This window comes from Microcoleus sp. PH2017_08_TRC_O_A, from assembly GCF_020738665.1.
In the GTDB taxonomy this organism is placed as follows: domain Bacteria; phylum Cyanobacteriota; class Cyanobacteriia; order Cyanobacteriales; family Microcoleaceae; genus Microcoleus.
This window is the reverse complement of sequence record NZ_JAEQCE010000001.1, coordinates 152,239-198,018: the sequence shown is the minus strand read 5'-3', so window position 1 is coordinate 198,018 and position 45,780 is coordinate 152,239. Positions and strand designations below refer to the sequence as shown.

Here is a 45,780-nt window from a genome sequence, read left to right as displayed (position 1 = left end):
CAACTCCCGTGGCTTTGGTTGCTCCTTCCATCAACGGTTAATTTTTAACTCTTGATTGACAAAAAGCGCTCCTAGAAATAGGGGCGCTTTTTGTTTGGGAAAATATATTTTTATCAGGTTTGTAGTGAGGACTTTAGTCCTTTGATGCGGAGGGCTGCCGCTTCTTCTCAATATACTGCTGGTGGTAATCCTCGGCCATATAAAATTCACCAGCGGGTTTGATTTCGGTGGCAATATCTTTGTCGTATTTACCGGAAATTTGCAATTTTTGTTTGGATGCGCGGGCGGCTTTTTCTTGTTCCGAATTGTGATAAAAAATGACTGACCTGTACTGTTCGCCTCTGTCGGGGCCTTGGCGATTGATTTGGGTTGGATCGTGACAGTTCCAGAATATATCTAGCAGTGTTTCGTAACTGATTTGCGATCGATCGTACTCCAAGAGCACTGCTTCAGCGTGACCGGTAACTCGGGCGCAAACGTCGAGGTAGCAGGGATTCGGCCAGTGACCTCCTGTGTAGCCCGCAGCAGTCGAGATGACACCCGCAACGGCGCGAAACTTGTGTTCGACTCCCCAAAAACAACCGGCGGCAAATGTGGCTTTTTCCATTGTGTTAAGAAGAAGGAAGAGTTGACAGTTGACAGTTGACAGTTGACAGTTGATAGAAGGAAGAATAGAAATGGAAGTCGGAAGAAGGAAGAACAGAAATAGAAGTCGGAGGACGGCTTTAGTTATCGTCCCGAGAGAAGTGATAAGACATATACAGCAAGCTTTTTAGCGATCGATATTTTATTTTTAATTAGGTGAATTTATTTAATTATTGTATTGGGCTCAAACTTGGCACTCTTATTATGGTTGACAGATTCCCATTAGTGTGCATTCCCAGACTAATCGCGGCTGTACGTAGTTTAGCAAATATTGGCGGGCTTTTTCTAAGGGTTCTAAGGGCGATCGGCTAATTCGGCCTGCCAAAAATTGCTGCCAGTAACAATGCTGTAAATAATCAATTAACCACAACTGAGATTCAGTATCTAAAGTTTTATCAATTTCCTTAGCCAATTCCAAAGCTGAGCGCAAATTTTGAGGCAACTGCTTAACTTTTTGCAGCAAATCCTCGGGTATTGATTGCAGTTGTTGCCAAATAGCAATTGCTTCCCCAGGACTTCCCTGCGCCATCCCGATTACCTCGGGATGGGATAAAATTTCGGCAAATCCCCCTTGCTGCAAAACTTGTGCCATTGCTTCGGGATTCAGCCGCGAAAACTGGATTTTTTGACAGCGGGAAATCAAAGTCGGTAGCAAAGCTTCCACAGTCGGAGCAATTAAAATTAGCGCTGCTTTTCCCGGTTCTTCCAAGGTCTTTAACAAGCCGTTGGCTGCTCCTTCACCCATTGTTTCTGCTTGTTCTAAAACTACGACTGAACGCCCAGCTTCTAGTGGTGGCCTGCTCAGAAATTCGCCGATTTCGCGAATTTGTTCTAGGCGAATTTGGGGCGGTGCTTTTCGCTTTAATCCTGCTTCCTCTGCTTCTTTTGCGGAAAGCCGTTTGCCTTGGTTCATGTAGGTTGGCTCTACCCAGAGCAAGTCTGGATGATTTCGCTGTCGGACGCGATTTTGCACGGATTCTCTCGATCGCCTTTCGGGAAGATTTACTGAGAATAAAAGCTCGATGAAACACTGTGCTGCTAAGCTTTTGCCGGTGCCGTTGGAGCCGACAAATAGATAGCCGGGAGCAATTCGGTTGCGATCGACTGCTTGGGTCAGCAATTCTACTGCTCGATCTTGCCCGATCAATGATGTGAAATATTCCATGTTTTAAGAGTGATAAATACAGCGTATTCCAAGTTTATGAGGTACATTGACAAGTTAAATTACTAACATGAAGGTAACATTAACATCATTCCATTTAGTTTAGTTGAGATGACTGCCCATGATATACTCGCAATACAGTTGGCATTGTAAAAATTAGAATTGTAAAAATGTTTATTTTTTATGTTTAATTTAACAAAAAATATATTTCTCCGGTATCTACTTGACTTTGCCCCTAATCTTGTTGTATATTATTTAATGATAGGAGGTTTGCCAAAATAATATTTTGACATAAGATTTAAATCATTAAGCAGTAAAATTAGTTAAAGTGTTAGCTTTTCTGCCCATTTATGAAAACAATTCCTCTGCTCGCCATAAGTTTTTTAGTAGCAATTTTAGCAAGCGCGATCGGCATAATCTCAGTCCAGAACGCCGCGCCAGTAGCCTTAAGCTTTATCTTGTTTAAATCCATACAGATTCCTGTAGGATTAGTATTGGCAATGAGCATTAGTGCGGGACTGATAGGCGGTGCACTGCTACAACCGCTTTGGAACCTTTCAGATTCCCCAGACTCGCGTCCTAGATTTAAAGCAAATCCCGAAGACTCGGACACCGCAGAATATTAAGTTAATTTTTCACACCTTCGATGGAATAAACCTGACCTTCAATCAGCAGCCGAGTAATTCCTTTGGCTAGCAAGTAAGGCGCGGCTTTTTGCAACAGCCTGCCGTCTGGAATCTTGAAAACTCTTTGATTGCGAGTAGAAAATCGGCGCGCTACTCGATGATTGTCAAAAACTGGTAGAGTTTTCTCGCGAATTTCGGCCGCCGGAATTTGACCGAGTTCGCCAAATGCTTTCAGAGGTCTGGTGATTAACTCTGCCGCCCGATCGACTACTAAATAGCAAATTTTGGGCACAGATGCTTCGCTTAAAGGCAAAACTTGAATAGGGCCTATAGCCCGAAGTTCTATCGACTCTCCGGACATCGAACCCAGCAGACTCCCTTCAAACAGAGAATCTTCATCCTCTAAATCTTCGTCGAAGTCGTCCTCATCCTCATCCTCATCCTCATCCTCATCCTCCTCATCCTCATCCTCATCTTCGTCGAAATCGCTAAAATCTTCACCACCAAGCATTGCCTGTAGTTCCCCAGTCACAACAGCACGGTGGCTGGGTTCGGCAAGATTGCCTGTTGGGGCATCTGGTAAATCAGAAACCTCGAAATCAGACTGTAAAGTCCCTGGAATTTCGATTTCTGGTACAGGTTGGGTGGCTGATACAGAACGCTTTCGGATCGTCGGCCTCGAATTTGGGGCTGACTGCGTGACGGGGAGTGACTCAGACAGGGGAGTATCTCCAGGGGCGATGGAGTTCTTAGCCGGCGATTCAGCAGCCGTTTCTGTTGGTTGAGAAAGGCTGCTGGTGCTACGATCGGACGAACGCTTTTGTTTTTGCTGGACTAGAAATGCGTATTCTAACTCGGACAAAGCCCCCTGAATGATGCGCCTTACAGTCGAACTACTCACTCCGTAGCGCTTGGCCAGAGTGATAGTATTCTCGTCCGACTGTCGGTACAGCCGGAGGAGTTCCCGTTTGTCTGAATCGGAGAGTTTTGTGGGCGTCATGCCAAGTTTTCCACCAAAAAGACGTGAAAAGACGTAGGAAGTGCGATCGGCAAAGTATGATTTTTTATTTTCGATTTGAAGCTGAGAGATGCAGGCAAGGGCAAAAAAGCTTTCACGTTCCCCTCCCTTGCCAAAGCAACCCCAATCTCAAATCGCTACGCGGTGCGACGAGTCCGCCTGCTTTGACGAGAACGGGTGGAGATGTCATGTTCCAATACAGCTCCTATTCCGAACAGGATGCCACTGAAAACAAAAAAGACTTCCAGTAAACTGCCGCTTTGATAACTACCCTCAGCCTGAGTATCGCGCCATTTGAAGTACATATCTGCGATGTAAAGCGAAAAAGTTGCAGCCGCAATCATTCTCCAAGATTGGGAGAAACGTCCTCCCCAAAACGCCAGCAGCAGCGCAGTAGCAATAATCAGCAGAAAAACGTCCCCGACGATGTAAAACAAATTGATTGCATAGGCGTAAGGTGATAGTTGCTTGTCAAGTGCCATCACCCATTCGGGAGCTTTAGTTGCTTCTGCTGATTCTTCCGATGCCGATTTAGCAGCCGCTGCTGCCGTTCCTTTTGCCTTTGACTGAGCCGAATTGTCCAAAGCAGGGGCTTTTCCTTTGGCAGCCGTTGAGTCAGGTGCAGATCCTGTCACTACTTCCTGGGGAGCAGCCGGAGCCATTCCTAGCTGTTGTCTCCAAGAGTCGGGCGCAGCAACCCAGATAGCTACAGCAATCCCAAAGGCTGCTATTGCCGCTAACAAACCCCATTGCCAAAATTCTAGATTCAGTCGCTTGGAAGTCACAGCTAGAACCATGCCTCCGATCAGTACCACATAGCTGCCCAGATAAAACGCATCTGCTGGGGACACATCTGGGTCTAACTCGAAATAGAGTTCCCAAATCCCGAACAGCACGCCGGCGATAAAATAGAAGAGCATCCCCAAACCAATTCCCAGCCAGACGTTACGCCCGCTTGCCATGTGGGGGCTTTTCCAGTTTCTCAAACAGACTAAAGACGCTCCAAGGTATGCCCCGCATTCAAAAACATAAGTGCCGATCGAGTACCAAGGCGGTAAACCATCTTCTTGTGAAAGAGGGACGCTGAACAGCAAAAAGAACAGCAGCGCCATGACAGCCCAGACAATGCCCACAATCACGAGGGTCTGAGCTGATAGTAAAGAGGTAGATGTAGATGACTTTTCTGAAGTGCTACTCATAGGGATTTCACGATACCTAACTAGCGGTTGAACGCACCCCATCTCAATCTTTGATTGTAGATGAGGATTCTTTCGCCAAAGAACCTTGATCTGACGCTCCCGGAAAAACTGCCGTCCTCAGCGTGTCGTGGGGATTTTTGCCCTCGTACACTCTCGGAAGACTAAGCAAAAATACTATCTATTTACTAATTAAAAGAATTAGTTCTTAGTCGATGTTTTGCCCGGGAACAGATGATAGAAATACGGTCTGCGCCTTCACCATTAAGGCTTTTACCGTAGCCTATTAAACTCGGAAATTATATCCTCAAATGTTGCTTTCTCTGTTTTTGGCTTTCACACTCCCCCACTCATCTCAATGATTTTGGGTGGGAACTGCGATCGGATTTTAGTTAAATTGCCAGACTGTAGCTGGCCTCTTAACTGATTTAACAGTTATGTCGCTCGATCGATACAAGTTGGCAATCCAACCTGTATCTCCCTTGCCCCCGACAGTGCAATTATCTCAGCTCGATTATCTGCGCCCAATTGTCAGAGCAATTGTCAAAGATTTTCTATGCTGCGATCCACAACTTGTTGAGGGCTGATTGTTTCAGCCAATCGAGAAACTGAGTGCGATCCTGTGCTGGCATATCTTGCAGCACATCGCTCACTCCCTCAGCGAAGTCGGTATTGCCAAAATATGATTTGCCCAAACGGTGAAGTTCTTGCAATAAGGTTTTGAGATGTTGCTCTTGCCAAGGGGGCACCTTATGATTTTGCAAGGGACTAACGGTCAGCCAATTTTTGATCGCATCAGCGGAGTCTGCCTGGGGGAAGTTTCCTTGCTGAAATACCTTGGTGATATCTTTCTGAAACGATGTGGCTTGCCTTGCGCCTAAGAGGTCTTCTACATCGAAGTAAACAGCTTGGAGGAGCAGCAGACAGCCCTGCGCGAATAGCGGTGCTTTAGCCGATTCTGTACCGCCCGGTTCTTCACCGGCAAGCTGATCTAAACGGACTTTTCCCCAAACGCTATATCTATCCGGCTCTTCTAGCAGAACGCAGGCTTTGCCTCGGTTGTCGGTTAAATCCCGCCACAAGGCTCTGGCGTCTTCTGCTTGCTTGCCGTTGAAGGCGCTGATTAGGCGAAAAGTCTGCCCCTGATAATTGAGAATGGGAATTTGTTGATCCCGTTTTGGGTGTTGAAAATTGGATATTTCAACATCCTGCCGTTTCAGAATAAACATGACACTGCGATTTGACTCCTGTCATGGCCGAGGTGCTGTGCTTTTGAAGCTTTCCAGGCTTTTAGGCTTGGAGGTGCTTGATTCAACGATTTCACTTTAATTAGCAGGATTCCCCTCCTCAAGCGTTCCGATACTTTTTTGCTAACAAATGCTAACAAGTATCTAAGCTGAGATTGTCTCTCAACCATGGCATATGAACTAATGCACGAAGGAAATTCCCCCGCGCACAACTTACGACTGCTGTACTGGCAACGCTTGATTTTTGAGCTCGTGCCGATCGGGCGATTGACTATTTTGCTTTGATGCCGTAGAGGAAGCTTATATATAGGCTCCCTACCATCAGGGATTTTCACCTGAGTCTTTCAATCCTAGTTCTACCACATTTTTCTCAAATATCAAGTCGAGCAGAATGTTGGCAAACATCATCAAAGATCGGCAAAGATCGGCAAGTTAGTCACGATTGCCTCAACTCATGCCTAAAATCAGGGGAGGATTTCTGGTTTTTCGATCTTGTGGCCTACGTTTGAGGCTTTGTCACTATCGAATTTTAACAATTGTGTTGTTTGCAGGTGAGTCCCTCCAGCTTTTGTGAATTGCTATCCTGGACGCAAGGGCACTCTCATCACTAGCGTGTTCGCTCCCGATCGCGCCGCGCTCCACATCGTAGTTTTTTAGATAGAACCGGTTTCTGTCTAAGTTAAAAAATATTTACTTGCTCGATCGCACACTCCACCGATACAATGATACTGTTAAAGATTTTTTGAGTTGGGTGCGTAACTCAGTTGGATAGAGTAGCTGCCTTCTAAGCAGCGAGCCGCAGGTTCAAGTCCTGCCGTACCCGTTAACCAAACCTATACATGACAATAGTTTCAGACGTTTTCCCCAAAGCTGACAGACTACCTGAAACCTTGTTTGTTTCGCAGTTGTTGCGGATTCGGGCATCCAAAACACCATGAAATTCGTCCTGAAGCCCGACCTGCCAAATTTGGCAAATCTTCCGGCTTCCGCGCGATCGACACTCCTACGCCTCTTCCTCTTATGTTTGACAAGCGAATTTCTGCATGTTCCGCCACGTGATTTATCGGTGGAATCAATCCCAAATCGAAAATCTCAAATCCTCTCTTCCCCCGAATTTATCCGTGGGGTCGCCTCTAAAATCTAAAATTTAAAATCTACAATCTAAAATCGATTGACACACCGGATGTGTTATCATAAAAGGTCTTTTGTGTCAATAGCCGATCGCCCAAAAGTTAAAACAGCAGCAGGCGATTGTGGGTCGAGAAGCCCTCAGGAGTTATCCTTAGTGATCGGGCTATTTTTGGACAGGTTTGGATATGTTAAGAGCAATTTTATTTCATATACCCCAAAATTTAATGCTATTACTCGACCGCAGCGCGATCGACCAGTTACAGCCGATATTGGCGCAAGCAACCGGAATGCCGATCGTTGCATCGGAAAATACCGCCACAATTGCACTGGTATTGGTTGCTGTGGGAATTCTGGGTTGGGGATTTTATCGCGCCAGACCTTTTGGCAAACTGGGAATGTTAGCTTGGTTGCAGTCAGTGGTGCTGATGAGTCCGTGGCTGCTGTTCTTTGGTTTGTTCGGTGCCGGGATTTACCTAAATCTAGTGGCGGTATTGTTGCTGCTGGTGACATCCACGGGATTGTACATTTATCTGGGCAGGCAATTGCGGAAGGCAGCAGCCGATGCAGTGATCGACTCGCGCCCCGATCCGGCCCAGATCGAGTCCCAAAGCGATGGAAACTCCCCTGCAAACGAACAACGGGTACCAGCAAAAGAAATTATTAAGATCGTCACATCGCCTGCAACTAATGAATTAGAAATAATTCCCGTTCCAGTTGAAGACCTCAAGGCAATTCAAGGCATCTTTGGCATCGATACTTTCTTTGCTATAGAAACGATTCCCTATCAAGATGGGGTAATCTTGAAAGGCAATCTCCGGGGAGACCCAGAACAAGTACACTCGCGTTTGACGGCAAGTTTGCAAGAAAGATTGAACGATCGCTACCGCCTGTTTTTAGTAGAAAATCAGGACGAGAAGCCGGTAGTTATTATCTTGCCCAGCACAAACGACCCGCAGCCCACTACCCTATCTCAAAAAATCCTCGCAGTCGTACTGCTACTAGCAACAATTGCTACCAGTTTGGAAACAGCCGGTTTGCTGCTGAGTTTCGATTTCTTTAACTCGCCTGGTAGATATCCAGAAGTGCTGCCAATTGCGGCGGGAATTTGGGCGGTTTTAGGTTCAGGCGAAATTGCTCGCCGAGTGCTGGCAAATCAGTACAAGGTTGGCTTGAGTTGGCCGTTTTTTATACCAACTTTTCAGATAGGTTCTTTTGGGGCGATCGAGCGTTTTGAGTCGCTGCTTCCCAACCGTAAAGTTTTGTTTGACATTGCTTTTGCTGGGTCAGCCGCTGGGGGAATAATTTCTCTGCTCATGCTGGTAACGGGTTTGCTGCTTTCTCACCCCGGCAGTTTGTTTCAAATTCCCGCAGAGTATTTCAAGGGCTCGGTTTTGGTGGGAACTTTGGCAAAAGTGGTTTTGGGTGCGGCGTTGCAGCAACAGATTGTTGACGTTCACCCGCTGGTAGTTATTGGTTGGTTGGGCTTGGTAATCACGGCGATTAATTTGATGCCTGCGGGACAGTTGGACGGAGGTAGAATTGTGCAAGCAATCTACGGCCGGAAAATTGCCAGTCGCGCTACTTTGGCGACGTTTGTGGTGCTGGCGATCGCTTCTTTAGTTAATCCTTTGGCTTTGTATTGGGCGATCGTGATTCTGATTTTACAGCGGAATCTGGAGCGGCCGAGCCTTAACGAGCTGACTGAACCTGACGACGCTCGCGCAGCTTTGGGTTTGTTGGCTTTGTTCTTAATGATTTCTGTACTTTTGCCCTTGACTCCCGCTTTAGCTGGGCGTTTAGGAATTGGCAACTAATCATCTGACCATTGGTGGGCTGGGTGCGCTTGGGCGCACCCCAGATATTTATGAATTAACCCAATAGAAAAGCTCGGAATTTGTTTAAACTTAATTTAGCAAGTAAAAATCACGGATATGAGCATCTAGGCTAAAGTTATGGCTAATCAACTTCCTCCTGTATTGGTAACTTTTGATGCGGATGTTTTGATGGCTGGCAGAACCCAAGTTTGGCAAGAATATGCCAAGGTGGGAAGTTGCTATCTCCCGGAAGTAGTGTATGACGAAATAGATTATCTGACAGGGAAAGCGGTAGAAAAAGCTCAAGAGCAAGTGGCCAGAGAGTTTATGCGCTTTTTTGCAGATAGTGGCTGGATTGTGACTGATGCTCAAGAAACGCATCGGGGCCTAGAACCCTCGATGAAAAATCAAAGCGCACAAGCAATGCTAGTAGTAGCTACAGCTCAGTGCGTTTACGGTCTGGCTCAGGAACATCCCGACGCACTGGTGGTGTTTGTGTCCAACAGTCAGCCTCTGCTGAAGCGGATAGCTTCTGTGGGGGCTGCGAATCTTTGCGGCATTACTGCGGCGATGCTGTTAAATTGGGCGAGGAAAGCGGAACGCCCGCCGGCTGCGACTCAGCAATTGCAAAGTTTGATGCGAACTTTAGCCGATCGCCAATCAACTCAGCGCTCTAACAGTAGAATACAGAATGCTGGTGTTGGCAAAACCGGGACATCTGTTAGCAAGTTCACGATGCGTGGCGCTTCTGATTTGGACTCGCCCAGTAGTTCTACTAAAACTAATCAAACGGGTTTGAGTGGGAGCCCCCGTAAGAGTTCGCGCACCAATGCCAAAAAGCCGGTGCCCAGTCGCGAGGAACGGAAAGATTACGAGCCGGCTGTATATCGGATCAAACACATTACGCCTCCGAAAAAAAGGGATGGCGGTTTTCTGTCTGGTGCGTTCAATTTTTTGGGAGCGTTATTTTTCTTGACGGTAGCGGTGGGTATTTTGTGGCGAGTGTTGGATGCTCGGGGTTTTAGAAAGACTTTTGTACCGGCTCTACCGCAGCCTGTGCAACAATTTGTCAAGTCGATCGACCCTAAATGATATATCGGTCTGAAAATTCCGCTTTCTAGCTTCAATAAGGACTATCACCATCGACAGCAAGTAGCAAAAGTCTGTGATAGCCTTAATCTGTAATTGCCAGCCCGGTTAATTGGTAACTATTCACAGATTGAGAACACATCAAAATAAGCGAGAAAGCATTAGCGGAATTAGATTTTACATCTTTGGGCGATCGCAAATTTTTTCCTTCTCCTGTCTAATTTATTAATTTTTATCATTTATAAGGTTTGATCGTTCGGACTTCAGTCCGCATCAAAAATCAAAGGACTGAAGTCCCATGGCAAACGCATCTAATACCAATTTAAAAAATCCTTGCTGCAACACTCTTAGTTGACTTTGTTTACTCAAGTATTGTCGCGCTTTGTGTCGCTGTCAGATTTTCTGTATTTTTTTTGTACGATCGATGAATCCACACCCTACCAATATTGTTGCATTAATTTTTCAAATTGGCATGAATTCTGTAAGCATTACCTAGCAAGGGTTTCAGCATTTGGGAACACAAATGCACAATAGCCCAAACCTTTGTCTAGCAAGCATCCTAAAAATAAGATGCGTTTGTTCTGAGAAGTCCGAACCCTCAAACCTATTTTATAGGGGTTGTTCGAGCAATAATCCGGACAGTTTTTTTGGGGTGGTGGCTGAAACTGGCATTCTACCGTTAAGATTTCAGCGTCTGAAGAAGCTGAAACCCTTATTATACCGTTCGCGATAAAAAAATGTCCGGACTATTGTTCAAGCCGACATAATATTAATTAAGATTTCACTATTTGCGCCGAATTTAAAAATGCTGAACTGGAACGAAATAATTAGTGGATTAGCCTTAGCTATTGCGGGTTTTATTTATGCTGTATTCTTTTTTGTAGTTCTTCCCTTCAGACAGTACGATTATGCGGCACCGATTTGGGCGATAGGAATTGCGATCGGCCTTACAGTAGGAATGAATTGGCTACTATCTGAATCCTTGCTGAGTGGGTGGATTTGGGTAGCTGCATTATTTGGTTTTCAGATACCCCTGATGCTTTTTTGTAGCGAGTTTCTGGGAGATGGACTCTTGCTGCCGAGTCTGTTATTTTTCGGAACAATGGTAGTAGGAGTTACGAGCGTTTATACCAATTTTTCACAACCAAAAACACTGTTGATTGTGAGTTTCTGTACAGTATTTTTCCTAACTTTAATGTACATATCTTTCATTGGTGGCTATGTGCTCAGAGGCAAAAATCCGTTTCATGGTTCTTCAAAGCAAATGCTGCCGCTGTTGAATCAGAAGGTAGAAATTCACACTGACGATCCCAAACAATTGCAATTCAATGGTAAAACAGGCGAACTCACTCAGATCGATCGCTATGAAGTGACAGTCAGGCTAGATGATGATAAAGTATTCTGGCCTTATGTCCAACTTTGGTGGGAAGATGTCAAGCCTGCTAACTAACAGAAATCCTCAGAGTTATCAACCCTCAATAACTTTCTCCCCTTGTCTTCTCTGTGCGCCCTCAGCCCCATCTGCGGTTTATTTCGAGCCCCGAATTCTGTCAAGCAATTTTAATAAACCCGCACTGACTAAGCCTCCTGCAATTCCCAAAAGCAGACTCAACACGAGAACTTGACTGGCCGACATCGGATTTTCCGGGCTAGCGGGGCTTTTGATTTGGCTGGCGTAGATGCTGGCGGCGACTCCGCTGGTGCCAATTCCCACGCCCACTGTACCAATGGTAAAGTTTAAAGTGCGATCGCTCTTAGCCCTCTCAATCTCGATAATCCCCTCAATCGTCTGAATCGCATTTTCCAACAACCGCAAACCCGCACTCAAACTTCTATTATCCGCTTTAACTTGGGTGACATACTTTTCCTCAGCAAAATCGCTGAAACTTGCCATAAATTTTAACTCATTTTTGTCATTTCCCATTCTTTCCGCTATAGTTTCTAGCCGTTTATTATAGTTATTTAGATTAGTTTTAATTGTATTTTCTTGTTCTTCCAATCGACTAATATAATTAGCATAAATCGAGAAAATTGTCAAGCAATAAACAAGATTTTTCTGCAATTGTTTCAAGTCAACTTTAGCAGCATTGACTTGTTCTGGCAGTTGGCTGACAATTTCTTGAATCTTCCGCGAAGCATCCTTGAGATCCGACTTAAGTTGGCGGCTTTGTTGATAAGCCCAAATCACTTTATTGCGGTATCCAAATAATCGGAGGAACTGCGGATAAAGTTTAGTCATTTTTTGGCGAGTAGTGGGAATTGATGCCTCGCCACTGTTAGAAAACAAGCAAATTAACACATGATAATTTTGGCTGATATTGCCTCTATCTCCCGGAGGTAGCCACAATTCATAAAAATTTGCCCCTAAAAATTGCCCTGATGCTTTTAAATCCCGATCCCATTTAGCATTCGGGACTAACTCAAGTTTGTTGTAGCAATCTTTGGCAGTTTTTAAAGCATCTTGGCCGCTAGTCAATTCACCCCAAACTAGCCAACTTTGACCGATAGTAGCAGGTTGATTGAAGCGCGAGATGATTGTTGATTTGAGCCCTTCTAAACAATCGATTTCTTTGGGTGCAAATTTCTTATCGCTGTCGGGTTCTATTTTGCCGGATAAGTCAAACTGCACCGCATAAGTATCGCCGAATTTGACAGGATAAGCATAGCCATCGAGGGGAGATTCAAATGCTGCTACTTTTTTGTTGCCGAGTAAATCGATGTAATCACCGATTTCGGTTTCAGCTTGTTCGATTTGTGCTTGCTGTGGCTGCGAGAGTTTGTCGCCATAGATTTTTTGCCAAAACTGCTGGCGGTTTTGGCTGATTTTGTCTTCACTTTGTCCGATACCGTCGGCTAAATCGTAGACAAACAAATCGACGGTAGGGTAAATCAGCCAATTTTCGTTAGTCATGGGTGAAACTGTCTGCTATTGACGATAAAATTGTATCGCGACTTGCTTGCACTGAATCCCCAGCTTGCAAGATTTTTCCGAGAATTTTTTTTAACCCTCGCGGCTTAGCTTTAGTATCAATTTCATTGATAATTTTTCGCAAACTTGGCAAATCGCTGATATCGCTGGCGACGTTACTAATTTCGGGGTTAGTAGTGTTTTATTTTTCAGATTCACTATCCGGCAAAACATCTAATCCTTTGCTACGTTCATTGCTATGATACATCAACCAATTATGAGTCTCTTCATAAGCAGCTAGCAGAGGGGGATGCAATTCGGCAAGTCTTTCGATATCGATAATTGTGAAAGCTTCATCAATTTTATTAAACTCTAATTGAACTGGTGCGGGTAGCGGTTCTGTTTGTTGGAGTACCGCGCCAATGAAAGCTGTAAAAATATCGTCATTATTATTTTTCATCATAATCCCGTTAGAGTGAAGGCTGCCCAGTAATACGGATGTTGATAAGGTTGGTCTGATTCCATTTTAGCCAAGTTTTGCTGATTGCTTTTAAAGAATCGGCGCAGGCTAACTTCAGCTACAGAAAGTTCGCTGCTGTTTTCGGAAATCTTGTCAATTTCCCGCTGATACCAAGCGGCTAAATCTTCGCGGGTGGCTGATTGCAGCCATTTTTGAGAATTTGCTAAGGCGACGGGTAGCGAATCGCCCTCTTCTCGCCACCGTCGGTAAAAGTCTATCATTAATAACGTACTCGCCCCGGATTGGACTGGCCACAGGGTACTGACGACAAAGCCAACTCCCGCCCGCATAAAACCGCTAGTCAATCCTACATATTCGGCGAGAATTGTTTGCTTGTCTGTGACTGCGGTTTCGCAGGCGGAAAGGCAGATTAATTTGTAGTTACTGAGGTTGAGTTGGATGATTTCTTTGACTGTTAATCGGTGAGTATCGCTTAAGTATAAAGTTGATTGTTGAGGATTGTCAAAATCATAGCTACCGTGTCCGGTAAAGTGAAAAATGTTGTGGGGCTGTGGCAATAATTTGGTGACTTCATCGAGGGTAGCTGCATTTTCTCCCCGTCGGGTAGAGTTGGCAAACATTCGGCAAATAATTTCGGATTCTATCTCGGCGGCTGGTAAAGGAAGCAATTCTTTTCGTTTGCCGTTTTCATCAATGATTATACTGTTGGGATTTTCGATACTGAGGATAGAATTCACTTCCCCTTCTTCAACCCGCGGAGGCGGGTTTTGTCTGTGTAGCCGCGAATTCCATTCGCCGACTGTATTTGGTGTATTTGCTGTATTTGCCGCAGTTGGAGGATTCAACCGATGTTTCAAATTCAACCCAAATTGAGCGCTAGGCAAATAACTAACCACAAAATCCCGACTAAACAAAGCATGAATCGGGAAGCGGTGCAAGTCCCGATGCGGAATCAAAATTAACTGGGTAATTCCCTCTAATTGCTGTTCAATCGCATCAATTTTCAGGATTGCATTGAGTCGGGCAAATTTACTTGCCATTCCCCCACGCCAAGGATGATTTACTTGACTTGTTTTCTCCTTAGATTGATAGTCGGTGTATTGTTGATTCCACTCCTTCACCCATTTTTCAAGTTCATCGGGAAAATCGCTGAAACAGGTTTCGGGAGACAACAAGCCATCGGATTTAATGATGAATGTTGTCAGGGATGCGTCGCTGAGATGCCAGTAAATCGCGGCTGTTGTCGGATTGAGGAGTTGCTGAATTTGGGCGTGAGTGACTGTCTCTTCTGTTTCGTAATCGGGAATTGGCAAGGCATCCACCAGCCAAGATAAGCAGACATTTTTATCGGTTTCTGCTGTGGCTAAGGCTTCGGCAAACTGCCCAGATTGCATGAATATATTTACGGTTAATTGTTCAAAGCTAACTAATTTGTCGGTGAGTTGCTGTTGGGTGAGTTGGGAATAGTTTTGCTGTTTCAGTAAGCGTTGCAATAAATCGGTGGCATCTCGTCGTAATTTATTTGCTTCATCAGTTTGCTTTAAGCTGACTAAGGTTTTGATTAATTTCTGCAATACTTGTAGATGCAGTTTTAGGAAAGTATCTGGTGTTAGAGTTTTGAGGGATTCTTGGTAGTTGGTGGTGGCTTTATTCCAATAGGTGTTGGGAGAAGTGAGTTTTCCGCGACTATAATGAGCATCTCCTAGTGCTTGATGCAGTTCTCCATATCCTTCGGGGTGGGTATTTTGTTGGCAATACTCTAAGCCTGTTTTTAATGTTAATATTTGACCTTCATAGCCGCGCTGTGTCAGGTTGTGAGTTATGAGAGTTCTGGTTACTGGTGGAGATTTAGGGAATTGTCCCTGTAAGATTTCATAAACTAGCAGCCTATGTTTAGGTGCATTTTCGACTGCTATACTCCGATTTTTCCAGGCTGCGTGGTCATCTGGTTTGATTTCTAAAGCTTTGTCACAGGATGCGATCGCCTCTTCTAACTTTCCTAAATGATACAGTACACCGCTCCGATCGAACCAGGCTTCCTCTTTATCTAGTTTAATTTCTAAGGCTTTGTCGTAGGATGCGATCGCCTCTTCTAACCTTCCTAACTTACGCAGTGCAAGGCCCCGATTGAACCATGCGTTGTGCTCATCTGGTTTAATTTCTAAAGCTTTGTCCCAGGATGCGATGGCATCTTCTAACTTTCCGAAATTATCCAGTGCAATGCCCATATTGTACCAGGCTTTGTCAAAATCTGGTTTGATTTCTAAAGCTTTGTCGAAGGATGCGATCGCCTCTTCATATTTGTTGAAATTGTCACAAAGAATACAGCCCCGATTAATCCAGGCTTGGTAAAAATCTGGTTTGAATTCTAAAGCTTTTTCGTAGGATGCGATCGCCTGTTCAAACAAGCCTAAATCATTTTGTTCTTTCCCTCGCTTATACCAAACCTCAGCCTCCAGCCCCCGCGCCAATTCCTGAAGCGATGACACCGCATCCGCAGACGCTGTACTCCCCTGCGCGCCCTCCAACAATCGAGATCCAAACCTCGGCAACCAAGCCGCCAAATCACCATTTTTAATTTGTTTTGCGATTAAGAATTCCGCAACATCGCCTCTTCCCCAGCCCTGATTCACCCATTCTAGAAGTTTCATCAACTTCGCCTCGTATTCCGCATCAGTCAAAGTTGGAAGAACCCCCCTCAGTCCCCCCTTGCTAAGGGGGGAAGCAAGATTTGTTCCCTCTTTCCCCCCCGCTGTTGCTAAGGGGGGAAGCAAGATTTTCTTTCTTGTCCCCCCCCTTACCAAGGGGGGGGGCCAGGGGGGGTTAAAATACTGAGTATAAGCGCACAAAATCCGCTGAATTAATTGTTTGAGGAAGCGCCAGATTTTATCTAACATTGGTGAGATGGTGAGGCGGTTGGTTTTTGTTATTGTAGCAATAATTGTGGGGATTCGCGATCGCCTTGAGCACCCGGCGGTTGAAACCGCGTCTACACAAACAATGTCCGCCTCCGCGGACTAAGAGATCAGTCATTGTAGGGTGCGTCGCCCTAGAAAATCTCTGAATTAGAGCGATAATCTCATAGCGACGCACCTTTGCTATTCAAGGGCTTCTGGAAATAAACCTAATACTTGTTTTTACCGGATATAGACATGAGGTGCGTCGCTATGAGATTTTTCATCTTTTTTTGAGATTGTTGATGGCGACACACCCTACAAGTATTATGGTAAGTGGCTCGCGCCGGACACGGTAATGCAGTTTCCATACAAATATTATCAATTCAATGCGGGGGCTGCGCCTTCTACTGGCCTCACAATTGCGGGTTTATTAGTAGATTTTGGCTGAAAAAGTGCCTTCAGTGCCTTATCGAGATTCTCCGCCATCACAATTCTATTTTCGTAGGCAACAATCACTCTAATTAAAGTTGGCAAACTATTGCGTTCAGCCTCCAAATAAAGAGGTTCCACGTACAGCAAAGATTGTTCGATCGGAATTACTAATAAATTGCCTTGAATCGCCTTTGAACCCTGCCGATTCCACAGAGATATTTGTTCGGAAATCACCGGATCTTGGTTAATCAAAGCTTCTATCTGTTCCGGGCCGTAAACTAATCGCTGTTTGGGGAATTGATACAATAGCAATTTACCATAATCATCGTCATCCGATCGCCCTGCAATCCAAGCAATTAAATTATTACGACTGACTGGCGTAAATGGCAATAGCAAAATAAACTCTTCTGATGTTTCTGTCGGTAGTTTTGTAATCAAATAATACGGTTCTACGGGCTGCTGTTTGCCACCATAAATCTCATTAGGAACGCGCCACAAATCCTCCCGATTGTAAAATACCTGCGGATCTTCCATGTGATAAGTTAACAACCGTTCCGATTGAATGCTCAACAAATCTACGGGATATCTAATATGTTTGCGGAGTGCCGGAGGCATTTTGTCCAGGGGTTTGAAGAGTCCGGGAAAGATAGCCATCCAACTCTTAATAATCGGATCGGAAGGATTGCTAACGTAGAAGTTGACAGAGCCGTTGTAGGCGTCAATGACGACTTTTACCGGGTTGCGGATGTAGTTAAATTCATTGCTTCCTGGATCTGAATAAGGGTAGCGATCGCTCGCTGTATAGCCATCGATAATCCAGTAAAGATAGTTGGGAGATTTATCGTTTACCGAGGGTGAAGGTTTAATCTTGTTGCCAATTTTATCCGGTTTTTTTTCGATTTCGCCTTTGCTGAGATTGGCGTTTGCTACTACCAAATACGGGTCGGAATCGTAGCGCAAAAAAGGAGCGATCGCCCGGACTCTTTTGTTAATATTGCGGCGATAAAGTAACTTAGTTTCTGGTGTGAAATTGCGGGTTAGCGCCATTTGCCAATTTTTGAGATAACTCGCAAACAGCAAGCGCTTCCATAGAGAGTCGATCGCAATTCCGCCCGTACCGCTGTAGGTATTGTAAACATTGTCTTGGCCGCTGGGATAGTCGAATTCCTTGACTTTTGTCGGTGCGATGGCGTCTGTATCGGTGACTTCGCCGTAGTAAATGCGCGGATAGCCGATCGGGATACTGGCCCGAATGCTATCTTTAGTGACATCTAAAACAGTATCTCCTGTCTGGGCTGTCACCCCAATATCCTTGACAAAATAATCGGGTAAACCGCCGGCACCGACTGTGTTTACGGGAGATAGAGTAAAGCCGTAACCGTGAGTGTACACGAGGTGTTCGTTTACCCAAGTTTGAGCTTCCGGCGCCACCGCTGTGTAATCTAATTCCCGCGCCGCCAGAATTACTTGCTGGCTTTCCACATCTCCCTTTTTTGCTGTGGCGTTTTTGATTGTATAGCGATCGATATCAGCATCAGGAAATGTATAATAAGGTCGAATTTGCTGTAACTGTCGGTTGGCTTGCAGCAGTGGCTGTTTGTCCCACAGCCGGATGTTGCTAATAGTAAGTTGATTTTTTTCTAAGTCTTGATATGTAAGTTTTCCGCCTGGATCGAAGGTTTTGATTTCAATTTTCTTGAGGTCAAAAGCTTGTTGAGTAAAGGCAATGCTGCGCTGGATGTAGGGCTGTTCGCGGGCTAGTTCGTTGGGTTTGACTGCGAGTTGCTGCACGATTTGTGGTAGCAGCAAACCTAGACAAAAACTTACAGTCAAAAATGCTAAGATGATTTTTTTAAAGTTATTATTGTTGATGTTTAATTGGAAAACAGGCCAAAGCATGAAAAGTGCGATCGCCCCAGCCACCACACTCAAAAAGCCATAGACGGGAAGCCGCACTGTCACGTCAGCGTAACCAGCCCCGTAGGTAACGTCTCCGCGCGAGTACAGCAAGGTGTAACAGCCCAGCCAGTACCGGAGCGAGATGGCTACCATGCAAGCTGCTCCCAAGCCGTACAAGTGCCGCTGTTGCGATCGCGAAAACCCCAAAAATATCCCTTGACTCAGGCTGTTTCCAGACAGCAAATAGGTTAAAGTGCAAGATACTAAACCGTACACAGATACAACAGTCAGCCCGAAACTTAGTAATTCTAAGATGGGCAAGATAAATACATAAAAGCTAATATCTTGATTAAAAATCGGGTCGGTGATGTTAAAATTAGTAGGGTGGAAATAGTGTAAAAGTTTAGTCCAGCGACTAGCGGCAATTATCCCGATCGCCAAACTGAGCAAAAGAGCGATCGCCCGCAACCAAAAATCCGGCTTAATTGCTACAGCGAACATCATCCCCAGCAGCAAGCCCAACTGCCACCAATCAGACGATAGCTGCACCACGCCAACCTGGATTGACTTAAATCCGAAGTGAATTGGCGGCGCAGACAAACCCCCGACTATCCTAAAATCGCCGATGCTACCGGTGGCTAAGAGCCCGCAGTGAATTACTGTTAAACTGGCGATCGCACTTAATCCAAATATCGCCAACAACAGCCAGGGAAACGCAATTTGAGATTTAGCAGCAGGTGATTGATGATTTTTCTTCGTGTTTTTGCCACTTGCGGGCGCGATTAACTGCCTAAAAACAGGTGATTTAATGTTTTCGGTGGGAAGTTGCAGGCGGCGGGCTAGGGCTAAATTTCCGAAGAAGAAGGCGGAAGATACCAAAAGTGCGATCGCGCCCAGCAACCCTTGAGTTTTCAGTTTTAACAGCAAAACCTGAAGATATCCAACTTCCTCAAACCACAGCATTTCTGCCGCAATCCGGGAGGAAAACTCAAAAACTAACCACAGCCCTACAAGCAATAGAATTAATTGATGAATTCGCTTAATAGTCATTAGTTGTTAGTTGTTAGTTGTTAGTTGTTAGTTGTTAGTTGTTAGTTGTTAGTTGTTAGTTGTTAGTTGTTAGTTGTTAGTTGTTAAACTGGTTCCCAGGCTCTGCCAGGGAACCGATATCGAGAGGCTCTGCCTCATCCAAAAATGGAGGCAGAACCTCCGAATCTGCGTTACCAAGCTCCAGCCTGGTAACAAGTAATATTTTTTGCGGTTACATCTCACATCTTGCCGCATTCTCAATAACAGGCAAGATGCCTGTTCCACAAAAAATAAATTTTCTTGTGGGATGGGCATCCTGCCCGTCCGTGAAAGGCTAGTTAAGAATGGTGCAAGATATCAGTTACATCGGAATTATACAGTGCTGTCCCCGCTCGCGCGACTCGCCAGCAGGGACAGCAATGCACAAAATGATCGTTCCAATGCAAACAGAAAGGATATAAAACCCTAAATTTGAGTTAAGAAACCCCATTACTTAATGAGCAAATGGGTAAGTCCTAATTACATTAAAAGCTGATGCAAAACATCACCAATGACAACTGTCAACTGTCAACTGTCAACTGTCAACTGTCAACTGTCAACTGTACTGCTGATTTACATCAACATCCAAATTAAACAGAGTTTGCAAAGTGTGCATCGCTTGTCGGCGCGCCTCAATATCCTGCTGCGCCCGCAACTGCACCATCGGATCGTGCAAAATCTTATTCACAATCCCTCTTGTTAAAGATTCAATCACATCTTGATGTTTCTCCGAAAACTCGGAACCCAGACGCGATAAAGCTTTTTCTAACTCTTGTTCTCGAATTAATTCGATCTTATCCCGCAAACAGCTAATGGTAGGAACAGTTTCTAGACTGCGCCACCAGACATCAAAAGCCTCGACTTCCTGTTCCAGCAAGCCCTCAGCTTCCATTGCCATTTTGCGGCGGCTTTCGTGATTTTGAGCTACCACTGCTTTCAAATCGTCCACATTAAACGACTTGACGTTATCCAATTCCTTAGCATCCGAGTCAACGTTGCGCGGCACAGAAATGTCCACCAACATCAAAGGGCGATCGGGTTTTAAGACAGCTTCTAATTTAGCTTTATTTAACAGCGGATCTGTAGCGGCTGTACTGGTAAACACCAAGTCAGAATCCCCAATTACCTGCATCATGTCCGAGAGCAAATGCAAGTGCAGTGTAGCATCTTTAAACAAACCGGCCAATTCCTCAGCGCCTCGCATCGATCGATTGACGATCGCAATATGACTCGCTCCTTTCGACAGCAAATGCTGCACCAACAAGCGCGACATCTTCCCAGCACCGATAATTGCAATCCGGCTAGTTGCTAAATGCTGACCTTTTAATTGAGCTAATTCCGCCGCCGCCGAAGAAATCGAAACCGCACCAGTACCAATGCTAGTTTCTGTGCGAACACGTTTCCCGGCTGTCAAAGCTTGCTTAAACAAACGTTCTAAAATTCTGCCAACACCTTTGTACTGCTGGGCGAGTTTGTGAGTTTGTTTCACCTGAGCCAAAATTTGTCCTTCTCCGAGCACCAAACTGTCGAGGCCCGCAGACACTCGCATCAAGTGCATCACCGCATCTTCGTGCAGCAAAATGAACAGGTGAGGGCGCAAAGACTGCAAAGGAAGTTTACTGCATTCCGAAAGGAACTGCATCACTTCTCGCACTCCCGGCTCTGACTCTGTGGTAACGATATAAATTTCTAAACGGTTGCAAGTGCTGAGGATTGCAACTTCTTGAATGTGGGGGTAGCCGCGCAATTGGGCGATCGCCGCTTCAATCTTTTGTTCTGGAATGCTGAGTTTTTCCCGAACTTCAACCGGCGCTGTTTTGTGGCTGAGACCTACGACTGCAATATTCATATCTGTCATTTGTCACTATTTATTTCTTAGTTATCTACAGTCACCTGTGATTAACTCTTAGTTTATCGCTAATTGTTAATCACTGGTGACTGTCAACGGTTAATAGTCAAAAATTAACATTTAAAATTTAACTGTTAACCGCTAACTAATGATTATTTCAATTGCAGAGATTTAGGCTGGTCAAACATATGGATTGTATCCACAAACCGAGCAGTCTTCGACTGAGAAGAAATAATCAAACTTTCAGTACGAGCGCCGCCACCAAAGAAGCGAACTCCTTCCATCAGCGTTCCGGGAGTAATTCCGCAAGCCGCAAACAGAACTGTTTCTCCAGATGCCAATTCTTCAGCATTGTAGATCTTGTCTGGATCTGTGATGCCCATTGATGTAAGTCGAGCGATATTGCTCTCTTTACTTTCACCGATCAAACCAGTTTTTACAACAGCCGGATCGTAAATTAACTGTCCTTGGAAGTGACCGCCCAAACAGCGCATGGCTGCTGCGGAAATCACACCTTCAGGTGCAGCACCAATACCCATCAGGGCGTGGATGTTGGAACCAGAAAACGCACAAGAAATCGCAGCAGAAACGTCGCCGTCGCTGATCAGTCGAACTCTTGCACCAGCTTGGCGAATTTCATTAATTAAATCTTTGTGACGAGGGCGATCCATCACCACAACCACCAAATCTTCAACACTACGGCCGAGACAATCAGAGATAATTTTGAGGTTTTCGGTTGGTGTCTTGCGAATATCTACATGATTTCTGGCAGCCGCAGGAGCAGCCAATTTGTTCATGTAGAAATCGGGAGCAGCAAACAAACCGCCTTTTTCAGAGATTGCCAAAACAGCCATCGAACCGTTTTGACCGTAAGCAACCAGGTTAGTACCTTCGCAAGGGTCAACAGCGATATCAATTTCGATCAATTCATCTATGTTGCAGACATCTTTAGCATCTTCACGAGTACAAATACCCACTTGTTCGCCGATGTAAAGCATGGGTGCGTCATCGCGTTCGCCTTCACCGATCACGATGCGGCCGCGCATATGAATTTTGTTCATCCGCTCGCGCATTGCTTCTACAGCCACTCTGTCGGCTTCATCTTTCTCGCCTTTGCCCATCAATCGAGCGGAGGCGATGGCTGCCTGCTCAACTACTTCGATAATCTCTAAACCGATTGCATTATCCACGAACTATATACTCCCAACTAAGTCTTGCGTGCCTTGTGCTTTTTGCACTCCCAGCCATCAAGTTTATCAGAGGCGGGGATCTGTGCGAGCGCAAGCAGTTGGTTTGTTTGTGTTAACTTTTACTTCTTTGAGACTGGGGCTGATAAATTGGGCAAAATAAGCTGAAGGCTCGATCGCCCGAATGCTTGACTCTTGCGATGGCGATCGTCCTACACAGGCGGGCCCGATTGTCCAAGAGCGGACTCTCGGAGGCGGAGGCGAGCCCAGGCGTAAGTTGCGATAGTCATGGTAAATCGGGCGTCCCACAATCGCGATACACTCTAAGTGTATGAGCTGGGAGCAAGAAAAAATGATGATGAAAGCCCAAGATATTATGACAAAGGAAGTTGTCACCATTCGTGGTTCGGCAACGGTAGCTGAAGCAGTGGCGATGATGAACGAACTGTGTCTGCGCGCGCTAATTGTGGAACGCCGCCACGAACAAGACGCCTATGGCATAGTCACAGAAACGGATATTGTTTACAAAGTAACAGCCTACGGAGTAGACCCGCAAAAAGTCCGCGTCTTCGAGATTATGACCAAACCGTGCATCACGGTGAATCCCGACTTGGGCGTGGAATATGTGGCGAGGTTGTTCGCCAATACCCGCATCCGTCGAGCTCCGGTGATTAAGGACAAACTGCTGGGCATTATTTCGGTAACGGATATTTTGACAAAAAGTGATTTTGTTGAGAAGCCGAAGAGTGTTGTCTTTGAGGATGAAATTCAAAAGGCGATCGCCGATGCTAGAACAGTCTGTTCAGAGAAAGGTGCTACTTCTAAACAGTGCGCGGTAGCTTGGGACATCGTAGAGGAAATGCAGGCTGAGGCCGCTCACCAGCGATCGATCAAGCTTGAAAAAACGGCTTTTGATGAGTATTGCGAAGAGAATCCCGACGCGGCCGAAGCCCGGATGTACGACAGTTAATTTAGTCAGTTGACAGTTGACAGTTGACAGTTGACAGTTGACAGTTGACAGAAGGTAGAAAGCTGAATTTTTAATTATGCCTTCTACCATCTGCTTTCAAATACTAACGATCTCGCTGGTAAGCTTTAAAGTTTGTTTTGAAAGAGTTCAATAACCTGTTGCCACGCATCAGCAGCAGCTTCTCTGTATCCTATTATATTAGGATGGTGTGCTAAAAACGGGTACTTATCTACGAACAATCCACCAAAGAATCCATGTCCTGCATCGTATCGAAATACACGATGATTGATTTGATGTTTCTGTAATTCTGCCTCAATTTTTTGGTTTTCTTCCTGTGAAACCAATGTATCCTTCGTACCAAAAAATGTATAAATCGTGCCTTTGATTGCCGATGTGCGATCGATAGTTGGAGTATATTCTCCATAGCTAGAAGTTGTAATCCCCCCGCCATAAAACGAAGCAGTTGCTTTGATATCCTGTAAGGTTGCAGCCATATAAGCAATATGACCACCAAAGCAAAAACCAATGCAGCCAATAGAATCAGCTTTAACGTTGGGTAATGTGTTTAGATAGGCAATAGTTGCTTGAATATCGCTGAATATTTCCCAATATTTGACTTGTTGATAGTATTGCAACCCCAATTGGTAAGCTTCTGGACTATAACCAATATCTGGTTCGCTAAACCCAAATTCAAAACCGGGTGCAATACGTTGATACATCGCAGGTGCAATTGCTATATATCCTTGTCGTGCTATCAATTCGGTAATATCCCGAATATTTTCATTAACACCAAAGATTTCGTGAAACACAATAACCGCAGCAAAAATTCCCTTTTCTACTGGTTGGGCTAAGTAAGCATCGATTTGTAAGTTGTTGTTAAGGATTTTGACTGTTGTGGTATTAATTTCGCTATTTTTCATTTGCTTTTTCCAGCTTCGAGCGTTCAGTTTTCTAATCATGCTCATAGCTTAGAAAATTGGCGATTCTGAATTCTAGAAAAAAATTGCGGGATTTTGGTAGATTATTGCGATCGCCCTGACTGAAATTGTTTAGGTGTCATCCCCAGCAGGTGCTTGAAACATCGAGTCAAGTGACTTTGATCGCAAAATCCGACTCGGAAAGCAATCTCTGCGATGCTCAGTTTGCTCTCTTGCAACAGATACTTGGCTTTGTCGATGCGGCGCTGCAAGATATACTGGTGAGGTGTTATGCCCATGCTTTGCTTGAACAGACGTAAAAAGTGATAAGGGCTGATTTGGGCGATCGCAGCAAGTTCAATTAGTTTTATCTCTTGATGAAGATGTTCGTTAATATATTCCCTCACCTGTTGCAGTTTGGGTTTAGATAATCCATCCGTATAGCTAGAAAGCCGAGGTTGTGTGGTGCAGTAATTCCGCAACAGGTGAATCGCTAATGCGGTTTTAAGACTATCAATCAGCAAATAACCGCCGATTTGTCCAAATTCTAATTCTTGTCTTAAAGCACCGAATATCCCTTGAATCAGGATATCTTGTTCTTCCATGTAATGAGGAATGAGTTCAATGCGATCGCAATTTACCAAATCTTGACCCACTTGTTCCAGGAGTGTAGGGGCGATCGCCAAAATGGTAAACTCAGATAACCTATTCCAATTACAGCGCTGGGAAATACCCGCCGGAATCACCGCAATGTCTCCCTGATTCCGCGCTTCTGTTTTCAGCTTACCATCCAACCATCGTTCTCCCGATCGCTCTCCCGATACATCAAAAGCAGGACAATGAGCAATCACGTGCCATGTACCTTGATGTTCGGGCGTGTCAAACTGCGGCTGTTGATGGTGTTCGTAATAGATTTTATCCCATCCCGAACTTGTCAGAACAGCGGGCTGAGGCAACAAAAAATCTGTTGCCTTTTCTTGGCTGAAATCAATCAGCTTTACCTCTGCTTCTGATGTTCTCATCTTTTATCGTTAGCGCACTGGTAGTCAGAAACCGGGTTTTTACGAGAATACTTGATGACAGTGGAGAAACTCGAAAAAACCCGGTTTCTTTAGTCGGATCCGAAAAATCTTAACTGTTTGGTTCAATCATACAAAACACGTTCAACTTATTTCCATCAAGATCCCGGAAATATCCCGCATAAAACCCCGGCAAAGCGTCTCTCGGCCCTGCTGCTCCTTCATCCTGAGCGCCAAGTGCGATCGCCTTGTTATAAACTAAATTGACTTTTTCTGGACTGTCAACTTGAAGTGCGATCATTACGCCATTACCAACAGTTGCTTCGTTGCCATCAAATGGTTTTGTAATAGCAAGTCCTGGCATCTCTGGAGAAACGCTCCATGCGATAAATTGGTCGAATTCCATGAATCGTTGAGCGCCAATTTCAGCAAGCAAAGTATCATAAAAGTTGGCTGCACGTTCAAGATTGTTTGTGCCGATTGTAACGTATCCGATCATATTTTTTGTCCTTTCAGTGATGTTAAGATGAAGAAAAGTCTTTAAGAATATCACAACTGAGTTTAACTGTAATACTCCTCGACTTCTTAGTCTGCGGAGGCGGACTTCCTGTGTGTAGACGCGGTTTCACACCGCCGAGTTATAAGGGGATAGCTTGAATGCACTCAGGACTGTCTTTAGTTGGACTGTTGACGATCGCACTTACGGCATTTGCTATCATTGCTGCTGGATCGTAGGGCTTTAACAGTGGCAAAACTTCCTGAGCCTTGTCAACAGAAGGATCGAGCCATTGTTCCCAATCGCTTGCGGGGAGAATCACCGGCATTCGATCGTGCACGGGTTGCACTGTTTCGTTAGCAGCAGTAGTAATTATACTGCAAGATACAATGTTTTCTGCTTCGGCAGATTCCCAATTTTCCCACAAACCGGCAAACGCAAAAGGTTCGCTGTTTGTCATTGTAAAATAGTAAGGCTGTTTTTTCTTGCCCTGCGGTTGCCATTCGTAGAAGCCGTCAGCGATTATCAAACACCGCCTGTGCTTGATGGCGCTGCGAAAAGCAGGTTTTTCTGCTACTGTTTCCGATCGGGCATTAATCGTATGGCTGGCGATTTTCATATCTTTTGCCCAACTGGGAATCAAACCCCAGCGCATAAATTGAAACTGTCGCTGATTTTTTTCGGGAGAAACTGTGACGGTAGCAATTGATTGACTTGGGGCGATGTTGTATCGCGGTTTGATGTCGGGAATTTCCGAGAGTTTGAAGAATTCGGCGATGATTTTAGCTGGAGTATTTAACGTGAATCTGCCGCACATAATTTATAGTTGGTATTAACAAGAAAGTAGATTGCGATTTACCGTTGGGTGGGGGCGGGTTTTTGAGATTATTCGTATTAGGCCGAGATTGTTGGCGAACCCGCCCCTAGGAGACACTGCTAAATTGTGGAACATTTGCAGACAACCATTCGGCGCGCAACTTGTCAATAGCTAATTCTTTGAATTTAGCTTCTACTTCAATCCAAGGAGCATCATAATAGCAATTGGGCATATCTACAATCAAGTCGCTGTGGCGCGGATCTGCAAAAAATTCTTTGCCATTTGATATGTGGACTAATTGCCATTCAGGAACAGGCCAAGAAGTGCGGGCTGCTGCGAGCATTTCGGCAACGTTTGGATCGTTGTAACTTTCTAAATGTTCGTGAATGACGTGGTGGTGCGCGTCAAAAACCATTGCTACGCCTGTATCGAGACAAACGTCTAACAATTCCGACGAACTGTAGGCGTATTCGTCATTTTCAAAGGTTAAGCGCGATCGAATAGATTCGGGTAAGTCGCGGATGACTGATTTGAGTTGCGAAGTGCGATCGCCCTTACCGCCGTGAATGTTCATCAGTGCCCAGGGCGATCGGGGCTGTTGCAACATATCCATAATTAAAGCATGAGTCGCCAGAATTTTAATGCTGTTTTTCACAACATCCGGCTTGTCGGAACTGAGGACAACAAATTGATCGGGGTGGAACACCAAACGGATATTGAGGTCAATTGCCCGATCGCCAACTCTTCGCAATTCCTCATTCATCGAATCTAAAACTGTTTCCCCCAAATCTATATCTGCAAAAGGGAAGAGTGCAGAAGTCATGCGATACAATTTAATCCCATTGGCGTAGCAGAAATCAAGCGCTTTGTCAAGTCTTTTTAAGTTATCTGCATACAACTCGCGCAATACTTTTTCTTGTTCTATTTCTGTAAGTTGCAACAGCCGCTTCCGCGTGACTGTGCGGAAACGAACTGCATCGGAAGTCGTAATGCAGACCAATCCTAATTCAGGCTGTTTTTGACTTAATAACACTGGGTTAAGTTTGCTCATTTAAAATAATATCTATCTCTAATCTTACTTTAACATAGGTTTGTAGTCAGGACTAAAGTCCTGAATTTGGAGGGACTAAAGTCCCTAATACAAACCTGAATCTAACTACAGTTTCTAGTTTAGACTTAGTTGCTGCGGGCGATCGCCTATCTTAAGTCAGAGATGTGCTTAAGTACATCGCACAGCAGAAAGTGCGTATTACTCTGCCATAGATTCGAGCAGACGACCAACTACAGGGTCAATCTGCCAGTAATCCTTACCATCTTGCTTCTGATTTCCTAAATGCGAGACAAGACTGAGGAGTTCAGCCCATCTGAGAGTCTGCTTGACAACTTCAGGCGGTACATCATCAAGAACCTCAATTAATACCTCAATCGCGACTGCTTCTCCCCATTCAGCTAAAGTTCTCATCACCAGTTTTCTTTGAGGTTCGCAACCGTCAAAACCCATTGAATTAATTAATTTGTCAGATTTATTAAATTGATTCTTCAGTTGGGCCAAGGAATCTTGCCAGCAATGCGGATTAGCTTGAGCAAATTGATAGAATTCTTGCAGGAGGTTTGACCAATTCCCTGTAACTGCCGTAATCTTATTTCTAACTTCTAGTTTGCTCGGCAAATTGGCATCTTCCAACCAATGTCGCAGCGCGGCATCGTGCCAAGGTTTGAGACTTAAAAATCTCAGTTCCTTAAAGGAATCAAAACCTGTCCAATTATGAATAACTAACTGCCAAGCCTTCTGAGGATAGGCGACAAAAACAAGCTGGAGAAATGAGTCCTCTTTTTTCAATCTTTTGATTTTCTTAATTGCCTCATCAACCCAATCCTTACTCCAAGAAGTGGTGGCTGATACAACAACGAGCGTCGTGGTATCTTTCTTGCGACGGTTACTAATTTCTGTCAAACGCTGGCTGAAATCCGATCGATCTGAGAGATTTTCTAAATAGTGAACTTTGCAATCCTTCTTACTAAATGCTGCTTCCATAAAAACTCTCAAATCGTCAATTCCTGCGGCTTGGCACCCAAATATAATAGAGACACCGTACTCGCGGAGCAGAAGTTCTGATTCCTGTTTAACAGTTAAAGGACTGCGCTGGGAATCAGCTTTATTTTTAACCAAAAGAGGAGACCGAAAAGTAGCAGGTTCGTATTCATGTGGAGGTTCGCGGTGTCTCAGAAGTTCTGCTTCAATTTCTGGTTGCGTACCCATAAGCAAGGCTAAATTAGAATTTCTCAGAGTGAAGTAACCTGGATTGCTTTCTCGTAAAACTCCTAATCCTATCATTTCTTCTAGTAAAGCAAGAATTTCATCTTCCGATGACCTTCCCGCGAATCCGTCAGACCACCAATACAAGACTTGCTCGCGAATCCAAGATACAGAAAACCCATCCTCCATACCTGTTTCATTCTGCTGAGAACCATCAGCAATTGAGTAGGCAATTACTTCGTAGCGCGGATCGAGTCCCAGTGTCAACTTAAAGCGATCGCGAATATTATTGCGAAGGTCTTGACTTTGATAAGCTTCTTCTACATGGCGAGAAGTAATCACATAAGGCGGACTAATTTTAGGATCGAAAGTAGGGATATCTGGGTTAGTGATGTGCTTGAGTAGCTGCTCGCAATAAAGTTGAATCAAGCTCGGATAATAGTTAGTCTGCCACAGAATGCGCGGGATTAAATTTGGTGATTCAAAACGATAGCCAAGACTAGCCAGCGGACGTTCTACCAAAGCTGTTGCGGCTCGCATTTCACCATTATTCAGCAGAGGCCCAATGCAGATAGGCGCGCCAAAGTGAGCCAGCGGATGGTTTGCTTGTCTAGTGGTTCTCAGAACGTTGTGCAATCCGGCAAAGACCACCTTAAAACGTCGGTGAGTTTCCGTCATTAATTTTCTGAACTCATCGCAGCGCAGGAAATCCTCCTTACCATCAGCTTCCAAGAAATTATCTGCCTCATCCAACAACAGCAAAAAGCGCCGCTGATTGTCCGATTCTAGCCAACTTTTAATCCGCTGCAAGCTGCTTTCGCGGACGGAATTTCGCCGGTTGGTATCGGGAATTTTTAATTTATCCAATTCTTCGTTTAGTAGATGCCAAATCTTATCTAACAGTTGCTTGCGTCCAATTTCTTTGATATCCAAAAATAGGGCGTTCCTGCCCGCGTCGGTTGCGTGAAAAGTCCGGTGTACATATTTAAGCAAAACCGTTTTACCTAACTGGCGGCCTCCATAAATTAAACAAGAACCTTCTCGATCGATTATGGATTCCCGTTCTCGTACTCGCCCGTAAAACATCTCAGGGGGAACCTCTCCTGCTGCGGTTTTATACGGTTCTAGGAAAGTAAAGGGTAAGGTACAATCAAACAATACAGGTAGGCGTGTTTTTTGTTCTCCGCAAAGATAGAGCATCAGCACATCATCTATAACAATGAAAGTGCTCCGACGCTGCCGACATAAATCAGCCAAATCTCGGCGTCTCTTGACGGTCATTCGCCCAAAATGAAAGACGAAGACCGGCCCTCCAAGAGCAGTTTCTCCAACGGCATTGAGGAGATCCTGTTCGTTCGGTCTATCCCATACGCAAAGAATGCGGTAATGACCCTTCGCGGCTGAACCATAGGCAGACACAGGACAGCGATTTTGGTCAAATATCGGCTCAGCTTTAACGTCAATCCAGGTATTTTGTCCTGATTTTTTAAATGTAAGAGATGTTATGTTAAAACCGAGGTTGCTGAGAATTTGGCGAGCATCTTTCTCTGTGATTTCTTGCTTCCTTCCCTTGGCTGCAAACCAAGCGTCTAGCATTTCAGCGGCTTTTTTGGCTTGAGCCCCCTGCGGTATCTGGATTTTGGCGATACTTTTTCCTTTGGAAATATTGGGAATTAGCTCTTGCTTTTTTTGTCGATCGCGATCGCACTCCTCAAGCACTTTTTCGATCGCAGCATACTTATGCTCGAAGAAGTCTTTAAAAGCATCTCTCTTTTCCTCTGGTTCAGGAAGCGATCGCCGCTCTTGCAGCATAGATATATATTCCTTAGCCGTCAGGATATCGCCTTGCTCCAATACACTGCAAATTCTGGTATAATCAGCCTGATTTTCAACTTTTTTTCCTTGCTTATTTTCAGAATTTGGCAGCTCAATCTGAGTTGTGGTTGGCGGTTCTGTTGGTGGAATATCTGGGATATATTCAGGGGTTGGCTGCGCGATCGCCTCCTCTGTCAATACCGAGTTCAACTCTGCTACTGGTGGTTGTTCGACAACAGGAACAGTTTCAGATTCCGGCTCATCAACTAAGGAAGTTTCGTCTAAGTTATTGTTAGTAGAAACAGCAGGCAAATCTGGTATTGCTTCCGCCTGGATCATCAGTTTTCCTCTTACTGCTGCCATCGCCAGAGTTCTTCCAAATGATTCTGCTACGGCATCCTGTAAAGAAGCTAAATGCTCGTCATCTGCTTCTTCCCATTCTGAAATTAGTGTTAGAAGTTTGCAGAATGGATGATTGCCATCAGCCAAGATTTGGGTGTCGGGATGCAAGTCAGACTTGTGGGATTCGGAGATGGCGCGTTGAAGTTCGCGGGCTTTTTCCTGACATTCCAGCAATGACTGAAAATTGCTCTCTACTCGATGGGCGATCGCTAAAATTCGTTCCAGAACCCTCAAAGCAGAGTCGCGGACAAGGGCGATCGCACTTTTTTGCTTCTCGGCCAAATCCACACGCTCAAGTACAGACCTGATATCTGTTAAAGAACAAATTTCTTCAACTTTCAGCGTTGTCGATACTGCCAAATATTCAGCCACTTCTAGCACCTTGTCGCGAAGCTGAATAAACTTTTTATGGGACTCGTCAAGTTCTTGAATCAGCTTTTGAGATATAGGTATACCAGGGTTTAGCAACTTTCGACTCGCCTCTGACAGCCGTTTCTCTAATTGGGAAAAAACATCTTCTAGTGCGGTGAGTTGTTTGAGTAAGTCTGCTGAATTTTGTTTCATCGGTTTAATCGCTTTATTTAAGTCATTTTCTGTCAGTTCGGCAATGTGGAAATTATGCTCGTTCAAATTTGCATAGGTGAGATTGTTTTGACTTCCATCGGCACTTGACAGGTGAGTCTGAGCCAACTTTGTTTGTTCTATATTTGATTTTTCTATGAAATTGTTAAAAGGAATTAATGGTTCGGTCGTATTAGCTGTTTCAACTATTTTATCACGAACAGGCTCCAGTAAGAAAGTGTCGCGGCTGGGAGACAAGTTTTCTGAGATATTGAACTGTCTGGGCTGGCTCGGTTTGGCGATCGGTCTTTTTGTCTCAGTTTGATAAACTGGTGTAGGGCGAATATAATCTTTTAAAATGCTGTTGCGGTTGGGATGGCGCAATCTTAGTAAAGCCTTACCCTCAATTTGCCGAATCCGCTCGCGGGTAAGATTAAATATATTGCCGATTTCCTGTAGACTTTTCTCGCTGCCGTCATCCAATCCGAATCGCATCCGAATAATGTCACGTTGTCGAGGGGTAAGAGTATCTAAAACGCTTTCTAAATCTTCGGTAAACAATTTTTTAGATGCTTGTTCTTCTGGTGTTTCTCCATCGAATTCAATCAACTCTCCCAATGTACAGTCTTCATAATCACCCATTTTAGTATCTAAGGAAATGATAGATTTAGCCGATTGAATAACCAATCGCATTTTTACAATTGTCATCTCCATTTTAGTAGCGATTTCTTCTTCGGTAGGCTTGTGGCCGATTTCTTGAGAAAGCTGTTTGGTAGTTTTCTTAATCTTCGAGATAGTTTCATAAACGTGAACTGGTAGGCGGATAGTCCGCGATCGATCGGCAATAGCCCGCGTAATTGCCTGACGAATCCACCAATATGCGTGGGTAGAAAACCTGGTTCCCTTCGTGCAATCAAACTTTTCTACAGCCTTGATTAAACCGATATTTCCCTCCTGAATCAAGTCTAAGAAATCCAGCCCTCGATTTTGATATTTTTTAGCGATTGAGACTACCAGCCGCAAGTTAGACTCTACCATTTTGTCTTTAGCTTTTCGGCTCCCCTCTAACTCTAACTCAGCAATTTTACGAGCTAATTCAATTTCTTCGTAAGCTTTGAGCAGGGGAATTCGACAGATTTGTTGCAGGTAAACCCGAAGCGAATCTGACAGTATACGATCTTTTTTAAATTCGATGTTGTCAGGAATAGTTTTATGCCAAGCTTCATGAAATTCGTCAAAGTTGCTAAAGCCATGATTTTCATACAACTCTGTCAAAAAAATATTGAAGAGCATTTTTAAATGAGAGTTTGTCGGACTGGCGAATGGGATATCTTTAATATGTTTGACTTTTCCTAATACATCTTCAGATTCATTGCGTTTGTGTTGGCGACGGTTGATAATGGATAAAGTCAGAGTTTCTCCATGCTGAAAAAGAACGATCGCGGGAATCGGTAAAATTTTATTAATCTCGCGGATAATCCCGTCAAGTTGTTCTATAGTGTACGCACTCCTCCGCAGTGCGATCGCGAAAAACAAGTACGAAGTAAAAAAGGCACTCTCACCACTGCTAGTATCAAATTCGACAAACTGGTCATTATCTGCAATTTCTGTCCCGGTAAACTGGAAGAGAAAATCAACCGACAGCCATTCCTCTAAGAGAGCTTTTTGGGAGTTGAGCTTTTGATCTATGTCAAATTCGGCAATAAAATTCTCCGAACTATTAGGATAAAACGGAAGAGTTTTATCACTGCGGTATCCAAGAGTAAAGAACAAATTACGGGCGTTATCCGCTAGTTTTCCCTTTGCAAAACTACTTAAAGCTTGATTGATAGATGCTTTGGCTTGTTGTTCGCTGACGCTCATTTAATCACCAGCCAGGTAATCAGTTCAAAATCCGTTGTTGCTTTAACCTGATGCGCTTGCTCAACCAACACAGCACGGCGGCTAGACAGCAGATTGCCGATGCTCCGCTTCTTGTAAATATCTGCAATTGAATCAACGGCCAGCTTGAGCAAATCGTTATACAAACTCATATCAAATCCGTTATTAGTTTCTCGATCGAACAAATTGCACAACTCTTCATAGGGAACCGTACATCCCGCGCACAGCAACCGATATATTTCAAGTATTTGTTTGGGTTGAGCAAAACTCAATCGCACTTCCTTATTTTCGCGCACGTAAACTACAAAATATGGTTGCAGCGGGTTGACGGTTTTATTATCAAGAGAATCGCCTTTTTGTTTGAGGCAAAAAATTACGCCAGGAGCAATTATCGGGTACTCCGAGTTAGTTGGAACTACTGCATAAAGTCCTAAAGGAGCATCTTGGAGTAGTTTGCGGTTGCTCTCAATGTATTTGGCTAGTTCCATTCGGAAATCATCGAGAGTGAATTCCGTTAGGGCGACACTTTCGGTGAAATCTTCGATATCCAGCACCTCGTCTCTCAATCGCAGCAACTGCTTGTCGCGGTATTTCAAATCACTCTCAATTAGTTCTTGAATCTCCTTTACCTCCAGCAGATTATCTTCAAATGTACCAGCTATGTCCGCTAAAGCCATCCGTGCTTCTACTCGATTTTTCAGATTGATGTACTGATCCAGGTCCTCTGTCGGCCAAAAATTGATTAATTGTACGGTGTGATTGGGGCTACCAATGCGATCGCACCTACCGAACCGCTGGATAATTCGGACTGGGTTCCAGTGGATGTCGTAGTTAATCAGATAATCGCAATCTTGTAAATTTTGCCCTTCTGATATACAATCTGTGGCAATTAATAGGTCAATCTCGCCGTCTTGCCGCATAGATGGAATTTGGGCGCGTTTCTTGGCGAAAGGTGAAAAATTTGTCAGGACGTGATTGAACTCATTTTTGCCAAAGGTAGTCTGATTTTTCGCCGAACCACCAGTCACCAAAGCTAAGTTAATTTTCAAGTCTAATGTAGCCCACTCCCGCAATCCTTCGTAGAGATAGACTGCGGTATCTGCAAAGGCAGTAAAGACTAAAACCTTGCGATTTGGTTGACCATGCTTGTTAGTCGTAGGATGCTTGACTTTCTCGGCGATTAGTGATTTTAACTCAGCCAGCTTGGCATCGCGTTCAACAGAAATGCTTTGGGCAGAATTGTAGATTTGTTTAAGCTGTTTCTTGTCGTTTTTTAGGTCTTTTAACCAGGTTTCGACATCGAGGTGCAGCATTTTAACTTTTAGCTTGCCAACCTCCCACGCCGCTCGTAAATCCTCGTCTTCTTCTGCCTCAAACTCTAAATAGTTGAAATCAATTACCGCGTTTTCGTCTTGCCAATTCTTGAAGGATTCGAGTCGTTTTTGTAACTCGGATATTTTGTCAATAGTCCGCTGCATTGTGATAGCGAAGGAATTCACCGAGCTTTCCAGGCGTTTCAAAAAATTAACCTTTATCATGCCGATCAGAGAGCGTTCGCGATCGCTCTGTTTGAAGTTTTGCACTCTTTTATTTTCATAAGCCGAACGGTATGGCGGCAGGACATATTTTGAAGGGTTGAATAGGGAGAGTTGATATTTAGAAATTTCACTGTTAAGCTGTTCGTAGGACATGAACTCACCCTCTCGGTCAATCTCAGGAAATACCGAGATGGGTTTGAGCCGTTCTGGAAAGCCGCCTAATTGGGCGATCGCATCTTTGTAGTATTTTTGAATGTGTTTGCGCGATCGGGCGATCGTCAATTCGTCAAGCAGTTTGAAGAAAGCAGAACTTAGTTCTTCCAGGAGTTCGCTAGTTTTGCGATCGCGACTTTTCTTTGCCCACTTGGTAAATTTCCGCTGAGCATCAGCTAGTGTATCGCGCAGACTAACAATTCCCAGCGATTCCCTAAACGCAGCGTCGCTACCTTCTGTTATAAAATAAAGTTGATTCCGCAAATCCTTTAAATCATTGTTAACCGGAGTTGCTGATAAGAGTAGCACCTGAGTTTTGACACCGCTCTTGATAATATCATCCATCAGCCTTTCGTAACGGCTCTTTCTAATTAGATTGCCAGATTCGTCCCGTTTGCTCTTGATGTTGTTGCGGAAATTGTGCGATTCATCAATAACTACCAAGTCGTAGTTACCCCAATTAATCGTTGCTAAATTAATGTCCCCAGAGTAACCAGAGTCACGACTCAAGTCGGTGTGAGACAGGACTGTATAGTTGAAGCGGTCTTTAACCAAAGGATTGAGATCGCTATTGTTTTGTGCTAGATATACAGTCCAATTATCGCGGAGTTTTTTGGGACAAAGAACCAAAACTTTTTCATTGCGAAGTTCAAAATATTTAATCACCGCGAGAGCTTCAAATGTTTTACCTAAACCAACGCTGTCAGCAATAATACACCCGTTATATCGTCGGATTTTATTGATGGCTGCCTTAACTCCGTCTTTTTGAAATTCAAATAGAGATTTCCAGATTTCTGTATCAAATAGGTGTAGCTGTTCGCTGAGAATATCGCTTTTTTCTAGGTCATCGAGAAATGTCTCGAAGATATGAAACAGAGTTTTGTAGTAGATAAACTCAGGAGAATTATTCTGGTAAAGTTGCTCTAGATACAGCAGCACGTCTTGTGTGACATCTTCGATGAGTTCGGCATCATTCCAGAGTTCATCAAACCAGGCTTTAAGGTCGCGGGTATCCCGTTTACTATCTACTTCTAAATTGAGTTCAATATTGTTGTTTTTCCTACCTAATCCCAGTCCCCGCATGGTAAAATTAGAACTGCCCATAATAGCATTTTCAGTTCCGTTATGAGCAATGTGATACATTTTGCCGTGCAGTAAATTAGATTGCTTGACCGACCGTATCTGGACTTTTTTTTCAATCCATTCTGCACATTCTTTCGCAACCCGTTTTTGCTGCAACCGATTCTGTAGCTGCAAGCCCTGATCCTCAATTTGGAACGCCTTTTTATCGGTTTTACTGGGGTCAAGGGACTTGATGAAGCGCGGTTCACCAAACAAAAATTTCAAGCTTTTAATACCTAGAAGTTGTTCCTTCAAAGCATCAAAGGCATAAATTGTAAAGTAAGCAGAAACAATGGATAGGGTTGAGTTTTTCTCGACCTTGGCTTTCAAAAAATTGCCCACAGTTCCGCGATGACGGTTGTCTCTAATTGCCGACTTTGGGAGAGAAGAATCATGCTGTGACATAGCCTACCTTTATGCGGTTGTTGCATTAGGCTATATTCTACATCTTCCACGATTCTTAGGAACAGGCAAGATGCCTGTTCCACAACACATACTGATCTTGTACCACGATTCTCAAGAACAGGCAAGATGCCTGTTCCACAACACATACTGATCTTGTACCAATCATCCCCGCAAACGACCCGATCGCAAAATACTCACAATCAACCAAAAACCCAAAAAACTCGCCGCCCCAAACAAACCATTACTCAGAAAAGATAGCTGAGCAGTTTGCGCGTTAGAAGAAATAATTGCCGCCCCCATAATCAGCGAACCTACCACAATACTAAAAGAAAGTCGGTTGGCTGAATCCCCCAAAGTGCGACGCAGCGGGTCGAGTTCTTTTAGCGTCAAGTTCCACTTCAAAGTTTCGGAAGTAACTCGGTCTAAAAGCACTTCCACCTGTCGCGGAGATTGTAAAGATAAGCTTTTTAGATCCAAAGCAGTTCTCAGCAAAGCTTGCACCGGGTCTTCTCCTAATAACTGACGCCGAAACATATCGGTCATCAGCGGTTTGACCTGTTCTACAATATTAAATCTGGGATTAAAAGAACGCGCTACTCCTTCTAAATTAGCGAGAGTTTTTGCATACAAACCGAGATTACTGGGAAGCCTAATCTTATTTTTGCGAGTGATTTCCAGCACTTCATAAAAAATTTCCGACAAGTTCATTTGCGACAAGCTGACATTATAATACTTCCGCAGCATTCGAGCCAAATCGTTCTCTAGATTAGCTAAACTTGTAGGCTGAGCAAATTCTGCCATTTGCAATGTTAATTGAGCGCAGCGCTGAGCATCTAAATCGACAATTGACAGCAACATTTCTGTCAGATTCTGTTGGGTGCGCGGGTCTAATCTGCCGACCATGCCGCAGTCGAGCAAAGCTATCCGGCCGTCTTTGAGATAAAATAAGTTGCCTGGATGCGGGTCTGCGTGAAAGAAGCCGTCAATATATAACTGCTGGAAGAAAACGCGGCAAAGCAGGGTTGTAATTTCTTCGCGTTCGGCATTTATATCTCCTTTGTGGCGAATTCCTTGCAAATCGCCTGACAAAATTGGGACTCCGTTCAGCCACTCCATGACTAAGAGTTTTTTTGTAGTTAATTCCCAGTTAATTTCTGGGAGGACAACTTGTGTGGGATCAAACCAGCGACTTTTTGATAAATTGCGGCGCAGTTCGTCTGTGTAGCTGGCTTCTTGAATGAAGTCTAATTCTGCACGCAGGGCGATCGCAAATTCTTCTGCTAGGGCCACAATATCGTATTGTTGACCGAGGTCTGTCAGCATGACAAGTTCTGCTAAACCTCGGAGCACGGCGATGTCTTGTTCGATGACAATATCAATACCGGGGCGCTGAACTTTTAGGGCGACTTCGCGGCCGTCTTTTAAGGTAGCTTTGTGGGTTTGGGCGATCGAACCTGCGGCGATCGCCTGAGTGTTAAATTTGGAGAAGGTTTCTTCGATCGACTGTTTGAGTTCCTGGCGGACGATTGCTTCTACTTCCAACCATGATACGGGCGGCACTTCCGCTTGTAAAGAAGAGAGGGTTTCGATGTAAGCAGCGGGTAAAAGGTCGGGACGGGTACTCAACAATTGTCCCAATTTTACAAAAACTGGGCCTAATTCGACGAGGATGTTGCGGAGAACCGCTGGAGTTGGGAGACTGGGTGCGTCGGTTTTGCGGCCGGTGAGGAGACTTTTCATGTAGTCCCAACCGTTGCGGAAGACGACCTCTAGAATTTCTCCTTTGCGAGAAGTGTTTTGAACTAGGCTGAACACGTGGTGGCCTCCGGGTCGATCGGGTTTAAGGGCTATATAACTACTAGGATAGCGCTGTTAACCAAGCTGACCTTGGTCTTGAGGAATAACTTTGGTAGAAATAGCGGGAATGGGTGCAATTCCTGCTGGGGATAGCTGCGCCGCGCGTACTTTGGGGTGTGGGGGAGGGCGATGGCGTTCCGCCCCGCAAGCTACGGTTTTTGGCGGTGGCATTAATCCTCATGCTAATATTACAGTTAAACCAGACACGATCTTTTTATAATTAAAATTATTGAGTTGAAAAATTGTGTCAAAGACTTGAATTAGTAAGTTATTACAAGCCAAATTCTCAATGTGTTTCAAACCCAATAAAAAACATGATTGCCATCCAATCTCCTGCAACCTCGATCGAATTATCCATAGACTTAACTGACGAGCAATTTTTTCAGCTTTGTCAGAACAACCGCGATTATCAATTTGAACGTACAGTATCAGGGGAGTTAATTATTATGCCACCAACGGGCAGCGAAACTAGCAAGCGCAATATGGATCTATCGTATCAACTTCAAGCCTGGAGCAGGCAAAATAATCTAGGAGTTGCCTTTGACTCTTCTGGAGGTTTCACCCTCCGTAATGGTGCCGATCGCTCTCCTGATGCCTCTTGGGTCAAAAAAGAACGGTGGGATGCTTTAACACCGGAACAAAAAGACAGTTTTGCTCCTTTATGTCCCGATTTTGTAGTTGAGTTGCGCTCAAAGACTGATTCGTTGAAAAAGCTGCAAGATAAAATGCAAGAATATATAGATAACGGTGCGAGATTGGGTTGGTTAATTGACAGGCAAAATCGGCGGGTAGAAATTTATCGCCCCGGTCAAGATGTGGAAATTCTCCAAAATCCTGCCACTCTTTCAGGGGAAGATGTACTGCCGGGTTTTGTGTTGGATTTAGTAGAAATTATGTAATTCTAGAATTATAGATATCGAGTAAGGACACGGCAGTGCCGTGTCCCTACGGAATTAGTTACAGTAAATCTTTCAATTTCTCATCTTCTCCCAATACTTTAATCACCTGTTTTATCTCCTGCGTCCTGTCTTTTTTCACAATCAAAGTCACATTACCATCTCTGACAACGACGACATCTTCTAAACCGATGGTGACGATGACTTCATTCTCATCCGCTGCATAGAAAATAGCGTCTTTGGTATCAATTCCGATGTGTTTTGCTAACTCGACATTCGGCTTGTCTCCTTGCAACAAACGGGCGATCGCATTCCAGTCACCCAAATCGTCCCAACTAAAGCCTACAGGTAATACACAGGCTTTTTGCGTCTTCTCCATCAGCGCGTAATCGATGCTAATTTTCGGCAATTCCGAGTAAGCAGCAGCGCCTTTTGCTTCCAAAGCTGCCATCATTTCCGGCACATGATTTCGCAATTCTGTCAAGACAGTGCCAACTTTAAATACAAAGATTCCGCCATTCCAACTAAACTTGCCGCTGGCTACAAATTCCTCGGCGGTGGCGCGATCGGGCTTTTCTGTAAACCTAGCCACACGATAGGCCGGAAAACCGCCAAAACTGCCAATTTCCTCGCCTTGTTCGATGTAGCCGTAACCAGTAGAAGCATAACTCGGCTTGACTCCCAAAGTGGCGATCGCACTTTCCTTTGTCGCCAATTCAGCCGCCGCCTCCAAAGTCTTGACAAACTCCTCCGGTTCCCCAATCCAGTGATCCGCCGGGAAAAACCCGACAACCGCATCCTCACCGTAACGTTTCGCAATTTCGATCGCACTCCAAGCCACCGCCGGCGCAGTATCCCGGCCTTCCGGTTCCGCCAGCAAATTCTCAGGAGGTAGCAGCGGCAATTGTTCCCGCACTCCGTCGGCCAGCATTTCCGATGTTACTACCCACAAATCTTCCCAGCCGTTACCTAATGTTAATAGTCGATCGGCTGTAGCTTGCAGCAAACTCTTGCCGCTACCGTCGAGACTGAGAAACTGTTTGGGGCGCTGCTTGCGACTCAGCGGCCAAAAACGTTCGCCTTTACCGCCGGCCAGAATCACAGGAATTAAGGTTCTACTCATGGTTTAAAGTTTAAACAATTGATGTCTATATTTTAAATTCTACCTTCTATCTTCCACCTGTCACTTTGTCAATCCAATTAGCATAAAATGATACCCGCGTGTCGCCGGAAATTTCGCCAAAACTGCCATTATCGTCAATTTTATCAATATCGCCGATATTTGTTTTGAAAAATCCGCGATCGCTATAACCCCAAGAACTAATCCCCGCAATTTTCCCGTCCACAAACGAAGGCCCGCCCGAATCTCCGCTAGCCGTAGCTATTTCATTTTTCCCCAAACCGCGATCGGCTAATTTAGGAAAATGCCTCCCCAAACTATCGTGTTCGGCGGTTCCATCATCAAAATCAAAAATTAACTGACTCCCCAAGACTAATTCAGACATATCAGATTCAGTAGAACTTTTGAATATTTCGCCTAGTGCATCGTAGCGGTTTTGACCTCCATATCGTTTCGCCTCAGAATTAGAATTCTCATTTTGTCCTTTATTACCCAGGCCGATATATCCATAGCCAATTTTTGTAAACACCTTGCCAATTTCATTTTTATTCCTGTTAATTTCGTACTGTTCCACAGTACGCGGTGCGGTTTTTTTAAGCTTTAAAATAGCAATATCGTTTCCGACTTCTGATTCGTAACCAGTCCATCCCGGATGGATATAATAGTTGCTAACAGGGATAGTAACTTGACCGCTGGGCAATTTAAAAGTTGCCGTTACAGCAGTTCCAGCAGGAACCTTGACCCCGCCTTCATTGAGGCAGTGGGCGGCCGTGAGTACGTACAATCCTCCGGTTAACACCGAACCCGTACACTGCACCGGTTCGAGGTAGGCGACACCTGTATATCGCTCTAAAGCTAGGGGTTTGCGGGAACTGCTATCGCCAAAAGCACTAATTATCGATCGCCCTGCTTCGGCTGCTTCTAAAACTAAAAGTACAGTCAAAACTGTCATTAATAATATTTTTATAATTTGCTTCATTTGATGCTGTTGATAATTCGTGAAAAAATTAGGATAGTTTGCGATCGCACTCCGACTCAAGAAACCGGGTTTTTGGCAGAATTACGGGCTGTAACCAATAATTTTGGTGAAAAAACCCGGTTTCTGGCTACCCGTTCGTCAGAGTCGAGAAACCGGGTTTTTGGCAGAATTCAGCCCTGCAACGATATATTTTGGTGAAAAACCGGGTTTCTGGCTACCCGTTCGTCCTATATAAAATTGCGTAAGTCCTGAATAGGCGATTAGCTATTAGGAATGAGAATTAAATAACTTACACAAGTTTGTGGGGTGTCCCGCCCGCTCTTTTTGGACGGGCGGGACGCCCATCCCACAATAACAATAAAAATTGTAACTTATTTAATTCGCGATCCTTAGCTATTTATTGGACAATTCGATGTTAAGTTCGTTCACGACACGGCGCTTGAGCGGGAGCGATTTTTCTCTAGGAAGCAAGTCGAATACTTTCCGAAAGGCATCATCTACCTTCTCAAAAGGTATTTGTCCTTTTTCATTAAAAACTACTTTTCCCGATTGGTCGAGGATGACAGTTTGAGGTACGAAACCTTCGTAATAATGACCGGGTTCGGTTATTTTTGGTGACGGTTGCGAAGGCAAAGAGTCAATGCTTATCGGCATAAAATCTGCTTCGCGGCCGTAAAATTCCTGGAGGTTTGAGACAACGATCGCGTATTGCTTGGAGTCGCTACTGTCGTCAGTGTAAAAAACTAACAATGCGGGTTTTTTGCGGTTGAAAGAATCTGTGAGCTTGACTTTAGGAGGAACGAGGGAACCGTTGCCGGCGTAGAGAGCGAAGATGGTGCCGTCGAAGCGATCGTCCGTGAGTGTTGCGAAGGCGGGCGGCTGACCGGTGAGCAGTATCAAGCTAAGTGCGATCGCCACAGTTAAAAGACTAGCAGACACGATTCGCCGCAGCCAGCGTTTGCCTGAAGCTGCAATCAAAATTAATTTTTGGGAATCAGAAAATATCATAGGTGGTTGGCAGTTGCTGTAAAGTGGCGAAAAAGCGTGCAAAACATTATTAAGTTTATCAGCAAATGCCTGTATTTACAGTTGAGTAGGTTAAATTGGTTTTTGACAAACTATTTTAATCTGCTTTTATTGGCGATCGACAACACTATGGGTAGGGATACGGTACTGCCCATTGGTTTCAACTTAAGACTAAAACCCTTGATAAATCTCGCTTTTAGTCGAGTCTAGATCCCCCTAAATCCCCCTTAAAAAGGGGGACTTTGAGTAATTTCTTGTCCCCCCCTTAAGAAGGGGGGCTAGGGGGGATCTGAGTTTTATAGTCAAACAGCAATCTCTGACTACGTTTGAGTCTTAAGTTGACACTCCTTTGGTACTGCCGCGTTCCTACAGATATCCCGTACAATCCACGGGATTTGATATCAACCGATCGCTGGTGACTGACAGATAGAAACTGACAACTAGGAACTGACAACAAATGATGATTGCTTTGCTTCACTTATTCGCGCAAACGCCCGTTGCTGAGGCTTCCGGGCCAGCTCAAATTAATATCTTACAGGCTATTGTTTTAGGCATTGTCCAAGGATTAACGGAATTTTTGCCAATTAGCAGCAGCGCTCATTTAAAAGTCGTGCCTTTAGCCCTCGGCTGGGCCGATCCGGGTGTTGCTTATACTGCTGTCATTCAATTAGGCAGCATTGTGGCAGTGCTGTGGTATTTTTGGAAAGACTTAACAAATATAGCTATTGGTGGATTTAAAGCTATTAGGCGCTCAGACTACGAATCCCAAGAGTTTCGGATGGCGCTGGGGATTGGTTTGGGAACTATACCAATTATATTTTTTGGATTGTTAATCAAGATATTGGTGCCAGATTTTGATAAATCACCGCTGCGGAGTTTGGGAGCGATCGCGATTGCTTCGATCGTGATGTCGCTGCTGTTAGCGATCGCCGAAAAAACTGGCAAGCGCGAACGGGATTACGAAAAATTAGATATCAAAGATGGTATTTTAATGGGATTAGCTCAAGCAATGGCAATAATTCCTGGTGTTTCGCGATCGGGTTCTACCCTAACAGCAGGATTGTTCCTCGGATTGCAAAGAGCCGCCGCCGCCCGATTTTCTTTCTTGTTAGGAATTCCGGCAATTACTCTGGCTGGTTTAGTCGAATTGAAAAGTGCTTTGGGTGAAGGCGCCAGCGACGCTGGAGTTGTAGCTTTGATAGTCGGAACAATTTCAGCTTTTATTTTTTCCTATATTTCGATCGCCTGGCTGATGAAGTTCCTGCAAACTCAGAATACGTGGGTGTTTGTGTGGTACCGGCTGGCCTTTGGCGTGGCGATTTTAACTGCTCTCGCAGGTGGTGTATTACAAAATCCACAAGGATAAGATAAATTTTGTAGGAGTGGCAAAAGTCACTCCTACTATACCCGCTAGTCAGAAAAAATGACAGAATTTAACTATGACCGCATATCACGAATCCATCATCGACCAGTTCACCCGTCAAGCTGTACCATTCTCTAACTTGTACGGCCACACAAATCAAGAATCTCTCGATTTACTGATGAAGATGGCAAGCATATCTGACAAGGATACAGTTCTAGATGTGGCTTGCGGCCCGGGTATTGTGGCTTGTGCTTTTGCGGCAGTTTCCAATCGCGTTACGGGCATCGATTTAACACCGGCAATGCTAGAACAAGCCCAGATTTTGGCAGAGCAAAAAAACTTGACTAATCTCTCGTGGCTGCAAGGCGATATCGAAACGCTACCGTTTCCCGATGATAGTTTTTCCATTGTGCTGAGTCGTTACGCTTTCCATCACTTCTTGCAGCCCGATGTTGTGCTGTCGGAGATGGTTCGGGTGTGTCGCGCGGGCGATCGCATTTTGATTGCTGATGTGGCAATGCCACCGGAAAAAGTTGATGCTTACAACTATATTGAGAAGCTGCGCGATCCATCTCATACTCGCGCCTTGACTCTGGAAGAGTTGCCGAAATTAGTCGCAGATGCGAATCTGCAAAATGTCAAATTAGCATTTTATAAGGTAGAATTGGAGCTAGAACAGCAGTTAGCTGCTTCTTTCCCCAACCCCGGCGATGACGATAAGCTGCGACAACTTTTTAGAGAAGATATTGGTGTTGACAGTCTGGGGATTGGCGTACATTTTCGAGGCGATGCAATTCATTATGCGGTTCCCATCGCTGCGATCGTTGGCGAAAAAGCAAAGTTATATAGCAATCCTAAATGATTTAAATCAATTTGTAGGGGTAGTGGATGGTGCGTGCCTACCCCATTGATTTTCTAAATATAATGTGCGTCGCCAGTAATAACTCTCGCTGCTACAACTATTAAGTCCAGGTACGTTGTTGCGCTTTAGCGCTCTTTCCAATATCCCAAAAAGAGCGCTGAAGCGCAACAACGTACCTGCTCAAAAATAAAATGCTAAGTCTTTAATTATAAGAGACGATTCCCTACGATCGCACCAGCAACTCCCCAAATCGAATACCTACTCTAGATACCAACCTCCCGGTTCAACCTCCAAATCCAGCATTGTTTTGAAATCAGCCAAATAGTTGAACATTTCCGAGTTCAAATAATTCTCTTCATTTTTGAGTCCGCCCTGCCACACCTTTTTATCGAAGGTTCCGACAACAAAATAGTCATTTCCGATCGCCTGCGGTGCGATTTTCTGCAAGCCTAATATCAATTCTGCCTCCAATTCATCTTGATGCGCCATAATTAACTCGCATTTAGAGCAGTAGCGACAGGTTTTTCCCTGTATGAGTGGGCCCAGGCCCTCAATCCAGATAAACAAAGCAAATTTCCGCAGATGTGTCAGTTTTTCACACTTCGGACATTTGCT

At 44.6% G+C, this 45,780-nt stretch carries 33 protein-coding genes, 1 tRNA gene and 1 pseudogene; 9 read left to right on the top strand and 26 right to left on the bottom strand.

Annotated elements, in window-relative coordinates; genetic code table 11:
• Positions 1-133 precede the first annotated feature (133 nt).
• Complete coding sequence (gene msrA, locus JGK22_RS00855; protein ID WP_293186763.1) at positions 134-607, bottom strand: peptide-methionine (S)-S-oxide reductase MsrA; 474 nt, start codon at positions 605-607, stop codon at positions 134-136.
• A 240-nt stretch (positions 608-847) separates the two neighbouring features.
• Positions 848-1,810, bottom strand: a complete 963-nt coding sequence (locus tag JGK22_RS00850) for a DNA polymerase III subunit delta' (RefSeq protein WP_293219316.1) — start codon at positions 1,808-1,810, stop codon at positions 848-850.
• Positions 1,811-2,157: 347 nt separating this feature from the next.
• Between JGK22_RS00850 and JGK22_RS00845 the strand changes: the two genes are divergently transcribed.
• Positions 2,158-2,433, top strand: a complete 276-nt coding sequence (locus JGK22_RS00845; RefSeq protein WP_293186761.1) for a LapA family protein — start codon at positions 2,158-2,160, stop codon at positions 2,431-2,433.
• Between the two features lies 1 nt (position 2,434).
• On the opposite strand, the gene JGK22_RS00840 is transcribed toward JGK22_RS00845, so the two are convergent.
• The 3 genes from JGK22_RS00840 to JGK22_RS00830 form a co-directional block, all read right to left on the bottom strand.
• Positions 2,435-3,433 carry a hypothetical protein gene (locus JGK22_RS00840; RefSeq protein ID WP_293219314.1) on the bottom strand — a complete coding sequence of 333 codons (999 nt, stop codon included), beginning with the start codon at positions 3,431-3,433 and terminating at the stop codon, positions 2,435-2,437.
• A gap of 155 nt (positions 3,434-3,588) precedes the next feature.
• Positions 3,589-4,650 (bottom strand): hypothetical protein, encoded by a 1,062-nt coding sequence (locus JGK22_RS00835; protein WP_293186759.1) that lies wholly within the window; start codon positions 4,648-4,650, stop codon positions 3,589-3,591.
• A 551-nt stretch (positions 4,651-5,201) separates the two neighbouring features.
• Positions 5,202-5,876 (bottom strand): Npun_F0813 family protein, encoded by a 675-nt coding sequence (locus JGK22_RS00830; protein ID WP_293186758.1) that lies wholly within the window; start codon positions 5,874-5,876, stop codon positions 5,202-5,204.
• Positions 5,877-6,643: 767 nt separating this feature from the next.
• Here JGK22_RS00830 and JGK22_RS00825 point away from each other — a divergent pair.
• The 4 genes from JGK22_RS00825 to JGK22_RS00810 all read left to right on the top strand — a co-directional run bounded on the left by JGK22_RS00825 (position 6,644) and on the right by JGK22_RS00810 (position 11,378).
• Positions 6,644-6,717 (top strand) — tRNA-Arg (locus JGK22_RS00825).
• 595 nt (positions 6,718-7,312) lie between these two features.
• Positions 7,313-8,839 (top strand): site-2 protease family protein, encoded by a 1,527-nt coding sequence (locus tag JGK22_RS00820; protein WP_293189269.1) that lies wholly within the window; start codon positions 7,313-7,315, stop codon positions 8,837-8,839.
• Positions 8,840-8,977: 138 nt separating this feature from the next.
• Positions 8,978-9,931 (top strand): PIN domain-containing protein, encoded by a 954-nt coding sequence (locus JGK22_RS00815; RefSeq protein WP_293186757.1) that lies wholly within the window; start codon positions 8,978-8,980, stop codon positions 9,929-9,931.
• A gap of 802 nt (positions 9,932-10,733) precedes the next feature.
• A complete protein-coding gene (locus JGK22_RS00810; RefSeq protein ID WP_293189106.1) occupies positions 10,734-11,378 on the top strand; it encodes a hypothetical protein in 645 nt (214 codons plus the stop codon).
• Between the two features lie 78 nt (positions 11,379-11,456).
• Here JGK22_RS00810 and JGK22_RS00805 read toward each other — a convergent pair whose 3' ends face one another.
• The 7 genes from JGK22_RS00805 to JGK22_RS00775 all read right to left on the bottom strand — a co-directional run bounded on the left by JGK22_RS00805 (position 11,457) and on the right by JGK22_RS00775 (position 22,958).
• A complete protein-coding gene (locus JGK22_RS00805; protein WP_293312168.1) occupies positions 11,457-12,839 on the bottom strand; it encodes a hypothetical protein in 1,383 nt (460 codons plus the stop codon).
• Between the two features lie 199 nt (positions 12,840-13,038).
• Positions 13,039-13,299 carry a hypothetical protein gene (locus tag JGK22_RS00800; RefSeq protein WP_293219308.1) on the bottom strand — a complete coding sequence of 87 codons (261 nt, stop codon included), beginning with the start codon at positions 13,297-13,299 and terminating at the stop codon, positions 13,039-13,041.
• Entirely contained in the window at positions 13,296-15,968 is a 2,673-nt protein-coding gene (locus JGK22_RS00795; protein ID WP_293196765.1) for a CHAT domain-containing protein, read from the bottom strand. The genes JGK22_RS00800 and JGK22_RS00795 overlap by 4 nt, the downstream gene beginning before the upstream one ends.
• Before the next feature lie 624 nt (positions 15,969-16,592).
• Positions 16,593-19,595: a UPF0182 family protein gene (locus JGK22_RS00790; protein ID WP_293312166.1), complete on the bottom strand. Its 3,003-nt coding sequence runs from the start codon at positions 19,593-19,595 to the stop codon at positions 16,593-16,595.
• Between the two features lie 574 nt (positions 19,596-20,169).
• Positions 20,170-21,462, bottom strand: coding sequence for a glutamyl-tRNA reductase (locus tag JGK22_RS00785; RefSeq protein WP_293232460.1), 1,293 nt, complete (start codon positions 21,460-21,462; stop codon positions 20,170-20,172).
• 152 nt (positions 21,463-21,614) lie between these two features.
• Entirely contained in the window at positions 21,615-22,652 is a 1,038-nt protein-coding gene (glpX, locus tag JGK22_RS00780; RefSeq protein WP_293176740.1) for a class II fructose-bisphosphatase, read from the bottom strand.
• 66 nt (positions 22,653-22,718) lie between these two features.
• A complete protein-coding gene (locus JGK22_RS00775; protein ID WP_293196767.1) occupies positions 22,719-22,958 on the bottom strand; it encodes a hypothetical protein in 240 nt (79 codons plus the stop codon).
• Positions 22,959-23,001: 43 nt separating this feature from the next.
• Between JGK22_RS00775 and JGK22_RS00770 the strand changes: the two genes are divergently transcribed.
• The gene (locus JGK22_RS00770) at positions 23,002-23,619 is read left to right on the top strand and encodes a CP12 domain-containing protein (RefSeq protein ID WP_293176760.1); all 618 of its coding nucleotides are present in this window, start codon (positions 23,002-23,004) and stop codon (positions 23,617-23,619) included.
• Positions 23,620-23,744: 125 nt separating this feature from the next.
• Here the strand turns inward: JGK22_RS00770 and JGK22_RS00765 are convergent, their stop codons facing one another.
• The 10 genes and pseudogenes from JGK22_RS00765 to JGK22_RS00720 form a co-directional block, all read right to left on the bottom strand.
• Positions 23,745-24,539: a dienelactone hydrolase family protein gene (locus tag JGK22_RS00765; RefSeq protein WP_293213128.1), complete on the bottom strand. Its 795-nt coding sequence runs from the start codon at positions 24,537-24,539 to the stop codon at positions 23,745-23,747.
• 101 nt (positions 24,540-24,640) lie between these two features.
• Complete coding sequence (locus JGK22_RS00760) at positions 24,641-25,558, bottom strand: AraC family transcriptional regulator (RefSeq protein WP_293312164.1); 918 nt, start codon at positions 25,556-25,558, stop codon at positions 24,641-24,643.
• Between the two features lie 109 nt (positions 25,559-25,667).
• The gene (locus tag JGK22_RS00755) at positions 25,668-26,054 is read right to left on the bottom strand and encodes a VOC family protein (protein WP_293219300.1); all 387 of its coding nucleotides are present in this window, start codon (positions 26,052-26,054) and stop codon (positions 25,668-25,670) included.
• Positions 26,055-26,193: 139 nt separating this feature from the next.
• Complete coding sequence (locus JGK22_RS00750) at positions 26,194-26,868, bottom strand: SOS response-associated peptidase (RefSeq protein ID WP_293176730.1); 675 nt, start codon at positions 26,866-26,868, stop codon at positions 26,194-26,196.
• Positions 26,869-26,974: 106 nt separating this feature from the next.
• Entirely contained in the window at positions 26,975-27,919 is a 945-nt protein-coding gene (gene uvsE / locus JGK22_RS00745; protein ID WP_293176728.1) for a UV DNA damage repair endonuclease UvsE, read from the bottom strand.
• Positions 27,920-28,117: 198 nt separating this feature from the next.
• The gene (locus tag JGK22_RS33170) at positions 28,118-31,972 is read right to left on the bottom strand and encodes an AAA family ATPase (RefSeq protein ID WP_366024712.1); all 3,855 of its coding nucleotides are present in this window, start codon (positions 31,970-31,972) and stop codon (positions 28,118-28,120) included.
• 270 nt (positions 31,973-32,242) lie between these two features.
• Positions 32,243-33,067: pseudogene (locus JGK22_RS00735) on the bottom strand (sigma-70 family RNA polymerase sigma factor); the annotation flags it as partial.
• A gap of 695 nt (positions 33,068-33,762) precedes the next feature.
• The gene (locus JGK22_RS00730) at positions 33,763-37,062 is read right to left on the bottom strand and encodes a helicase-related protein (protein ID WP_293196771.1); all 3,300 of its coding nucleotides are present in this window, start codon (positions 37,060-37,062) and stop codon (positions 33,763-33,765) included.
• A gap of 162 nt (positions 37,063-37,224) precedes the next feature.
• A complete protein-coding gene (locus tag JGK22_RS00725) occupies positions 37,225-38,877 on the bottom strand; it encodes an AarF/ABC1/UbiB kinase family protein (protein ID WP_293176724.1) in 1,653 nt (550 codons plus the stop codon).
• Positions 38,878-38,934: 57 nt separating this feature from the next.
• Positions 38,935-39,090, bottom strand: coding sequence for a hypothetical protein (locus JGK22_RS00720; RefSeq protein ID WP_293176722.1), 156 nt, complete (start codon positions 39,088-39,090; stop codon positions 38,935-38,937).
• 143 nt (positions 39,091-39,233) lie between these two features.
• Here JGK22_RS00720 and JGK22_RS00715 point away from each other — a divergent pair, with 143 nt between their 5' ends.
• Positions 39,234-39,818, top strand: coding sequence for a Uma2 family endonuclease (locus JGK22_RS00715; RefSeq protein ID WP_293176720.1), 585 nt, complete (start codon positions 39,234-39,236; stop codon positions 39,816-39,818).
• 58 nt (positions 39,819-39,876) lie between these two features.
• Here the strand turns inward: JGK22_RS00715 and JGK22_RS00710 are convergent, their stop codons facing one another.
• The 3 genes from JGK22_RS00710 to JGK22_RS00700 all read right to left on the bottom strand — a co-directional run bounded on the left by JGK22_RS00710 (position 39,877) and on the right by JGK22_RS00700 (position 42,922).
• Positions 39,877-40,938: a mannose-1-phosphate guanylyltransferase gene (locus JGK22_RS00710; RefSeq protein WP_293176718.1), complete on the bottom strand. Its 1,062-nt coding sequence runs from the start codon at positions 40,936-40,938 to the stop codon at positions 39,877-39,879.
• A 46-nt stretch (positions 40,939-40,984) separates the two neighbouring features.
• On the bottom strand, positions 40,985-41,914 hold the full coding sequence (locus JGK22_RS00705) for a trypsin-like serine protease (protein ID WP_293176716.1): 930 nt from the start codon (positions 41,912-41,914) through the stop codon (positions 40,985-40,987).
• A gap of 393 nt (positions 41,915-42,307) precedes the next feature.
• Positions 42,308-42,922 carry a thylakoid membrane photosystem I accumulation factor gene (locus JGK22_RS00700; RefSeq protein WP_293176714.1) on the bottom strand — a complete coding sequence of 205 codons (615 nt, stop codon included), beginning with the start codon at positions 42,920-42,922 and terminating at the stop codon, positions 42,308-42,310.
• A 478-nt stretch (positions 42,923-43,400) separates the two neighbouring features.
• Between JGK22_RS00700 and JGK22_RS00695 the strand changes: the two genes are divergently transcribed.
• Positions 43,401-44,306 (top strand): undecaprenyl-diphosphate phosphatase, encoded by a 906-nt coding sequence (locus JGK22_RS00695; protein ID WP_293176756.1) that lies wholly within the window; start codon positions 43,401-43,403, stop codon positions 44,304-44,306.
• 73 nt (positions 44,307-44,379) lie between these two features.
• Positions 44,380-45,165 carry a methyltransferase domain-containing protein gene (locus tag JGK22_RS00690; RefSeq protein WP_293176712.1) on the top strand — a complete coding sequence of 262 codons (786 nt, stop codon included), beginning with the start codon at positions 44,380-44,382 and terminating at the stop codon, positions 45,163-45,165.
• 258 nt (positions 45,166-45,423) lie between these two features.
• Here the strand turns inward: JGK22_RS00690 and JGK22_RS00685 are convergent, their stop codons facing one another.
• Positions 45,424-45,654 carry a hypothetical protein gene (locus tag JGK22_RS00685; RefSeq protein ID WP_293196777.1) on the bottom strand — a complete coding sequence of 77 codons (231 nt, stop codon included), beginning with the start codon at positions 45,652-45,654 and terminating at the stop codon, positions 45,424-45,426.
• Positions 45,655-45,780: the final 126 nt, after the last annotated feature.

Bases quoted from the DNA above. Each gene is read 5' to 3' on its own strand.
- JGK22_RS00835 (WP_293186759.1), bottom strand. From the start codon at position 4,650: ATGAGTAGCACTTCAGAAAAGTCATCTACATCTACCTCTTTACTATCA.
- JGK22_RS00805 (WP_293312168.1), bottom strand. From the start codon at position 12,839: ATGACTAACGAAAATTGGCTGATTTACCCTACCGTCGATTTGTTTGTC.
- JGK22_RS00750 (WP_293176730.1), bottom strand. From the start codon at position 26,868: ATGTGCGGCAGATTCACGTTAAATACTCCAGCTAAAATCATCGCCGAA.
- JGK22_RS00755 (WP_293219300.1), bottom strand. From the start codon at position 26,054: ATGATCGGATACGTTACAATCGGCACAAACAATCTTGAACGTGCAGCC.
- JGK22_RS00820 (WP_293189269.1), top strand. From the start codon at position 7,313: ATGCCGATCGTTGCATCGGAAAATACCGCCACAATTGCACTGGTATTG.
- JGK22_RS00730 (WP_293196771.1), bottom strand. From the start codon at position 37,062: ATGTCACAGCATGATTCTTCTCTCCCAAAGTCGGCAATTAGAGACAAC.
- JGK22_RS00840 (WP_293219314.1), bottom strand. From the start codon at position 3,433: ATGACGCCCACAAAACTCTCCGATTCAGACAAACGGGAACTCCTCCGG.
- JGK22_RS00785 (WP_293232460.1), bottom strand. From the start codon at position 21,462: ATGAATATTGCAGTCGTAGGTCTCAGCCACAAAACAGCGCCGGTTGAA.
- JGK22_RS00770 (WP_293176760.1), top strand. From the start codon at position 23,002: ATGATGATGAAAGCCCAAGATATTATGACAAAGGAAGTTGTCACCATT.
- JGK22_RS00760 (WP_293312164.1), bottom strand. From the start codon at position 25,558: ATGAGAACATCAGAAGCAGAGGTAAAGCTGATTGATTTCAGCCAAGAA.
- uvsE (WP_293176728.1), bottom strand. From the start codon at position 27,919: ATGAGCAAACTTAACCCAGTGTTATTAAGTCAAAAACAGCCTGAATTA.
- JGK22_RS00800 (WP_293219308.1), bottom strand. From the start codon at position 13,299: ATGATGAAAAATAATAATGACGATATTTTTACAGCTTTCATTGGCGCG.
- JGK22_RS00810 (WP_293189106.1), top strand. From the start codon at position 10,734: ATGCTGAACTGGAACGAAATAATTAGTGGATTAGCCTTAGCTATTGCG.
- JGK22_RS00685 (WP_293196777.1), bottom strand. From the start codon at position 45,654: ATGGCGCATCAAGATGAATTGGAGGCAGAATTGATATTAGGCTTGCAG.
- JGK22_RS00765 (WP_293213128.1), bottom strand. From the start codon at position 24,539: ATGAAAAATAGCGAAATTAATACCACAACAGTCAAAATCCTTAACAAC.
- JGK22_RS00830 (WP_293186758.1), bottom strand. From the start codon at position 5,876: ATGTTTATTCTGAAACGGCAGGATGTTGAAATATCCAATTTTCAACAC.
- JGK22_RS00815 (WP_293186757.1), top strand. From the start codon at position 8,978: ATGGCTAATCAACTTCCTCCTGTATTGGTAACTTTTGATGCGGATGTT.
- JGK22_RS00715 (WP_293176720.1), top strand. From the start codon at position 39,234: ATGATTGCCATCCAATCTCCTGCAACCTCGATCGAATTATCCATAGAC.
- JGK22_RS00690 (WP_293176712.1), top strand. From the start codon at position 44,380: ATGACCGCATATCACGAATCCATCATCGACCAGTTCACCCGTCAAGCT.
- JGK22_RS00790 (WP_293312166.1), bottom strand. From the start codon at position 19,595: ATGACTATTAAGCGAATTCATCAATTAATTCTATTGCTTGTAGGGCTG.
- JGK22_RS00720 (WP_293176722.1), bottom strand. From the start codon at position 39,090: ATGCCACCGCCAAAAACCGTAGCTTGCGGGGCGGAACGCCATCGCCCT.
- JGK22_RS00850 (WP_293219316.1), bottom strand. From the start codon at position 1,810: ATGGAATATTTCACATCATTGATCGGGCAAGATCGAGCAGTAGAATTG.
- msrA (WP_293186763.1), bottom strand. From the start codon at position 607: ATGGAAAAAGCCACATTTGCCGCCGGTTGTTTTTGGGGAGTCGAACAC.
- JGK22_RS00710 (WP_293176718.1), bottom strand. From the start codon at position 40,938: ATGAGTAGAACCTTAATTCCTGTGATTCTGGCCGGCGGTAAAGGCGAA.
- JGK22_RS00695 (WP_293176756.1), top strand. From the start codon at position 43,401: ATGATTGCTTTGCTTCACTTATTCGCGCAAACGCCCGTTGCTGAGGCT.
- JGK22_RS00705 (WP_293176716.1), bottom strand. From the start codon at position 41,914: ATGAAGCAAATTATAAAAATATTATTAATGACAGTTTTGACTGTACTT.
- JGK22_RS00845 (WP_293186761.1), top strand. From the start codon at position 2,158: ATGAAAACAATTCCTCTGCTCGCCATAAGTTTTTTAGTAGCAATTTTA.
- JGK22_RS00700 (WP_293176714.1), bottom strand. From the start codon at position 42,922: ATGATATTTTCTGATTCCCAAAAATTAATTTTGATTGCAGCTTCAGGC.
- JGK22_RS00795 (WP_293196765.1), bottom strand. From the start codon at position 15,968: ATGAAACTTCTAGAATGGGTGAATCAGGGCTGGGGAAGAGGCGATGTT.